The 55,854-nt window shown below is 60.5% G+C and carries 52 protein-coding genes, 1 tRNA gene, 1 pseudogene and 1 riboswitch; of the genes and pseudogenes, 30 read left to right on the top strand and 24 right to left on the bottom strand.

The window, feature by feature from the left end; genetic code table 11:
- Window positions 1–47 precede the first annotated feature (47 nt).
- Window positions 48–692: an MBL fold metallo-hydrolase gene (locus tag ACIP8I_RS22520; RefSeq protein ID WP_367085683.1), complete on the bottom strand. Its 645-nt coding sequence runs from the start codon at window positions 690–692 to the stop codon at window positions 48–50.
- Between the two features lie 205 nt (window positions 693–897).
- On the opposite strand from ACIP8I_RS22520, the gene ACIP8I_RS22515 reads away from it, so the two are divergent.
- Entirely contained in the window at window positions 898–5,199 is a 4,302-nt protein-coding gene (locus ACIP8I_RS22515; RefSeq protein ID WP_400764058.1) for a M10 family metallopeptidase C-terminal domain-containing protein, read from the top strand.
- Between the two features lie 93 nt (window positions 5,200–5,292).
- Here the strand turns inward: ACIP8I_RS22515 and ACIP8I_RS22510 are convergent, their stop codons facing one another.
- From ACIP8I_RS22510 to ACIP8I_RS22490, 5 genes are all read right to left on the bottom strand, one after another.
- Entirely contained in the window at window positions 5,293–8,025 is a 2,733-nt protein-coding gene (locus ACIP8I_RS22510; protein ID WP_400764056.1) for a LuxR C-terminal-related transcriptional regulator, read from the bottom strand.
- Between the two features lie 263 nt (window positions 8,026–8,288).
- Entirely contained in the window at window positions 8,289–9,653 is a 1,365-nt protein-coding gene (locus ACIP8I_RS22505; protein WP_007961831.1) for a DUF1329 domain-containing protein, read from the bottom strand.
- Window positions 9,654–9,681: 28 nt separating this feature from the next.
- Window positions 9,682–11,571, bottom strand: a complete 1,890-nt coding sequence (locus tag ACIP8I_RS22500; RefSeq protein ID WP_007961832.1) for a DUF1302 domain-containing protein — start codon at window positions 11,569–11,571, stop codon at window positions 9,682–9,684.
- A 337-nt stretch (window positions 11,572–11,908) separates the two neighbouring features.
- Window positions 11,909–13,591, bottom strand: a complete 1,683-nt coding sequence (locus ACIP8I_RS22495; protein ID WP_007961833.1) for a fatty acid--CoA ligase — start codon at window positions 13,589–13,591, stop codon at window positions 11,909–11,911.
- A gap of 146 nt (window positions 13,592–13,737) precedes the next feature.
- Window positions 13,738–14,922, bottom strand: coding sequence for an MFS transporter (locus tag ACIP8I_RS22490; RefSeq protein ID WP_400764052.1), 1,185 nt, complete (start codon window positions 14,920–14,922; stop codon window positions 13,738–13,740).
- A 100-nt stretch (window positions 14,923–15,022) separates the two neighbouring features.
- Between ACIP8I_RS22490 and ACIP8I_RS22485 the strand changes: the two genes are divergently transcribed.
- Complete coding sequence (locus ACIP8I_RS22485) at window positions 15,023–15,787, top strand: helix-turn-helix transcriptional regulator (RefSeq protein WP_367085688.1); 765 nt, start codon at window positions 15,023–15,025, stop codon at window positions 15,785–15,787.
- Between the two features lie 127 nt (window positions 15,788–15,914).
- Here the strand turns inward: ACIP8I_RS22485 and ACIP8I_RS22480 are convergent, their stop codons facing one another.
- Entirely contained in the window at window positions 15,915–16,544 is a 630-nt protein-coding gene (locus ACIP8I_RS22480; RefSeq protein ID WP_027612203.1) for a LysE family translocator, read from the bottom strand.
- A gap of 271 nt (window positions 16,545–16,815) precedes the next feature.
- Between ACIP8I_RS22480 and ACIP8I_RS22475 the strand changes: the two genes are divergently transcribed.
- From ACIP8I_RS22475 to ACIP8I_RS22465, 3 genes are all read left to right on the top strand, one after another.
- Complete coding sequence (locus ACIP8I_RS22475) at window positions 16,816–17,781, top strand: 2-hydroxyacid dehydrogenase (protein ID WP_400764048.1); 966 nt, start codon at window positions 16,816–16,818, stop codon at window positions 17,779–17,781.
- A 33-nt stretch (window positions 17,782–17,814) separates the two neighbouring features.
- The gene (locus ACIP8I_RS22470) at window positions 17,815–18,813 is read left to right on the top strand and encodes a class I SAM-dependent methyltransferase (RefSeq protein WP_027612205.1); all 999 of its coding nucleotides are present in this window, start codon (window positions 17,815–17,817) and stop codon (window positions 18,811–18,813) included.
- A 40-nt stretch (window positions 18,814–18,853) separates the two neighbouring features.
- A riboswitch (yybP-ykoY riboswitch) is annotated at window positions 18,854–18,976 on the top strand.
- 89 nt (window positions 18,977–19,065) lie between these two features.
- The gene (locus ACIP8I_RS22465) at window positions 19,066–19,650 is read left to right on the top strand and encodes a TMEM165/GDT1 family protein (protein WP_007967721.1); all 585 of its coding nucleotides are present in this window, start codon (window positions 19,066–19,068) and stop codon (window positions 19,648–19,650) included.
- A 186-nt stretch (window positions 19,651–19,836) separates the two neighbouring features.
- Here ACIP8I_RS22465 and ACIP8I_RS22460 read toward each other — a convergent pair whose 3' ends face one another.
- Window positions 19,837–20,655, bottom strand: coding sequence for a M48 family metallopeptidase (locus tag ACIP8I_RS22460; protein ID WP_226501164.1), 819 nt, complete (start codon window positions 20,653–20,655; stop codon window positions 19,837–19,839).
- A 203-nt stretch (window positions 20,656–20,858) separates the two neighbouring features.
- On the opposite strand from ACIP8I_RS22460, the pseudogene ACIP8I_RS22455 reads away from it, so the two are divergent.
- Window positions 20,859–22,205: pseudogene (locus ACIP8I_RS22455) on the top strand (HAMP domain-containing protein); the annotation flags it as partial.
- 12 nt (window positions 22,206–22,217) lie between these two features.
- On the top strand, window positions 22,218–23,060 hold the full coding sequence (locus tag ACIP8I_RS22450) for a methyl-accepting chemotaxis protein (protein ID WP_400764070.1): 843 nt from the start codon (window positions 22,218–22,220) through the stop codon (window positions 23,058–23,060).
- A 197-nt stretch (window positions 23,061–23,257) separates the two neighbouring features.
- Here the strand turns inward: ACIP8I_RS22450 and ACIP8I_RS22445 are convergent, their stop codons facing one another.
- From ACIP8I_RS22445 to ACIP8I_RS22435, 3 genes are read right to left on the bottom strand one after another with little or no spacing between them, the layout of a single operon-like run.
- Window positions 23,258–23,881, bottom strand: a complete 624-nt coding sequence (locus tag ACIP8I_RS22445; protein WP_007967716.1) for an SOS response-associated peptidase — start codon at window positions 23,879–23,881, stop codon at window positions 23,258–23,260.
- 36 nt (window positions 23,882–23,917) lie between these two features.
- On the bottom strand, window positions 23,918–24,178 hold the full coding sequence (locus ACIP8I_RS22440) for a putative signal transducing protein (protein ID WP_003228093.1): 261 nt from the start codon (window positions 24,176–24,178) through the stop codon (window positions 23,918–23,920).
- 9 nt (window positions 24,179–24,187) lie between these two features.
- Entirely contained in the window at window positions 24,188–24,370 is a 183-nt protein-coding gene (locus tag ACIP8I_RS22435) for a CPXCG motif-containing cysteine-rich protein (RefSeq protein WP_400764044.1), read from the bottom strand.
- 142 nt (window positions 24,371–24,512) lie between these two features.
- On the opposite strand from ACIP8I_RS22435, the gene ACIP8I_RS22430 reads away from it, so the two are divergent.
- Window positions 24,513–25,676 (top strand): 1-acyl-sn-glycerol-3-phosphate acyltransferase, encoded by a 1,164-nt coding sequence (locus tag ACIP8I_RS22430; protein WP_400764041.1) that lies wholly within the window; start codon window positions 24,513–24,515, stop codon window positions 25,674–25,676.
- 130 nt (window positions 25,677–25,806) lie between these two features.
- On the opposite strand, the gene ACIP8I_RS22425 is transcribed toward ACIP8I_RS22430, so the two are convergent.
- Entirely contained in the window at window positions 25,807–26,085 is a 279-nt protein-coding gene (locus ACIP8I_RS22425) for a hypothetical protein (RefSeq protein WP_007967709.1), read from the bottom strand.
- A gap of 194 nt (window positions 26,086–26,279) precedes the next feature.
- Between ACIP8I_RS22425 and ACIP8I_RS22420 the strand changes: the two genes are divergently transcribed.
- A complete protein-coding gene (locus tag ACIP8I_RS22420; protein ID WP_027612213.1) occupies window positions 26,280–26,486 on the top strand; it encodes a hypothetical protein in 207 nt (68 codons plus the stop codon).
- A gap of 243 nt (window positions 26,487–26,729) precedes the next feature.
- On the opposite strand, the gene ACIP8I_RS22415 is transcribed toward ACIP8I_RS22420, so the two are convergent.
- Complete coding sequence (locus tag ACIP8I_RS22415; protein WP_400764039.1) at window positions 26,730–27,314, bottom strand: YajG family lipoprotein; 585 nt, start codon at window positions 27,312–27,314, stop codon at window positions 26,730–26,732.
- A 205-nt stretch (window positions 27,315–27,519) separates the two neighbouring features.
- On the opposite strand from ACIP8I_RS22415, the gene ACIP8I_RS22410 reads away from it, so the two are divergent.
- Together ACIP8I_RS22410 and mqo are read left to right on the top strand one after the other, a co-directional pair.
- Entirely contained in the window at window positions 27,520–27,753 is a 234-nt protein-coding gene (locus ACIP8I_RS22410; protein WP_003228102.1) for a hypothetical protein, read from the top strand.
- A 710-nt stretch (window positions 27,754–28,463) separates the two neighbouring features.
- Window positions 28,464–29,972, top strand: a complete 1,509-nt coding sequence (gene mqo, locus ACIP8I_RS22405) for a malate dehydrogenase (quinone) (protein ID WP_007967703.1) — start codon at window positions 28,464–28,466, stop codon at window positions 29,970–29,972.
- A 182-nt stretch (window positions 29,973–30,154) separates the two neighbouring features.
- On the opposite strand, the gene ACIP8I_RS22400 is transcribed toward mqo, so the two are convergent.
- The 3 genes from ACIP8I_RS22400 to ACIP8I_RS22390 form a co-directional block, all read right to left on the bottom strand.
- Window positions 30,155–30,442, bottom strand: a complete 288-nt coding sequence (locus tag ACIP8I_RS22400) for a PA4642 family protein (RefSeq protein ID WP_400764036.1) — start codon at window positions 30,440–30,442, stop codon at window positions 30,155–30,157.
- A gap of 63 nt (window positions 30,443–30,505) precedes the next feature.
- Window positions 30,506–30,985 carry a hypothetical protein gene (locus tag ACIP8I_RS22395; RefSeq protein ID WP_400764033.1) on the bottom strand — a complete coding sequence of 160 codons (480 nt, stop codon included), beginning with the start codon at window positions 30,983–30,985 and terminating at the stop codon, window positions 30,506–30,508.
- 162 nt (window positions 30,986–31,147) lie between these two features.
- On the bottom strand, window positions 31,148–31,705 hold the full coding sequence (locus ACIP8I_RS22390; protein ID WP_016987197.1) for a hypoxanthine-guanine phosphoribosyltransferase: 558 nt from the start codon (window positions 31,703–31,705) through the stop codon (window positions 31,148–31,150).
- Window positions 31,706–31,866: 161 nt separating this feature from the next.
- Here ACIP8I_RS22390 and upp point away from each other — a divergent pair, with 161 nt between their 5' ends.
- Together upp and ACIP8I_RS22380 are read left to right on the top strand one after the other, a co-directional pair.
- On the top strand, window positions 31,867–32,505 hold the full coding sequence (upp, locus tag ACIP8I_RS22385; RefSeq protein ID WP_003228118.1) for a uracil phosphoribosyltransferase: 639 nt from the start codon (window positions 31,867–31,869) through the stop codon (window positions 32,503–32,505).
- Window positions 32,506–32,507: 2 nt separating this feature from the next.
- Window positions 32,508–33,782, top strand: a complete 1,275-nt coding sequence (locus ACIP8I_RS22380; RefSeq protein WP_007951684.1) for a uracil-xanthine permease family protein — start codon at window positions 32,508–32,510, stop codon at window positions 33,780–33,782.
- Window positions 33,783–33,932: 150 nt separating this feature from the next.
- On the opposite strand, the gene hemH is transcribed toward ACIP8I_RS22380, so the two are convergent.
- Window positions 33,933–34,958, bottom strand: coding sequence for a ferrochelatase (hemH, locus tag ACIP8I_RS22375; protein ID WP_400764029.1), 1,026 nt, complete (start codon window positions 34,956–34,958; stop codon window positions 33,933–33,935).
- Between the two features lie 13 nt (window positions 34,959–34,971).
- A complete protein-coding gene (locus ACIP8I_RS22370; protein ID WP_400764027.1) occupies window positions 34,972–35,874 on the bottom strand; it encodes a TIGR01777 family oxidoreductase in 903 nt (300 codons plus the stop codon).
- A gap of 197 nt (window positions 35,875–36,071) precedes the next feature.
- On the opposite strand from ACIP8I_RS22370, the gene ACIP8I_RS22365 reads away from it, so the two are divergent.
- From ACIP8I_RS22365 to ACIP8I_RS22310, 12 genes are all read left to right on the top strand, one after another.
- The gene (locus ACIP8I_RS22365) at window positions 36,072–37,058 is read left to right on the top strand and encodes an NAD(P)/FAD-dependent oxidoreductase (protein ID WP_007967686.1); all 987 of its coding nucleotides are present in this window, start codon (window positions 36,072–36,074) and stop codon (window positions 37,056–37,058) included.
- A complete protein-coding gene (locus tag ACIP8I_RS22360; RefSeq protein WP_367085700.1) occupies window positions 37,055–37,270 on the top strand; it encodes a TIGR02450 family Trp-rich protein in 216 nt (71 codons plus the stop codon). The genes ACIP8I_RS22365 and ACIP8I_RS22360 overlap by 4 nt, the downstream gene beginning before the upstream one ends.
- 215 nt (window positions 37,271–37,485) lie before the next feature.
- Complete coding sequence (locus ACIP8I_RS22355) at window positions 37,486–38,448, top strand: YbgA family protein (RefSeq protein ID WP_400764025.1); 963 nt, start codon at window positions 37,486–37,488, stop codon at window positions 38,446–38,448.
- Window positions 38,448–39,389: a MerR family transcriptional regulator gene (locus ACIP8I_RS22350; RefSeq protein WP_400764023.1), complete on the top strand. Its 942-nt coding sequence runs from the start codon at window positions 38,448–38,450 to the stop codon at window positions 39,387–39,389. The genes ACIP8I_RS22355 and ACIP8I_RS22350 overlap by 1 nt, the downstream gene beginning before the upstream one ends.
- 11 nt (window positions 39,390–39,400) lie before the next feature.
- Entirely contained in the window at window positions 39,401–40,846 is a 1,446-nt protein-coding gene (phrB, locus tag ACIP8I_RS22345; RefSeq protein ID WP_400764021.1) for a deoxyribodipyrimidine photo-lyase, read from the top strand.
- Window positions 40,839–41,261, top strand: a complete 423-nt coding sequence (locus ACIP8I_RS22340; protein WP_400764019.1) for a nuclear transport factor 2 family protein — start codon at window positions 40,839–40,841, stop codon at window positions 41,259–41,261. Before phrB ends, ACIP8I_RS22340 begins: the two co-directional genes overlap by 8 nt.
- On the top strand, window positions 41,258–42,040 hold the full coding sequence (locus ACIP8I_RS22335; RefSeq protein WP_400764017.1) for an SDR family NAD(P)-dependent oxidoreductase: 783 nt from the start codon (window positions 41,258–41,260) through the stop codon (window positions 42,038–42,040). The genes ACIP8I_RS22340 and ACIP8I_RS22335 overlap by 4 nt, the downstream gene beginning before the upstream one ends.
- A complete protein-coding gene (locus ACIP8I_RS22330; RefSeq protein WP_400764015.1) occupies window positions 42,037–43,284 on the top strand; it encodes an NAD(P)/FAD-dependent oxidoreductase in 1,248 nt (415 codons plus the stop codon). The genes ACIP8I_RS22335 and ACIP8I_RS22330 overlap by 4 nt, the downstream gene beginning before the upstream one ends.
- Window positions 43,281–44,096, top strand: coding sequence for a DUF1365 domain-containing protein (locus ACIP8I_RS22325; RefSeq protein ID WP_400764013.1), 816 nt, complete (start codon window positions 43,281–43,283; stop codon window positions 44,094–44,096). The genes ACIP8I_RS22330 and ACIP8I_RS22325 overlap by 4 nt, the downstream gene beginning before the upstream one ends.
- On the top strand, window positions 44,083–45,348 hold the full coding sequence (locus ACIP8I_RS22320; protein WP_400764011.1) for a class I SAM-dependent methyltransferase: 1,266 nt from the start codon (window positions 44,083–44,085) through the stop codon (window positions 45,346–45,348). Before ACIP8I_RS22325 ends, ACIP8I_RS22320 begins: the two co-directional genes overlap by 14 nt.
- Entirely contained in the window at window positions 45,341–45,832 is a 492-nt protein-coding gene (locus ACIP8I_RS22315) for a DUF2878 domain-containing protein (protein ID WP_400764010.1), read from the top strand. The genes ACIP8I_RS22320 and ACIP8I_RS22315 overlap by 8 nt, the downstream gene beginning before the upstream one ends.
- Window positions 45,833–45,885: 53 nt before the next feature.
- Window positions 45,886–46,191, top strand: a complete 306-nt coding sequence (locus ACIP8I_RS22310) for a YkgJ family cysteine cluster protein (RefSeq protein WP_400764008.1) — start codon at window positions 45,886–45,888, stop codon at window positions 46,189–46,191.
- 92 nt (window positions 46,192–46,283) lie between these two features.
- On the opposite strand, the gene ACIP8I_RS22305 is transcribed toward ACIP8I_RS22310, so the two are convergent.
- The 6 genes from ACIP8I_RS22305 to hemA all read right to left on the bottom strand — a co-directional run bounded on the left by ACIP8I_RS22305 (window position 46,284) and on the right by hemA (window position 51,644).
- On the bottom strand, window positions 46,284–46,802 hold the full coding sequence (locus ACIP8I_RS22305; RefSeq protein WP_400764005.1) for an acyloxyacyl hydrolase: 519 nt from the start codon (window positions 46,800–46,802) through the stop codon (window positions 46,284–46,286).
- A 112-nt stretch (window positions 46,803–46,914) separates the two neighbouring features.
- Window positions 46,915–47,706 carry a glutamate racemase gene (murI, locus tag ACIP8I_RS22300; RefSeq protein ID WP_400764003.1) on the bottom strand — a complete coding sequence of 264 codons (792 nt, stop codon included), beginning with the start codon at window positions 47,704–47,706 and terminating at the stop codon, window positions 46,915–46,917.
- Window positions 47,699–48,454: a molybdopterin-synthase adenylyltransferase MoeB gene (locus ACIP8I_RS22295; RefSeq protein ID WP_400764001.1), complete on the bottom strand. Its 756-nt coding sequence runs from the start codon at window positions 48,452–48,454 to the stop codon at window positions 47,699–47,701. Before ACIP8I_RS22295 ends, murI begins: the two co-directional genes overlap by 8 nt.
- Window positions 48,448–49,278: a peptide chain release factor N(5)-glutamine methyltransferase gene (gene prmC / locus ACIP8I_RS22290; protein WP_400763998.1), complete on the bottom strand. Its 831-nt coding sequence runs from the start codon at window positions 49,276–49,278 to the stop codon at window positions 48,448–48,450. Before prmC ends, ACIP8I_RS22295 begins: the two co-directional genes overlap by 7 nt.
- Entirely contained in the window at window positions 49,279–50,361 is a 1,083-nt protein-coding gene (prfA, locus tag ACIP8I_RS22285) for a peptide chain release factor 1 (RefSeq protein ID WP_400763995.1), read from the bottom strand.
- A complete protein-coding gene (hemA, locus tag ACIP8I_RS22280; protein WP_027612235.1) occupies window positions 50,358–51,644 on the bottom strand; it encodes a glutamyl-tRNA reductase in 1,287 nt (428 codons plus the stop codon). Before hemA ends, prfA begins: the two co-directional genes overlap by 4 nt.
- 316 nt (window positions 51,645–51,960) lie before the next feature.
- On the opposite strand from hemA, the gene ACIP8I_RS22275 reads away from it, so the two are divergent.
- From ACIP8I_RS22275 to ACIP8I_RS22255, 5 genes are all read left to right on the top strand, one after another.
- On the top strand, window positions 51,961–53,685 hold the full coding sequence (locus ACIP8I_RS22275; protein ID WP_400763992.1) for a tetratricopeptide repeat protein: 1,725 nt from the start codon (window positions 51,961–51,963) through the stop codon (window positions 53,683–53,685).
- Window positions 53,686–53,688: 3 nt separating this feature from the next.
- Entirely contained in the window at window positions 53,689–54,306 is a 618-nt protein-coding gene (gene lolB / locus ACIP8I_RS22270) for a lipoprotein insertase outer membrane protein LolB (protein ID WP_027612237.1), read from the top strand.
- A gap of 3 nt (window positions 54,307–54,309) precedes the next feature.
- Window positions 54,310–55,161, top strand: coding sequence for a 4-(cytidine 5'-diphospho)-2-C-methyl-D-erythritol kinase (ispE, locus tag ACIP8I_RS22265; protein WP_400763989.1), 852 nt, complete (start codon window positions 54,310–54,312; stop codon window positions 55,159–55,161).
- Window positions 55,162–55,198: 37 nt separating this feature from the next.
- Window positions 55,199–55,273 (top strand) — tRNA-Gln (locus ACIP8I_RS22260).
- Window positions 55,274–55,318: 45 nt separating this feature from the next.
- Window positions 55,319–55,854, top strand: a 536-nt coding sequence (locus ACIP8I_RS22255) for a ribose-phosphate diphosphokinase (protein WP_400763987.1), incomplete at its 3' end; no start/stop codon positions are given.

Genomic DNA, 55,854 nt, shown 5'->3' with positions numbered 1-55,854 from the left:
ATCATGACAATGCCGAAAAATTCCGCCGCACACTCGTGACAAAATGTTTAGGCGCGCACGAACGGGTTTTCGCGCATTTCATCCCCAAGACGCGTGTCCGGACCATGCCCGGCAACCACGATTGCGTCTTCGTCGAGCGTGTACAGCCGCTGCTTGATCGATCGCACGATGGTCGCCTGATCGCCGCCCCACAAATCCGTGCGCCCTACGCCGCGACGAAACAACGTGTCGCCGGCAATCAACAGCTTAGCCTCGGAAAACCAAAAGCTCATGGAACCGGGTGTATGTCCCGGCGTATGCAGCGCCACGCCGCAGCCGCAAGCCAGTTCTTCATCGTCGCTCAACCAGCGATCCGGCGACGGTACCGGGGTGTAAGGCACGCCGAACATCTGGCATTGCATCTCGAGGTTGTCCCACAGGAACTGGTCTTCCTTGTGCAGGTGCAGGGTCGCGCCGGTTTTCTCTTTCATCTGCCCGGAGGCGAGGAAGTGATCGAGATGCGCGTGGGTGTGGATGATGCTGACCACTTTCAGGCCGTGAGCATCGAGGCGCGCCATGATCAGGTCAGGATTGCCGCCCGGGTCGACGACGATGGCTTTTTTAGTGAGCGGGTCGCCGATGATCGTGCAGTTGCACTGGAGCGGGCCGACGGGGAAAGTTTCGCGGATGAGCGTAGAGCTGAAAGCAGTCATGAAAAATCCTGGACGAACGGTCGTGAGGCTTATTTCAGAATTCTACTGCACATGCCGATACAGATCGCCCGGTCAGTTATTTGACGCCATCAATCCGAAAAAATGATGGCCCAATGATGTCAAATGTATTGTTTCTGGTGCAAAATCGCATTTTTTTGTAGCGGTCGCATTCAGGAAGGGCCGCAGCGCACTCAGGAAATCCCGCATGCCAACGCCCAGTTCTTTCTCTCCATCCCTCCCGTCTTCACTGACCGGCGTCGCTGTCGTCGACAGTCTCCTGTCCGGCACTTACTGGTTAGGTTCGAACTGGACCCCGGGTGGACCGACCAATCTGAGCTATAGCTTCATGGCGCCGAATACCTCGTACTTCGTCACCAACTACAGCCCTGATAACGAATACAACGCACTGTATGCCCTGACTGTGGGCCAACAAAATGCCGCGATCGCTGCGCTGGGTGCGTGGAGCGCGGTCGCCAACATCAACTTCACGCTGACCAGCGACAACCTCACAAACGTGGGTGACTTGCGCTTCGGCGCCTATCGGTTGATGGATGACAAGACCGCCGCCTGGGCCTATTTCCCTGCCAACAGCCCGGTAGCCGGCGACGTGTGGATCGGTCCGCAGACCAATGATCCCAATCCATCCAAAGGCACTTACGACTACCTGACATTCGTGCATGAAATTGGTCATGCGCTGGGTCTCAAACACCCATTCGATACCAGCAACACAAACAAGACCCTGCTCGACCCGAAACTGGACGATGTCCATCTCACGGTCATGAGCTACAACAGCAACTATTCCTATCAGCCAACGACACCTATGGTGCTCGACATCTTGGCGATCCAGAGCCTTTATGGTGCCAATACTGCCTGGCAGACCGGGGACAACGTCTACAAGTGGGCGCCGGATCAGTCAATTTTCGAAACGATCTGGGATGCCGGCGGAAACGACACGATCGATGCCAGCAACCAGCTCGCCTCCGTCAGCATCAATCTCAACGAAGGCGCTTACAGCAGCATTGGCAAAGCCTTCGTCGATTTCACGTCCCAAACCGCGATCAACGATGGGCTGGCCATCGCTTATGGCGCCAAGATAGAAAATGCCATCGGTTCGAACTTCAATGATGTGCTGATTGGCAATGCCCTGAATAACGTACTCAACGGCGCCGGCGGCATTGACACCATGGCCGGTGGTGCAGGCAACGACACGTACATCCTCGACAATGCCGCGGAGCTGGCGTTGATCTACGAGGATACCGATCCGGGTCGCGACCTGCTGACAATTACCTATGCTGCCGGGCCCCTTACCAACGTCGTCGATCTGAACCAGGCAAACCTGGTCAACGTAGAAAGCGTTCGGATCACTGGCGCCGGCGCCTTCGCCCTGCAGGGCAACGCACTGGACAACAAGCTGTTCGGCAATACCGGCAATGACTGGCTTGACGGTGGCGCCGGTGCCGACACTCTTACCGGCGGTGCCGGTGACGACACATACGTGGTCGACAACTATGGCGATGTCGTCGTCGAACTCGCTGGCGAAGGCCGCGACAAGGTCATGACCACGCTCACCTACGGTCTTGGCGCGAATATCGAAGATGGCCAATTGATGGGTAACGCCGCCCTCAACCTGAGCGGCAACGAACTCGACAACGTGCTGATCGGCAATGCCGGCAATAACATCCTCAATGGTGGCGCCGGTGTCGACACCATGATCGGCGGCGCCGGCAATGACACTTACAACCTGGATCAGGCGGCTGAGCTCGCTCTCGTGCAAGAAGGTAATGATCCGGGCCGCGATCTGCTGCTGATCAACTACGCCGCTGGCCCTTCGACCAACGTCGTCGATCTGAATCAGGCAAACCTGATCAACGTGGAAAGCGTGAGGATCAACGGTGAGGGTGCGTTCTCCCTGCTGGGCAACGCTCTCGACAACAAACTGTTCGGCAATGCCGGCAATGACTGGATCGACGGAGGTGGCGGCGTCGACACCCTCACTGGCGGTGCCGGCGATGACACCTATGTGGTGGACAACTACGGCGACATCGTTGTCGAACTTGCTGGTGAAGGTCGCGACAAAGTCATGGCCTCGATCAACTACACTCTGGGCGCCAACATTGAAGACGGGCAACTGCTGGGTGATGCCGCACTCAACCTGACCGGTAATGATCTCGATAACGTGCTGATCGGCAACACCGGCAATAACATTCTCAATGGCGGAGCCGGCGTCGACACCATGATCGGTGGCGCTGGTAACGACACCTACAACCTGGATCAGGCTGCCGAGCTGGCGCTCGTGCAAGAAGACAACGATCCGGGCCGCGATCTGTTGAATATCTACTACGACGCCATGCAAAACAGCGTGGTCGATCTGAACCAGAGCAATCTGGTGAATTTTGAAAGCGTTCGCATCAATAGCTCGGGCGCCTTTACCCTGTTGGGCAACGCACTGGACAACAAATTGTTCGGCAATGCCCAGGCCAACTATCTGGATGGCGGTGCCGGGAGCGACACCCTCACTGGTGGCGCAGGCGATGACACTTACGTGGTCGACAACATCGCAGATGTCGTCGTCGAGCTGGCGGGCGAAGGCTATGACAAGGTCAAATCCTCAATCAGCTACACGCTGGGTGCCAACCTCGAGGAAGGTCAACTGCTGGGCAGCGCCGCAATCAACTTGACCGGCAACGAGCTGAACAACGTGCTGACCGGTAACGACGGCAACAACACCCTCATCGGTGGTGCAGGCAATGACACGCTCAATGGCGGAGCCGGCATCGACACCATGATCGGTGGCAGCGGCAATGACACCTATATCCTCGATCAAGCGGAAGAACTGGCACTGATCCAGGAAGCGGACGAGACCGGTCGGGACCTGCTGGACATCCAGTACAACGCGGCCCAGAACGCCGTGGTCAATCTCTCCCAGAGTAACCTGCAATACGTCGAGAGCGTGCGCCTTACCGGTGCGGGCGCGTTTACCGTGACCGGCAATGCCCTGGACAACAAACTGTTCGGCAACGCCGATGCCAACGTTCTGGACGGCGGCGCAGGCGTCGACACCCTGACGGGGGGCGCCGGTGATGACATCTACGTGATCGACAACATCGGTGACACCATCGTCGAGCTGGCGGACGAAGGTCGAGACCAGGTCAAATCATGGATCAGCTACACCTTGGGGGCCAACCTCGAAGACGCGCAACTGCTCGGCAGTGCAGCGCTCAACCTGACGGGCAACGCACTGGATAACGTGCTGATCGGCAACGATGGCGACAACATTCTCAATGGTGGGGCCGGCATCGACACCATGATCGGTGGTGCGGGCAATGACTCCTACTTCCTTGATGATTCCTCGGAGCTGTCGCGAATCCAGGAAAATGTCGATGGCGGGCGAGACCTGCTGACAATCGAATATTCGACTGACAGAAACAGCAGCGTGATCAACCTCAACGTGTCCAATCTGCAAAATGTGGAAAGTGTGCGGGTCTTGGGTGCCGGAGCATTCTGGGTGATGGGTAACGCCCTGGACAACAAACTGTTCGGCAATGCCTACGACAACACCCTGGACGGCGGGGCCGGCAACGATGTGCTGGACGGCGGTGCCGGTGCCGACAGAATGAGCGGTGGCACTGGCGATGACATTTACATTGTCGACAACGTCAACGACACCATTCAGGAAACCCCGTGGGATGGTCACGATCTGATCAAGACCTCCGTGAGTTACACACTGTCCTACAGTGTCGAAGACGGCCTGTTGTTGGGAAGTGAAGCGCTCAATCTGACCGGCAACGATCTGGACAACGTGTTGACCGGCAACAGCGGCAACAACGTGCTGGATGGTGGCACCGGCATCGACACCATGATCGGCGGCGCGGGTAATGACACCTACATTCTGGATCAGGCTGCCGAGCTCGCCTTGATCCAGGAAGGTAATGATCCTGGCCGCGACTTGTTGAGCATTCAGTACAACGCGAAACAGAACAGTGTGGTCGATCTGAACCTGAGCAATCTGCTGAACGTGGAAAGCGTACGGATCAACGGCACTGGCGGTTTCAGTGTGCTCGGCAACGGCCAGGACAACAAATTGTTCGGCAACGCCGATGCCAACTATCTGAGTGGCGGTGCAGGCAATGACCAGCTCGATGGCGGGGCCGGCAATGACATTCTGCTCGGCGGCGGCGGCAAGGACACCCTGATCGGTGGCGCCGGCAGCGATCAGTTTGTCTTCAGCAACTTGAACGAAGTGGGAACCGGAAGCCTGAGTGACGTCATCAATGACTTCAACAGTCTGCAGGGCGACAAGATCGACCTGAGAATGTTTGACGCCAACCTGTTGCAAGACGGCATCAACGCGTTCTCCTTCATCGGTGCAGCCGATTTCACTGGCGCAGGCCAACTGCGCTTCGTCGACCACGTGCTGTCCGGTAACGTCAGCGGCAACGCCGGTGCGGACTTCGAGATCCAGCTGGTGGGTGTGAACAGCTTCAGCGCCAACGATCTGGTGGCCTGATACAACGGCTACCCGACCTGCTCGCAGGTCGGGACACCCACAAAAAGCCCCGATCATTCGGGGCTTTTTTGTGGGTGCCGATAAGCCGTAGCGTTAGGTCAAAACCCCCAGTTCCTTGGCCCGCGCCACCGCCTGCGTACGCCGCTCAACGCCCAGCTTGCTGTTGATATGGCTGGCATGGGTTTTCACCGTGTGCAGCGAAATGAACAATTGCTCGCTGATCTCCTGATTCGAACAGCCCTGGGCAATCAAACGCAGCACCGCCAGTTCGCGGCTGCTGAGTTGTTCGGCTGCGATGGACTCAATCACCGGACGAGTAGCCACCAGCGGAAAATGCGCCAACAACTGCTGCCCTGCCAACGCCGGTGAGGCGTGCAATTGGCTGCGCAACCAGTCCGGATATTCTCTGATCAGTGCGTCAAACGGCTGTATCACACCGCCAGCCGCCGCTTCCAGCGCCTGGCCCAACGCCTTGCGCGCTTCCGGTTCGCGGCCAGCGCCCAGCAACAAGGCGACCTTCTGCGCCAGCGCCATTACACACAGCAACTGTCGACCGGTTTGCTGACCGTTTTCCAGCAGCACATTCAACCGCCCTTCGGCGAGCATCGGCTGTCCCTGAATCACATCGAGCAGCGCTTGCTGCAGTTCGACATGCAATGGCAACTGTGGATGAAACTCCGGCGGCGCCGCTGCTCGCTCGCCGGTATAGGTCTGGCCCAGACGCGCCAGCCAGGCCTCGGCCAGATCGGTTCGGCCCTGCGCCAGCCACAGCTCGCATTTGACCAGGGTGATCATTGCCAGGTAGTAGATCGGCGGCACGTCCCAGATATGCATCAGGCGCTCGGCTTCAGCGAGTTCGGCAAAGGCCTTGGCAAACTCGCCTGAGCTGCCGTCCAGACGAGCGATCACGCAGTGGCCGATCAACACACTGATATCGCGACAGGCCCGCGCTTCGGCCACACCGCTCAGCAATCGAGCCCGGGCCTGCTGTGGTTGCAGGCGCATGGACAACAGAAAACCTTCGTACAACGTCAGCCGCGCACGCACCGCGTACAGACGTTGCGCCGACAACCCGCGCAGACGATCAAGGCCCTGATGCACCTCATCCAGTGCCCGCAGAATCTCGCCACGGGCCTGCAACACCCGCGCCCGGTCGTAATGCGCCAAGGCTTCGAACAACGGATTGCCAACCCGCTGCGCCAGCTCGAGGGACTCACGGTTCAAGCCCCGGGCGCGCCACAGGTCGCCATCGGCAATCGCCAGATTGGATAACGTGGACAGGCACATCAGCCGCTGCCCATAACGTTTCACCGGCAGGCTTTCCAGCGCTTCGCTGCAATAGCGCTGAGTCAATTCACGCTGACCACGCCCACGGGCGATGATCCCGCTGAGCGCCAGCCATTGTGCAAGCATCGACTTCTGCGCAGAGGCCGAAGGCGCCGGCAGAAAGCGACTTAAATGACTGGCCAGCTCCTCAGCGGCATCCAGCTGACAGGCCAGCCCCAGCGCCCAGCTATAGAGCACGATCAAGCGCGGCGTACTGATCAGCAGGCTGTCGGGCAGGTCCATCTTCCAACGCAGCAACATGCCGACGTTCTGCTCGGCGAGCAGTTGTTCCTCAGACAGGTTCTGCACCAGATTCGCCGCCACATCCAGATGGCCGGCACGCAGCGCCTGCTCGACCGCTTCATCGATAAGGCCCTGCGCATTGAACCAGCGGCAGGCACGCAGGTGCAGTGTGGCGGCGGGCACTATCGCCCGAGCGATGGGCCGGCTGCGCAGCAGATCGGAAAACAGATGGTGATAGCGATACCAGTGACCGTGCTCGTCCAGCGGCACCAGGAACACTTGATGCGCCAACAGAAACCGCAGGATTTCGCCACTGTCGTGGGCTTCACGTACCGCGTCGCACAGCTCGCTGCAAAAGCGCTCCTGAGGGGCGGTGTCGTAGAGAAATGCCTGCACCTCGGCGGGCAGGCAATCGATGACTTCTTCGAGCAGGTAGTCGCGAATCAGCCCTTCCCCGCCGTTCAGCGCTTGCGGCAATGCGGCTTCGTTGCCGGCTTCGGATGCCGCCAGCAACCAGAAACGCAGCCCGGCCACCCAACCTTCGCTGCGCTGAATCAGGTTTTCCAGCGCTTCGCCACGCAGCGACGTGCTATGCCGATCAAGCAGGGTCAGGGCTTCGTCATGGGTCAGGCGCAGATCCTGTTCATGCAGTTCCAGCAGTTGCCGCGACAGGCGCAGGCGCGCCAGATGCCAGTCCGGGCGCTGCCGACTGGTGACCATGACCAGCAAGCCATCGGGCAGATGATTGAGGAAAAACTGCAGGCAACGGTCGAGTACCGGGCCCTGGGCGAGATGGTAATCGTCGAGCACCAGCAACAGCGGCGCCGTCGGTTGCAGTTGCAGGGCCAACTCATCGAGCAAGCCGTCGAGCCACTCTTCGAAGGCAAAGGGCTGATGGCGCTGGCGCATCTTCAGCAGGCCAAGCGCGCGACTGCCCAGATCCGGAAAGTAATCCTGCAGCCCTTCCAGCAACCGCTCGAGAAAGCGCCCCGGATCGTTATCCCGTGGGCTCAATCCCAGCCACAGGCTTTGCCAGTGCGCCGGCAGGCTCTGACAGAACTCCACCGCGAGCGAACTCTTGCCGAACCCGGCAGGCGCACAGACCAGCAACAGACGTCCACCGAGCCCGGCGCTCAGGCGTTCACACAGACGCGGTCGCAAAACGTAACCGTCGGGCAGTGGCGGGCGAAAAAAACGCCCGTCCAGTGTCGCGACGGCAGCGCTTGCAGGATCCGGAAGCGGGGACAGATCAGTCATGGCCGGCTCTTGTTTGAATGGCTGTTGGCGGCGTAGCAGATGTCCGCAGCCTAGCCTTAAACGTAGCGGTTATGAAGGTTGCTGCTACAAATGGCTACAAAAAGGTCACGAGCCGTTAAGCGCAACCTTGTAGGCGCTGCCGCAGGCTGCGATCTTTCAGGATCAAAAGATCGCAGCCTGCGGCAGCTCCTGCAAAATCAAAGCAAAAAAAAGCCCCGAACCAGTCGGGGCGTTTTTTCGAGGATGCGGCCTCGGGTCAAAGCTTAGCGGATACCGTCCTGGCCCAGGTTGCCCGGCTGGAATTCGCTCTTGGTGGCAGAGAAACCGAAGTCATAGGCCTGTTTCTCTTCGTTCTTCATGCCCAGCGCCAGGTAGCGGCCCGATTGCAGGTCGTACAGGGCTTCCAGCGCGTACCACGGTACTTGCTTGTCGTAGTAGTCCTCGGCGTGCGCCTCGGCCACACGCCACAGCTGACCGCGACCGTCGTAGTGGTCGATGACCGCTGCCTGCCAGGTGTCTTCGTCGATGTAGAAGTCACGTTTGGCATAGATATGGCGCTGACCCGGTTTCAGGGTGGCGACCACGTGCCAGACACGACGCAGCTCGTAACGGGTCAGGTCCTGGTTGATATGGCCGGCCTTGATGATGTCGGCGTACTTGAGGGTCGGCGAGTCGATCTTGTAGCTGTTGGAGGCAATGTACATCTCCTTCTTGCCTTCGAGCTTCCAGTCGTAGCGATCCGGCGCACCGTTGTACATGTCGAGGTTGTCGGAGGTACGCAGACCGTCCGCCGCAGTGCCCGGACCGTCATACGATACTTGCGGTGCCTGACGCACACGACGCTGACCAGTGGCGTAAACCCAGGCCTTGCGCGGCTCCTTCACCTGGTCGAGGGTTTCGTGCACCAGCAGTACGGTACCGGCCAGACGTGCCGGCGCAGTCACTTTCTGCTTGAAGTAGAACAGGATGTTGCCCGGGTTGGCCGGGTCGTAGTCCTTCATCTTGTCGCGGAACACGAACTGGTCCTGGAAATACACCAGGCTGAACGAGCCGTTGGTTTGCGGCGTCGCCTGGGTCACCAGACGGGTCACGCTGCCACCGCGATAGCGGGTGATGTGGTTCCAGATCACCTCCAGACCGCTTTTCGGAATCGGGAACGGCACGGCGGTATCGAAGTTTTCCAGACCGTTGCCGCCCGCCACGAGATTGGTGGTGGTGGCGTTTTTCTTGATCGCGGCGAACACGTCATCCGGCACGGTCGAGCCGCGATGGGACGGGTAAACCGGAATCTTGAAGGTGTCCGGGTAGCGCTTGAACATCGCGTACTGGCCCGGTGCAAGCTTGTCCTTGTACTGCTCGACGTTCTGCGCGGTGATGGTGAACAGCGGCTTTTCACTGCCGAACGGATCGGACAGGAAGCCCTTGCTGTCGACCGTGCCGGCATTTTTCGGCAGCGGTTTCCAGGCCGGGATCGAACCGTCGGCGTTGCCGGCCATTTCGGCGCCCATCGGGGTCAGGCTTTTGCCCAGCTTGTCGGCTTCGGCGGCGGGAACGGCCGCCATGACGCTGGTCGCCAGCAGCGACAAGCCCAGAACACCCGCGTGGAACAGACTCTTTGTTATTTTCATATGTGTGTTCGTCCTGAAAAAACTGTGCTTAGAAGTTCACGCCGACGCTCAAGGCCACGAAGTCACGATCGTCCACGGTCGTGTAGTCGCCGCCAAAGAAGTTGGTGTAGGCCAGGCTCGCGGTGTAGGTGTTCTGGTATTCGGCATCGAGACCGAGGCTGATGGCCTTGCGACCTTCCTCGAAGTTGCCGCCAGGACCTGGCGAGTAACCTTTCACGTCATGCGACCAGGCCACGTTCGGCTTGAGGTTCACACCGGCGAACACGTCGCTGTAGTCCCAGATGGCCCGAGCGCGATAGCCCCATGAGGTGGCCGTGGTGAAACCGTCGTTGTTGCAGTTGCTGGAAACGTTATCGCGCGAAGCCCCTGGACCGGCACCGTTGACGGTGGAGTTGTTGAGGATCTGCGAGCAGGTATTGAGACCACCCGTGGCAGGCAGCTCACCCGGGCCGAACACCGGGTCGCGGCCGTAACGGGCTTCGGATTTGCTTTCCAGGCCACCGACGTGGGTCACACCGACCTCACCCACCAGGGTCAGACGGTTGGCGCCCATCACCTGATCGAAGAAGTGCGTCAGGGTGGTTTGCAGTTGGGTGATTTCCTTGCGGTTGTAGCCGTGCAGATCCTGGCCCGGCACGCCGTTGAGAATCGACGCGTTGGTCAACGCGCCACCCAGCGGACGTACGCCGGCGAACAGAATGTCGGTGGAGTTCAACTGCACCGGCGCATTCGGCCGGTAGCTGACTTCACCGCTCCACGCCGTACCGGTAGGCAGGGTGGTGGAGAAGCTCAGACCGTACAGGCGAATATCTTCAGGGTATTCGATGAAGTAGTTCGAGTTGCCTGCGACGACCAGTGGCCCCAGCGCCTGGAACGGCCCCGGCAAAGCTGCCACGCCGTTATAGATACGTTGTGGCGCACCGGTGGCGCTGAAGATCGGCGCACGGCTGTGGTAGTTCATGAAGTAGGCACCGAACTCGGTGGCCAGCGGGTCGAACATGTACTTGGCGGAAACGCCCCACTGGCCGCTGTCGCGGGCGTTGCGGTTCGGCGAACGGCGCACCAGCACGCCCTCTTCGTTGACATCCACGCCGGCGGCGGCCAACGGCCCGAGCGCAATGCCCGGAATGGTCGAACGCTTGTTCAGGACCCGCAGGTTGTCATCGCAACCGGTGGTGACGATGTCCGGCTGCGAGAAGAACGTGCCGCAGTTGTCGGTCACGGTCTTCTGCCAGTCGATCTGGTAGAAACCTTCGGCCGAGAGGTTTTCGGTGATGCTCTGGGACACATAGAACATGTTGACCGGAATCAGGCCTTCCTTGATTTCGGCACCCGGACGGCGGAACGCAGACACGTCGATCGGGTTGATCGAGTTGATGCCGCCACCGATGAAGGTACTTTCACCCCAGTTCACCACCTGCTTGCCCAGACGCACCGAACCCGGCTCATCGGCGATCGAGTAGTTGTGGTAAACGAAGGCGTCGAGGATCTGCCCGCCGGAGGAGCGCGCCGCGACGTCGCGGTTGTGGTTGCTGACGTCTTTGTATTCCAGGTCCTGATTCTGCAGCGCGAAGTCGTACCAGTATTTGCCCCGGACGAAGACCCCGGTGTCGCCGTATTTCAATTCGAGATCATGGATGCCCTTGAAGATCTTCGAGAACGCTTGCCCGCTCTTGAAGTTCAGGTGGCCGTTATCGGAGGTCTGGGACAGGCCCTTGCCGCCGTTGTTGACACCAATAAGGTCCTTGTTCGGCTGCTGAGTCGAGATACTCATGCCCAGGGAGAGCGAGGAGTCGAACTGACCTTCGATTTCACCGACGTTGAAACTGACGCCGAATGCGGGCCCGGCGAGCGTAGAGGCAAGACTGACGGCCAGAGGCAGTTTAGCCCGGCGCCAGAACTGGTTTACTGATGTCATCGACGCTACTCCATGTGCATTATTGTTATGGCAGTGAGTACTTTTAAAAACGCCTGGAAGACCGGGAGCCAATAGCCGCCCGACGTCACTCCAAAGTTGCATCGCCCCTGTTCGTGCGTGTGCCCCGTTCTTAAAAATCCTTGAGCGGACTATAGCCAGCAGGGGGTACTGCTTGATCCCTCTAAAGTGTGATTTGCAGCTGCCGGCCACTCTGGAACAGTCCTTTCGCCAGTCCGACACATGTCGGCACGGCAAGGATGGCTGAATTTTTCGATTTAACAAGCCAAGCGCTTGCTTGGTGGGTCTGGCGCGCCGGTTTCGGCGCGCCAGCGGACACTCAAAGTGTCGAGAGGAAGGTGCTGTTGTTGGCCTGCCATTCGGTGATGTCGAGGCGGATGCGCTTCTTGTCGAGCTTGCCGACACTGGTCTTGGGAATTTCCGTAACAAGGGCGATCTGGCTCGGAATCGCCCACTTGCTCAGGTGCCCCAGTTCCACGAACGGCTTGAGGTGTTCCTTGAGTTCGCGCGCGCCGATCGCGTGCCCTTCACGGATCACCAGCAGCGCAAACGGCCGCTCGCCCCACTGCGGATCGGCGATGCCCACCACTGCTACTTCGCGTACCGCCGCGTGGCGGCTGATCAGGTCTTCGAGATCCAGCGAGGAGATCCACTCACCGCCAGTCTTGATCACGTCCTTGATGCGGTCGCGGATGTCGATCACGCCCATGCTGTCGAGCGTTGCCACATCGCCGGTGTGCAGCCAGCCGCCGGCCCAGAGCTCGGCGCCCTTCTGCGGCTCGTTGAAATAACCTTCGGTGAGCCATGGCGCGCGCAGCACCAGTTCGCCCTGGGTTTCGCCATCGGCGGGCAGGAAGTTGCCGTCGCCATCGACGATCGCCGCTTCCACCAGCGGCCCCGGCACACCGGCCTTGATCCGGTAAGTGGTGCGTTCGTCTTCGGTGCCGGCCATCAACTCGTCGTTGAGGTGGGCGCAGGAAACCAGTGGCCCGGTTTCCGACATGCCGTACGCCGCCGTCAGCTGAATACCCCGGGCCTTGGCGGTTTCGTACAGCGTGCGGTTCAGCGCACTGCCACCGATGACGATCTTCCAGCCGCCGAAATCGGTGCCCTGCGCGCCTTTGGCGTTGAGCAGCATCTGCAGGATGGTCGGCACGCAGTGGGAGAACGTGACCTTCTCCTTGCGCCACAACTCGACGAGGAATTCAGGGTCGTAACGCCCCGGATAAACCTGTTTGAGCCCAAGCATGGTCGCCACGTACGGCAGGCCCCAGGCATGCACATGGAACATCGGGGTGATCGGCATGTACACGTCGTTGGTACCGAGCAGGCGCACGCTGTCGATGGCGCCCATGATCGTCGACACACCCATGGTGTGCAGCACCAGTTGCCGATGGGTGAAGTACACGCCTTTCGGGTTGCCGGTGGTGCCCGTGGTGTAGAAGGTGGTAGCAACCGAGTTTTCGTCGAAATCCTGGAAGTCGTAGTGCGGACTCGCGGCGGCCAGCAGTTGCTCGTACTCGCCGACCAGGTTCGGCAGCTCGGCGGTCTTCTCCGGCAGATCGGTCAGCAGCAGGGTTTTCTCCACCGTGGTCAGGTGCGGCGCAATGGCCTGATACAACCCGACGAACTCGCTGTTGACCAGCACGAAGCGGTCCTCGGCGTGGTTCATGGTGTAGAGGATCTGTTCCGGCGACAGACGCACGTTGATGGTGTGGATCACCGCGCCGATCATCGGAATGGCAAACATGCATTCGAGGTAGCGATGACTGTCCCAGTCCATCACCGCCACGGTGTCACCCGCCTTCACCCCGGCCGCCGTCAATACGTTGGCCAGCCGCGCAACCCGCTCGATCAGGGTCGGATAGCTGTAGCGCAACTGGTCTCGGTAGATGATCTCGCGGGTTTTCTCGTAACGGGCGCCGGACATCAGCAGCCGTTTGATCAGCAATGGATACTGGTAGGCCCCATCGGCCGGGGGAATGACGCGAGTCTGCAACATATGAATCCCTTTTCTGGCTGCACGGTGTTGGCGTAGAGAGCGTTACTCTAGAGCCGTTATACCCCAGTCAAATCAGCCGAAGGAATGATTTGCACAGCCGTACAAATGCTAGCTTTGCGCCAGCATTTGCCGGTATTCAGCGCGGATCAGGCGGTTTGCCCTACAGCCGCTTCGGAAGGTGTGCGTGGGAAAACCAGCGCCGCGAGGAAGGTCAACGCGCCAAAACCTGCCAGCACCAGATAAAGCCCAACAAAACCGTGGCGCGGTTCAAGGTAGGCAATCAGCGGAATCGCTGTCGCACTGGCGCCGAACGACAGACAGTAACGCAGGGCGAAGACCCGCGATTGCCACTGCGGCGCAACGAAATTGGCGACCATCGAGTCGTTCACCGTGACCTGGCCGAACACCACGAACATGAACGCCGCACCGAGCACGATCACTGTCCAGCCATCGACATACGCCATGGCGTACAACAGCGGTGCCTGACACAGCGTCAACAGCAGAAACGGCCATTTCAGACTGACCCGGTGCAATACCTGACCGATGCTCAACTGCGCCACTGCACCGAAGGCATACGCCAGGCTGACCACCACGCCGAGGGTTTGCGGCGACGCGAACAGGTCATGCAGACGCTCCTGAAACAGCTTCGGATAGGTCATGGTGGTGGCGTTGAACACCACGCCACCGGTGGCCGTCGCCAGCGCCAGCACGCCGAATACCATGAACATTGAGATCCGCTGCCCGGCTGCGCCTTTGAGCGCAGTATGCGGACGCTGCGGAATTGGCTCCTCGCGCACCTGCAAGACAAAGCCGATGCCCAGCAAAATCGCCACCATCCCCGGTAACACGAAAGCCGAACGCCAGCCGAACTGCGCCACCAGCAAACCGGTGATCAGCGCTGAAAACGCCACGCCGAGGTTGCCCCACATGCCATTGATGCCGATCTCCCGCCCGCGATTCTGCGCGTAGGTCACCAGCATCGCGGTGCCCACCGGGTGGTAGATTGCGGCGAAAATTCCGATCAGGGTCAGCCCGATCACCAGCATCGTCGGGCTGCTGCTCAGCCCGGTGAGGATCGCCGAGACGCCGATACCGAAGAAAAACACCAGCATCATCTGCCGCCGGCTCCAGTGATCGCCCAGCCAGCCGGCCGGTAGCGAACACGCGCCAAAGGCAATGAAGCCGCCCAGCGACAGGCCGATCAGCGCGGCGTAGTCGAGGCCAAAGGCTTGGGTCATGCCGAGCACGGCGGCGGGGAAAATCAGCATGAACATGTGATCGATCACATGGGCAGCGTTGACGTAGCGGATGACTTTTCGGGATTGGTTCATGGCGGCACGCTTGCGTTTGTTATGGGTGGATTGTTGTCAGCGGCTTTATGCTAAGTTGGCGAAAAAGCGCATACCTGCCAACCAGGTCATCGAATCCGACATGTTGATCAGCCACTTCGAACACGGCCCGGTAAGTGCCTATCCCCGGGACTATCTGGACGGCGCGCACCAGCCGCTGCACCTGCACCGCGAGGCGCAGTTGCTGTATGCCGTCAGAGGGATCATGCGGGTGGTCACCGATCTCGGTGCCTGGGTGATTCCGCCGAGCCGCGCGGTATGGATTCCGCCGCAAGTCGCGCACGAGATTTTCATGTCTGGCGATGTGCAGATGCGCTCGCTGTTCATCGCCCCCGAGCTTTCGCCGGCCAGCCTCCAGCAGTGTTGCGTGCTGGCAGTAACGCCGCTGTTGCGCGAGTTGATCCTGCGCGCCGTGCAGGGGCCGCCGCATGCGGACAATCCACTGATCCAGCAGTTGATGCTGGAGGAACTGGCCAGTCTGGAAAACCTGCCGCTGCACATCCCGATGCCGACCGACCGGCGCCTGCAGAACATCTGTCTGGCGTTGCTGCACACACCGGATCATCCCAATACCCTGGAAGACTGGGCGCAGCAGGTCGGCGCCAGCTCACGCACTCTGGCGCGGCTGTTCCAGCGACAACTGAAGATGAGTTTCAACGCCTGGCGCCAGCAACTGCGCCTGATGGAAGCCCTGCCGCGCCTGCTCGCCGGGGACAGCGTGCAAAGCGTGGCGCGGGACCTGGGTTACGGTAGCGCGCGGGCGTTCAGCGCGATGTTTCGCCGTTTGCTCGGGGACAACCCCCGCGACTACCTGAATAATCTGAGCAAACTCAGCCAACTCGTGTAGGAATTCCCCATCTCCCTGTGGGAGCGAGCTTGCTCGCGAAAGCAATCTTCCAGTCACCTGTGATATCGACTGATCCGACGCCTTCGCGAGCAAGCTCGCTCCCACAGTTTTGATCGGGTTTCAGCTCTTAGTGCATCTCGGTAAACGCGATTTTCACGCCGAGAGCGATCAGCACCGCGCCCATGGTGCGGTCGAACCAGTGGCCCATGCGGGCAAAACCGGCACGTACACGTTGCTGACTGAACAGCATCGCCACCAGACAGAACCAGAAAGCGGTCGCAACGGCCAGGTAAACCCCGTAACCCGCCTGCACCGCCAGTGGCGTGTGCGGGTTGATCACCACGGTGAACAGCGACAGGAAGAACAGCGTGGCTTTCGGGTTCAGGCCGTTGGTGACGAAACCAGAAGTGAAGGCGCCGCGCGCGGTGCGCACACCGGCTTCCTTGTGCAGGTCATCGGTAACGGTTTTCGCCGGCTGCGCGCGCAAGGCCTTGAAGCCGATGTACAACAGATACGCGGCGGCAGCCCATTTCAAGGCGTTGAACAGCACGATCGATTGCGAAACGATCAGGCCGATGCCCAGCAGCGAATAACCCACGTGCAGGAAAATCGCCGTGCCCACGCCCAGCGCGGTCCAGGTGCCGGCGCGACGACCATGGGTCACACTCTCGCGCACCACCACGGCAAAGTCCGGGCCGGGGCTGGCCACGGCCAGCAGGTGGATCAGGGCAACGGTCAAGAATTCGGTCCAGTACATGGGGGCTCCTCTTTAATGAGTAAAAACAATTCATCAACTGGCTCAAACCCTGTGGCGAGGGAGCTTGCTCCCGCTCGGCTGCGCAGCAGCCGTAATCTGAAACACCGGTGTGCCTGACACAGTACGGTGAATGGGTTTGGGTCTGCTTCGTAGCCCAGCGGGAGCAAGCTCCCTCGCCACAGGGTATTGCGGGCGCTGTGAGTAACCAATTGTTTCATCTGGTAGGCTCGGCAGATTACGCCTTCCGTTCCAAGCACAAAAGGTACAGTTGATGACGAACCCGCGCCGCGCCGTATTCCTCGATCACCCGTCACTGGATCTCGGCGATCTCGACCTCAGCCCGTTGCGCGCCTGCTTCAGCGACCTGCAACTGTTCGCCCAGACTGCGCCTGATCAAGTCGCCGAACGCCTGCACGGGGCCAGCGTGGCGATCACCAACAAGATCCGCATCGATGCCGCCGCGATGGCCGCCAACCCGGATCTGCAACTGATCCTGATCACCGCCACCGGCACCAACAACGTCGATCTGGACGCGGCTCGCGCCCATGGCATCACCGTGTGCAACTGTCAGGGTTACGGCACGCCGTCGGTAGCGCAGCACACGATCATGCTGCTGCTCAACCTCGCCACCCGCCTCGCGGATTATCAAAAAGCGGTCGGCGAAGGTCGCTGGCAGCAGGCCAGACAGTTCTGCCTGCTCGACTATCCGATCGTCGAACTGGAGGGCAAAACCCTTGGCATGCTTGGTCACGGTGAGCTCGGCGGCGCGGTCGCGCGTCTGGCCGAAGCGTTTGGCATGCGCGTGCTGCTCGGGCAGATTCCCGGCCGCCCGGCTCGCCCGGATCGCCTGCCATTGGACGAACTGCTGCCGCAAATCGACGCCCTGACCCTGCACTGCCCGCTCAATGAACACACCCGACACTTCATCGGTGCACGCGAACTGGCGGCGATGAAACCCAGCGCCTTCGTGGTCAACACCGCCCGTGGCGGCTTGATCGACGAACAGGCCCTGGCTGATGCCCTGCGCAACGGTCACCTCGGCGGCGCGGCCACCGATGTGCTCAGCGTGGAACCGCCGGTCAATGGCAATCCGTTGCTCGCCGCCGATATTCCCCGGCTGATCGTCACCCCGCACAACGCCTGGGGCAGCCGTGAAGCGCGGCAGCGTATCGTCGGCCAATTGACCGAAAACGCCCGGGCATTCTTCAGCGGTACAGCGCTGCGGGTCGTCAGTTGATAAACTACGGCACTTTTTTTCCAGGGAGCAGTTATGGATCCGCGCAGTGAAGTACTGCTTCGTCAGGCCGAGTTATTCCAGGGTTCGCTGTTGTTGGCCGGGTTGCCCGCCGACGATCTGCTCGGGCGCCTGCCCAATGCGTTCGGCTGGTGCTGGCATGCCGGCGATCAAGCCGCCCTCGATGCACGTTTCGAAGGTCGCAGCCATTTCGGTGTGAACGTGCCGGAGCGCGAGTTCGACAGCGCCGTGGTGTTTTTGCCCAAGTCCAAGGACCTGACCGATTACATCCTCAATGCCGTGGCCGCACGTCTGCCCGGGCGCGAGGTGTTTCTGGTCGGGGAAAAACGCAGCGGCATCGAGGGTGCATCCAAGCAGCTCAACCCGTTCGGCAAGCCGCGCAAGCTCGACAGCGCGCGCCATTGCCAGCTGTGGCAAGTCACCGTGGCCAACGCGCCTGAAGCAAAATCACTGGAAAGCCTGGCGCAGACTTATGAGCTGCCACTGGCCGAAGGCCCGTTGAAAGTCATCAGCCTGCCGGGCGTGTTCAGCCATGGCCGACTGGATCGCGGCAGCGCCCTGCTGCTGGAGCATCTGGACAAACTGCCGAGCGGTCATCTGCTGGATTTCGGCTGTGGCGCCGGAGTTTTGGGCGCGGCGGTCAAACGTCGTTATCCGCACAATCAGGTGACTTTGCTCGACGTCGATGCCTTCGCCGCCGCCAGCAGTCGCCTGACGTTAGCGGCCAACGGTCTGGACGCCGAAGTGCTGACCGGTGACGGTATCGACGCTGCACCGATGGGTTTGAACGCGATTCTGAGCAACCCGCCGTTCCACGTCGGCGTGCACACCGATTATTTCGCTACCGAGAACTTGCTGCGAAAAGCGGCAAAACATCTGAAAAACGGCGGCGAACTGCGCCTTGTTGCGAACAGCTTCCTGAAGTATCAGCCACTGATCGAAGAGCATCTGGGCGTGTGCGCGATCAAGGCCGAAGGCAATGGTTTCCGGATTTACCGGGCCAAGCGCGGCTGAAAATTTGTTCTTGCTCTATCGGTTTTGCGAAGGCAGAATCCGCTCCGTCCTAGGGGAGTAGTCTCCCACGAGCGCCAAGCTCGTCCGGCATACGTCAACATACTTGATCCTCAGATCATGGCGTATGCGACCCAAGCGTCCGCACCAGACGGATCGCAGGGTTTGACAAGACCTATGACACGCACACCTTACCCGGGGCGGGAAGGCTGTACGTGTCATAGCCGTGTCGACCCGCCCCTTAGGAAAATCCTGATGCTGGACTCGTTACTCGTTCCCACCGCAATCGTTGCCTTGGCCGAAATCGGCGACAAGACGCAACTGCTCGCGCTGATTCTCGCCGCTCGCTTTCGCAAACCCTGGCCGATCATTGCCGGTATCGTCGCTGCGACCCTGGCCAACCACGCGGCAGCCGGTGCGGTAGGCGCCTGGTTCGGCAGCTTCTTCTCCGATTCGGTGCTGCACTGGATTCTCGCCGCGAGCTTCACCGCCACTGCGCTGTGGACGCTGGTCCCGGACAAGATGGACGACGATGAAGCCAGCACCGCACGCAAGTTCGGGCCCTTCCTGACCACGCTGATCGCATTCTTCCTGGCGGAAATCGGTGACAAGACACAGATCGCCACGGTGATGCTGGCGGCACAATATCCGGAGCTGTGGCTGGTGATCATCGGGACGACGGCGGGCATGTTAATTGCCAACGTGCCGGTGGTATTGGCCGGTAACTTTGCTGCGGAGAAATTGCCACTGACCTTGATCCGTCGCCTGGCGGCTTCGGCGTTCTTCATTCTGGCGATCGTGGCGGTGTACAAGGCGATGCAGAGCAGTGGCTGGGTTTAATTCCGGCCTGAAGTAACACTGAACTGTGGCGAGGGAGCTTGCTCCCGCTCGGCGGCGCAGCCGTCGCAAACCCTGCTAATACGGGTTAACTGTTAATCCGTGATTGTAGGGTTTGGGGCCGCTTCGCAGCCCAGCGGGAGCAAGCTCCCTCGCCACAAAAGCAGGTTCGCCTTGCCTGGGTTCTGATCAGGACTTCGGCGCTTTCTCGTACAACGGCATCACCTTCGGAATCGCTGCCTGCAACGAAGCGATACGGCTGGTCGAGGCCGGGTGAGTGCTCATGAACTCCGGCGGTGCACCTTCCGAGGCCTTGCTCATCTTGTTCCACAAGGTGATCGCAGCATTCGGGTTGTAGCCGGCGCGGGCGGCCAGTTCCAGACCGATCAGGTCGGCTTCGTTTTCGTTGGCGCGGCTGTTGGGCAAGGTCATGCCGTAGTTGGCCACGGTGTCGGCCAGCGCCAGACTGTCCTGACCCAGACCGAGCAACGCACCGGCACCCTGCTTGGCCATTTCAATGCCATAGGCTTTGGACATCGCTTCACGACCGTGCTCGCGCAGGGCGTGGGCGATTTCATGGCCCATGACCGCCGCGATTTCATCGTCGGTCAGCTTCAGGCTGTCGATCAGCCCGGTGTAGAAAATGATCTTGCCGCCAGGCCCGCAGTTGGCGTTGAGCTCGTCGCTCTTGATCAGATTGACTTCCCACTGCCACTGCGCCGCATCCGGGCGGAAGTTCGGTGCCTGGGCGATCAGCCGGTTGGCAATCGCCTGAACCCGCTTGGCCTCCGGGCTGGTCTTGTCCAGCACGCCTTTGCTCGACGCCTCGCCGACGGTCTTCTGATAGGACTGGGCGTACATCTGGTCGACCTCTTGCGAGGACAGCATGCTGAACATGTACTGCTTGCGCTCCACACCGACGGCTCCGCCGCTGGTGGTGTTGACCGACTGACAACCGGCCAGCAACAGCGCTGCGCTCAGTGCACTTACAACCAATGTCTTGTTCATTCAAAAGCTCCCTGAAAACCTGCCGCGTATCCTAGGGGGTGAATTGTATCGGCGCCAGATACAACAGACGTGTTGCAGCGTCTTTCGGAAGTTTCCCACCGCTGTTGTCGTAAAAAATTCACAGCAACCGGCAAGTCTGCTGCCGCTGCGTCGCGCACCGATCCATTTGCGACATCCTCCGCCCTTTGTTCCGCTCAACGCTCATGGCGCCATGCCTGCTGCCGATACAACAGCGCAGACGTCCTCTTGCGTGCGGAGCTCCCATGAAGTTCAAGTCGATCCAGTTTTCCGTCGCCGCCCTGGCCGGCGCCATCGTCCTCAGCGTGGTCGCCGCGCTGGTGCTGTACGCGCTGTTTTCCGGTGCCCGCACTCAAGACATGGTGCAACAGCGCACTCAGGCGCAGTTCGAACAAGTCATCGAACAACGCCTGACCTCTCTGGCGCAGACCCAGGTCAGCCAGATCCAGCGCGAACTCGAAGCGCCGCTGCTGATTGCCGGCGGACTGGTGCGGGTCAACGCGCTGCTCGGCACACCGGGCGCCGACGGCCAGCCGCGCCTGAGCGTCAGCCGCGAGCAACTGATCAGCCTGATCAAGGAGAACGTCGAGCAGAACCCGAAGATTCTCGGCACCTACATCGGCTGGGAAAAAAACGCACTGGACCACAATGACGCGGCCTACGTCGGCAGCGCCGTGACCGGTATCGATCCCGCCAACGGACGCTTCCTGCCGTGGTGGTTCCGCAATACCGACGGCAGTCTGGGCGTGGACAAACTGGCCGATGTCGACGATCAGAAAACCCTGTCCACCGGGGTGCGCGCCAGTGAGTACTACCTCTGCTCCAAGGAAACGAAAAAGCCCTGCGTGATCGATCCGGCGCCGTACAAGGTCGGCGACAAGGTCGTGATGCTCGCCTCGTTCATTGAACCGATCATGCTCAACGGCGCATTCCAGGGCATCGTCGGCGCCGACCTGTCGGTGAACTTCATCCAGGACATGCTCCTCGGCGCCAACCAGAAGTTGTACAGCGGCGCCGGGCAGATGGCCCTGATCGGCGGCAACGGCCGGATCGTTGCCTACACCCAGGACCCGAGTAAATTCGGTGAGAAGGTCAGCGACATTCTCGACGCCGAGCAGATCGCCAACATGGCCAATCTCAAACGTGGCGAAGTCACCTACTCCGTCAACAAGGACAAGGGCCGCATCGAGCTGTACCTGCCGTTCGGCATCGGCCAGACCGACGCGCGCTGGACCCTGATGCTGCAACTGCCGCTGAACGCGGTGATGGCGGATCTGCAGAAACTCCAGGCCGACCTCGATGCCCAGCGCAAATCCGACACCTTCGGCATGGCCATGGTCGGCTTGATCATCGCCGCCATCGGCCTGCTGGTGATCTGGCTGGTGGGTCACGGCATCGCCCGCCCCCTGAAGCAGATGGTCGCCATGCTCGATGACATTGCCAAAGGTGAAGGCGATCTGACCCGCCGCCTGAGCAGTGATCGCAGCGATGAACTGGGCTCGATTGCCAAGGGCTTCAACACCTTCCTCGCCAAATTGCAGGCGATGATCACGCAGGTGGTGACGTCAGTGCAGAGCGTCAGCGATTCCTCCGAACACACCGCCGACATTGCGATTCGCACCAACATCGGCATTCAGAAACAGATGGCCGAGATCGATCAGGTCGCCACCGCGGTGCAGGAGATGACCGCCACCGCGCAAGACGTGGCGCGCAACGCCACTCAGGCTGCGCAAGCCGCCAGCCACGCGGATCAGGCTGCCGGCCAAGGCATGCAGATCGTACGTGATACGTCGAACTCGATTGGCGTACTGGCGGTGGAAATCGGCAAAGCAGTGGAGGTGGTGCAGACGCTGGCCAAGGACAGTGAAAACATCAATGCGATCCTCACCGCGATTCGCGGGATCGCCGAGCAGACTAACCTGCTGGCATTGAACGCGGCAATCGAAGCGGCGCGGGCCGGCGAACAGGGGCGCGGCTTTGCCGTGGTGGCGGACGAGGTGCGCAATCTGGCGCAGAAAACCCAGAAGGCCACCGAAGAAATCCAGAGCATGATCCAGCAATTGCAACAGGGCACCCGCGATGTGGTGCGGGTCATGGAAGACAGCCAGAACCGCACCGACGAAAGCGTGCAGCACGCGGCGAAAGCCGCTGAAGCGCTGGAGACGATTACTCAGGCGGTGTCGGTGATCAATGACATGAACACGCAGATTGCCAGTGCGGCGGAAGAACAGAGCGCAGTGGCGGATGACATCAACCGCAACGTGATCATTATCGGTCAGGTGGCGAATGAAGTGGCGGGCGGTGCGGATGAGTCGAGTTCGGCCAGTGCGGGTCTGACTAAATTGGCGGAGCAGCAGCGGCGGTTGATCAATCAGTTCAAGGTCTGAAAAGCGAAAAGCCCCTCACCCTAACCCTCTCCCAGAGGGAGAGGGGACTGACTGGGGGATATTGACGAAATACACCGACTTGAACGCTCAGCTTTGAATCCATAATCGACTGGTTATTTCAGGTCGATGTATGACGGGAGACAGCTCGGTCAGTCCCCTCTCCCTCTGGGAGAGGGTTAGGGTGAGGGGCTTTTGACTTAACCCGGGGTCAGACACTCCGGCCCATTGAGCTTCGGATCATTCACCAGATTCGCCAGCACCCGCTCGCGCAACGCGGCCGGCTCACTGGCGAGCAAACCCTGCAGCACATGCAACGGCGTCGCAGGATCGAGCCAGGCCGCCTGCCCCGCCTCATCGAGAATCAACGGTCGGCGCTGACTGGCCGCCGGCTGCGTGATGACCGCGGTGCTCAGCCACACTTGCTCCTGCACCGGATACGCCTCCCAGATCGCCGCAAAAAACAGCGACGAACCCTCCCCCGGCGTCAACCAGTACGGACGCTTGCGCAGGTTGCCGCGCCATTCGTAGAAACCGTTGGCCGGCAGCAGGCAGCGGCGCAGGCGCAGCGCCTCGCGAAACATCGGCTGTTCGGCCACGGTTTCGGCCCGGGCATGCGCCGGGGTTCGCGACAGATCGGTCAGCCAAGGCGGCGTCAGGCCCCAGCGGGCGCGGGCCAGCGTGCGTTGGCCGTCGGCCTCGGCACGCAGCATCAACACCGAATCATTGGGGGAAATGTTCCACTGCGCCTGCTGATCGGCGGGAAATCCGGGCAGGGCCGCAAAATCGCGGTTCCAGCGAAACAGGGCATAACGTCCACACATGGGGCAACACGACTCAAAAGTAAAACGAACGTCAGCCTAACAGACCAGTGTCCCGGGGAAGCTCTCCGGTTCATCGCCGGGCAGCGGCAGCGCGGCATTGTACGCGGTGATCAGTTCGCGGGCGTACTCGGCCTGATCGTTTTCGACCGACAGACCGAGCAGGCCGAAAATCGGCAATTCGCCCGTGCCGCCGAGCAGATCGCGGCCCACCAGGTGCGCCTCGATGCCTTCACTGGCGAGCATGCCCTTGAGCATCTCGCCTTCCATCAGGTTTTCCGGCTCGTAGATTCGCTGCATGCGCGCCCCTCACTCGTTTTCGCTGAAGACTTCCAGAAACCAATCCTCGCCATGCACCTGCAAGACAAACGTGATCGGTCGACAACACACCTGACAGTCCTCGATGTAGGTCTGATCGCCTGCGGACAAGTCCACTGTCGTCTCGACCGTCTCCCCACAATAAGGACATTCGTATTCAGCGGCTTCCAGCATCGCGGTCTCCCAGGTGACTTGTGCGTATAATCGCCGGTCTATTTGCAGGGCTATTTTTGTCTGGCTACTTTTTCAGACCGTGCCCCGCGGGTTTTCGATCAAAACCTTTACTTACCCTAGCCGTTTCCAACAAGAGAGCATGATGGGCGAATTCGATGCCATCCGACCTTACGACGACAGCGAAGTACCTGCGGTACTGGCAAGACTGCTCGGCGACAAGGCGTTTCTAGATATCCTCACCCACTTCCGCTTCCCGCGTTTTGCCGGTGCCTTCGGCTGGATGCTCAAACCACTTATAGCCCATCGGCTGCGTCGTGAGTTTGCCGACGTGACCTCCGTGGCCACTTTGCAGGACAAAGTCGAGTTCTACGTCGACCACACCATCGAGCGCGCCACTGATGGCGTGACCTACACCGGTGTCGAGCAATTCAAGTCCGGCAGCGCCTACCTGTTCATCGCCAACCACCGCGACATCGTGATGGACCCGGCCTTCGTCAACTACGCGGTGTACCACGCCGGCCTGCCGACGCCGCGCATCGCGATCGGCGACAACCTGCTGCAAAAGCCCTTCGTCAGCGATCTGATGCGCCTGAACAAGAGCTTTATCGTGCACCGCTCGATCACCGGGCGTCGCGAGAAGATGGCGGCGTATCAGTTGTTGTCGGCTTACATCAACCACTCGATCCGCAATGATTGCGCCTCGATCTGGATCGCCCAGGCCGAGGGCCGGGCGAAGGATGGCGACGACCGTACCGAGTCGGCGATCCTCAAGATGTTCCACATGAGCCGCAAGGACGAGCCGTTCGGCGAAGTGATTCAGTCGCTGAACCTGACCCCGGTGTCGATCAGTTACGAATACGACCCGTGCGACCAGGCCAAGGCCCGCGAGCTGTACATCCGCGCCACCACCGGCACCTACGCCAAGGCGCCGGGCGAGGATGACGTGAGCATTGCCAAGGGCATCACCGGCTACAAGGGTCGGGTGCACGTGAACTTCGCCGCACCGATCACCGAGCTGTTCGAAGACACCAAGCAATTGGCGGTCGAGATGGACAAGCAGATTCTCGGCGGATATCGCCTGTTCCCGGTGCATTACCTGGCGTATGCGATGTGGGCCGATGCCGATCCGCAATTGAACGTGCCGAAGGCCGCCGAGATGTTCCCGGCGGACGAACTGGCCAAGGCGCAGGAAGAATGGCAGCGCCGCCTGGACGCCTGCCCGCAGGAGCACCGTCCGTATCTGGTGCTGCAATATGCGACGCCGGTGCGTAATCAGTACCGCGTAAAAGCCGGGTTGCCGTTGTAAAACCTGTTGGCAAATCACACTGTGGCGAGGGAGCTTGCTCCCGCTGGGCTGCGCAGCGGCCCCAAGTTTTTTGTGAGCGCTACGCACTCAGCGGGAGCAAGCTCCCTCGCCACAAAATTGCGCATCAGATTCAGAAGCGCGTACTGATCCAGGAAACGATCAGCGCCAGCCCGAGGCAGGCAAAACCGAAGCGGTAGAAAAAGCGGTTCATGCGCAACGTCGCCCAATCCAGAATCGGTTCGGCGTTGGGCTGGGCCTGGCGTTGCGCGGCGATGCTGGCCATGGCGCGTTGTTCACGACGGCGGGTCGCGTGCAGCAGCCAACTGCCCGGGAAGGCCAGGGCCAGCGCCAGCAGGTTGATCAATTTGGCGGGATGGGCAGTAAACAGCGTCATCAAGTGCAGCGACATCACAGACCTCGGAACTGAATCGGTGTGGCAGACGCCCGATCGACGACTGCGGCGCGGATTCTACCGAAACCCTCCGCCACCACCCTACCCTTTGCGACAAATAACCTGACAATCGACCGATGGCTGTCCTGTGTCACGGCATCGTCATTTACATCGGCCACCATGCGCGCCTCGAAACACACATGGAACGCGACATGCTGCACGCCGAAAACCAGGATCGCCTGTACCTCATCACCCCGACCGACGAACAACAAAGCCTCGTCGGCAGCCTTGCCTTCAATGTTCAGGATCGCCACTGGCTGGTGTATTGCGCCCTCGGTGGGCATCAGCATGCGGATTTGCCGGAGACGGATTTGCTGACGGGTGTCAGCGTGCTTGATTTTTATTCCCAAGCAGCCTGAAAAGTAAAAGCTCCCTCACCCTAACCCTCTCCCGGAGGGAGAGGGGACTGACCGAGTTGTTTATTCGAGGTGCATCGACCTGAAAACTCGAGGTGAACGCCGGTTCTGAAAAGCCCCCGATCGGCTCCCTTCCCCCTCGCCCCCCTGGGGGAGAGGGCTGGGGTGAGGGGGTACGATTCCATGCCCCACAAAAAAGCCCGGGGCCATCACTGGCACCGGGCTTTTTCACGTCAGCCGCACAGCTTACTCGGCGAGGATCTGACCCACGGTCGGGTCCTTGAACAGACGGGTCAGGGCATCGCTCAACACGTCGCTGACCAGCTTGGTGTTGGTTTCCTGGTTCGGCGCCATGCCGAAACGCTGGTCCAGCGAAGCACCGTAGCGGCCACTGTAGCGACGATTGCCGCTCTGCACGTCGGAGCGGAAGGTCGCGCCGATGGTGGCTTCGGTCACGTACATGCCTTCTTTCGGCGACTGGTACTTCAGCTCGGTCAGGGTCACGGTCAGTTGCGGTGCGTTCATCCCGTTGCTGGTCGGGGTGAAGCCGAGCAGACGCACGGCGGCTTCAGCCTGAGCCTGCAACTTGGGCAGTATCTGCTCACGCTGCACGGTGATCGCGCTGGTTTCCGGGTACAGGCCGCCGCGAGTGCCGAGGGTTGGCGACGGACGACCGTCAACCACGCGCACCACCGCTTGCTGGCCATGGCCGACCGGGGCCAACTGGGTTGTCAGCTTCGGTTCCGGGCTCAGTTGTTGCGGGCTGTGGGCGCAGCCAACCAGGGTCAAACTGGTCACAGTGATCAAACCGAACAACAGGCGTTGCAACATGCTCTTTTCTCCAGAATCAGGCACAGACAGGCCGGCAGTATAGCGGTGGGCCACTGCGGGTCACCAGCACTCGACAGTGAATACTGAAATGTCTGACAAACCCTCGGGAAAGCGGTTCCTGTCACAGATTATTCACCGCCCATACACCTTGGCGTCACGGCCACCTGGCAAGCTTCAAACCAGCCCTCCAACAAGGTACTCGGCCATGCGCTATCTGATCTCGTTGTTCGCTCCACGCCCGTTGCACCGCAGCTTTGCCCTGCTCGACCGCAACGGTCATTGCCAGGCATTCAAGCAATGCAGCCTGCAACCGATGGGCGATGGCTGGGTGGAAATCGAAGAAATCCGTCTCAACTGGTTGCACCAGCCACTGCCCGCCAGCGCCCGCGTCATACCGTCGCAACCCCGCGCACGCGTGCAAGCGATGTTAAGCATCTGACCGGATGCCTAATAAAAGTCATTAAACACGAGCAACTGCCCGCATTTCTTCGATACAATCTCCCCCCGATTATAAGGACGTCTCCTGATCGGGCCCCGCAACAGCGTCAATGCGCATGCATCGACACCCAAATCGCCCACAGAGAGCCGCCCACACAGATCGAGTGAAGTTGGCGCGCTTGCCTGTTCTTCCGGCAAAAACCCCGCTTTTCGCGAATCTGCAGAGCTGTCATGACGCTCGGCCACCGCGTTGTTTTGCCCTTTGCGGGCAGGGTGCCAGGCCTGGACAGCCCTTTTTTGAGGTTCACGTCTTCAAAAGAGCGTGAAAAAAACGGGTTTTCACAACTTCACAAGAGTGTGGCGAGCAAATGAAAAGTTTTGCGTCTGAACATGCACCATTAGCGTCTGAAACAGCCCAACGACACAGGACCGGGTATACCTCGAACATCGGAGCCTGAAGCCTGTCCGCTACGGATTTGGTTGCACAAAAACGGATGTCTCGACCATAAGTCGAATTGCCAGCCGCGTGCTGAAATGAGTTCATGGAGCTCTTGAAGCCAGGCCGCATGCATCCGTCGAAGTTGCGAAAAATTGCGAAGATTCGGACATGACGAACCTGACCATGGGTATCCGGGGCGCAACTGACCTGCCCCGTCACTCCCTGGCAGCCATGCCGACAATTTGGTGCTGCAGATTTTGGAGACGCGTTAAATGGCGCATAACGAAGCAGTCGACGTAGTTCTGGTTGGGGCCGGCATCATGAGTGCCACCCTGGCAGTACTGCTCAAAGAGCTCGACCCGGCGATCAAGCTGGAAGTCGTCGAGTTGATGGATTCCGGTGCTGCGGAGAGTTCCAACCCGTGGAACAACGCCGGTACCGGCCACGCCGGCCTGTGCGAGCTGAACTACACCCCGCAGGCAGCCGACGGCAGCGTCGACATCAAGAAAGCCGTGCACATCAACACCCAGTTCGAAGTGTCCAAGCAGTTCTGGTCGTACCTGACCAAGAAAGGCACCTTCGGCTCGTGCAAATCCTTCATCAGCCCGGTGCCGCACCTGAGCTTCGTTCAGGGTGACAAAGGCGTGTCGTTCCTCAAGGAACGCTTCAACGTGCTGCACAAGCACCACGCCTTCGCCGACATGGAATACACCGAAGACAAGGCCAAGATGGCCGAGTGGATGCCGCTGATGATGCCGGGCCGCTCGCCAGACGAAGTCCTGGCCGCGACCCGCGTGATGAACGGCACCGACGTCAACTTCGGCGCCCTGACCAATCAGTTGCTCAAGCACCTGACCAGCGCACCGGACACCCAGGTCAAGTACTGCAAGCGCGTCACCGGCCTCAAGCGTAACGGCGCCGGCTGGACCGTCAGCATCAAGGACGTCAACAGCGGCGCCAGCCGTGAAGTCGACGCCAAGTTCGTTTTCCTCGGCGCCGGTGGCGCGGCCCTGCCGCTGCTGCAGGCTTCGGGCATCGAAGAAAGCAAAGGCTTCGGCGGCTTCCCGATCAGCGGCCAGTGGCTGCGTTGCGACAACCCGGAAGTGGTCAAGCACCATCAGGCCAAGGTCTACAGCCAGGCCGCGGTGGGCTCGCCGCCAATGTCGGTGCCGCACCTGGACACCCGTGTGGTCGATGGCAAGAAATCCCTGCTGTTCGGGCCATACGCCGGCTTCACCACCAAGTTCCTCAAGCACGGCTCCTTCATGGACCTGCCGCTGTCGGTTCGCGCCGGCAACATCGGACCGATGCTGGCGGTGGCGAAAAACAACATGGACCTGACCAAGTACCTGGTCAGCGAAGTGATGCAATCGATGGAGCAGCGCCTGGATTCCCTGCGCCGCTTCTACCCGGAGGCGAAAGCCGAAGACTGGCGCCTGGAAGTGGCCGGCCAACGGGTACAGATCATCAAGAAAGACCCGAAAAAGGGCGGCATCCTGCAATTCGGTACCGAACTGGTCGCTGCGAAGGACGGTTCCCTCGCCGCCCTGCTCGGCGCTTCGCCAGGCGCTTCAGTGACCGTTTCGATCATGCTGGAGCTGATCGAGAAATGCTTCCCGGCCAAGGCCAAGGGTGAGTGGGCGGCCAAACTGGCGGAGATCTTCCCGGCCCGCGAGAAAGTCCTGGAAACCGATGCTGCGCTGTATCGCAAGATCAACACGCAGAACAACATCGCTCTGGAACTGGTTGAAGAAAGCAGCGAGACCCCAAGCTTCGCTTGACCTTGCAGCATAAAAAAACGCCCCGTACTCAGTGAGTGCGGGGCGTTTTTTTATGGCCGAAATTTGAAACACTGACCTCTGTGGCGAGGGAGCTTGCTCCCGCTTGAGTGCGCAGCGCTCACAAGAGTTTGGGGCCGCTGCGCATCCCGGCGGGAGCAAGCTCCCTCGCCACAGGGATGGTGTCAGGCGCGGGCTTTTTCGATCAGTTCGATGTAGTCCGGGGCGTTGCGCTGATCGGCGATCAGCTCAACGAAGGTCTGACCGTGCTCATCCTTGCCATCCACGTCATAACCGGCGGCCACGAAGAACGTCAGGAAGCGCTCGAAATCGTCGATGCGCAGGCCACGGTAGGCCTTGACCAGTTTGTGCAGCGACGGCGAAGTGGCGTCGACCGGTTCAAAATCGAGGAACAGCTTGATCTGCTCATCGCCGATCTCGTCACCAATCACCTGTTTCTTATCTTTACGCATTGCCGACTCCAGCTCGCAGACATTACACGGGGCGGGCAGTTTACCCCTGCCCTGCCACCCGGCTCAACGCGAACGAACGGCCCCGGTGTGCAGATCGGCCCAGATGTGGCCATTGGCATAACTGAGGAACTGTACATACACGGTGTCGTTGCGCAGCAGATCGATCACCACCCGGTACTGGGCCAGCGGGTAGAACAGGGTCAGGGTTTTGCTCTTGTCGTCATAAACCGGTTTTTTCAGGCTTTTGCTTTCGCCATCGAAATTGACCAGCACCTGGGCGATGGTTGCGCCCTTGTTCAGCGACTTGCCCTTGAGGCGAATCATCAGCGGCGACGTGACCGGAATCGGCTGCTGGTTGGACTGGCGTTGCGCACCGACCACCACCGAATAATCGGTGACTTGCAGCAGTTGTTGCTGTTCGGGTTCGGCATCGCGCAGGGTCAGGTCGTCCGGCGGCAGGAATTGGCTGTGCATCGGGGCGGCGGCCAGGGGCAGGCTGAGGGTCAGCAACAGGGCGGCAAGGCTGCGGAACAGAAGGCTCATGACAGGCTCCGGGGGGCGGGGCCGAGCACTCTAGCATGGGTATCACGCAAACAAATGTAGGAGTGAGCCTGCTCGCGATAGCGGTCTGTCAGCAACGTTGATGTTGGCTGATACGACGCTATCGCGAGCAGGCTCACTCCTACAGGGGATAGTGCAGGGTTCTTACATGCCTTTAACCGCAAAGATCCCGTTGGCGTTGCGCCAGTAGCCTTTGTAGTCCATGCCGTAACCGAAGATGTAGCGGTCAATGCACGGCAGGCCGACGAAGTCTGCTTTCAGGTCAGGCCGCGCCTTGCGGTCGTGATCCTTGTCGATCAGCACGGCGGTGTGCACTTTGCGCGCGCCGGCGTGTTTGCAGAAGTCGATGATCGCGCCCAGCGTGTGACCTTCGTCGAGGATGTCGTCAATGATCAGCACGTCGCGGTCGATGAACGAGACTTCCGGCTTGGCTTTCCAGAACAGGTCGCCGCCGCTGGTTTCGTTGCGATAACGGGTCGCGTGCAAATAGGACGCTTCCAGCGGGAATTGCAGGTGAGTCAGCAGTTTTCCGGAGAAGATCAGCCCGCCGTTCATCACGCAGAACACCACCGGGTTGCTGTCGGCCAGTTGTTCGTTGATTTGTGCACCGACGCGGGCGATGGCGGCCTCGACTTCAGATTCGGTGTACAGGCAGTCAGCCTCTCGCATGATTTGACGGATATGCTCGAGATCAGCGGACATGGCGCTCTCCAGGGGGATGTTTTCGGAAAAGCGGGCAAAGGTACGCATCCCGTGAGGCCGAATCAAGCCTTAATGGACTAACGTACTCAATGTCCTATAGGACATCACCCTCGGATAGATTAATCTAGGCCGGTTTTTTTGCCCGCCGCCGGAGTTTTTCCATGCCCATCCTCGAGATCCGCCATCCGCTGATCCGCCATAAACTCGGCCTGATGCGCCGCGCCGATATCAGCACCAAGAATTTCCGTGAGCTTGCTCAGGAAGTCGGCGCCCTGTTGACCTATGAAGCTACAAAAGATTTGCCGCTCGAATCCTACGATATCGCCGGTTGGTGCGGCACGGTGTCGGTGGAGAAAATCGCCGGCAAGAAAATCACCGTCGTGCCGATCCTGCGCGCCGGTATCGGCATGCTCGAAGGCGTGCTGAGCCTGATCCCGGGTGCCAAGGTTTCCGCGGTAGGCGTTGCCCGCAACGAAGAAACCCTGCAAGCCCACACCTATCTGGAGAAACTGGTTCCCGAAATCGACGAACGGTTGGCGATGATCATCGACCCGATGCTCGCCACTGGCAGCTCCATGGTCGCGACCATCGATCTGCTGAAGAAAGCCGGTTGCAAGGACATCCGCGCGATGGTGCTGGTTGCCGCGCCGGAAGGCATTGCCGCTGTGGAACAGGCTCACCCGGACGTGACCATCTACACCGCGTCCATCGATGAGCGCCTGAACGAACACGGCTACATCATTCCTGGGCTTGGCGACGCCGGTGACAAGATCTTCGGTACCAAGCAGAAGGACGCGTGAGCATGCAGCAAGAGTTCAACGATCCGCTCTGGCGCACGGTGCTGTCCGGCGCCCAGATGCTGTTCGTGGCTTTCGGCGCTCTGGTGCTGATGCCGCTGATCACGGGCCTGGACCCGAACGTGGCACTGTTTACCGCGGGTTTAGGGACGATTCTGTTCCAGATCGTCACCGGGCGTCAGGTGCCGGTGTTTCTCGCGTCGAGCTTTGCCTTCATCACCCCGATCATTCTCGCCAAGGGCCAGTTCGGCCTCGCCGCGACCATGGGCGGCGTGATGGCGGCCGGTTTCGTCTACACCTTCCTCGGCCTCGCCGTGAAGATCAAAGGCACCGGTTTCATCGACCGTCTGCTGCCGCCGGTGGTGATTGGTCCGGTGATCATCTCCATCGGCCTGGCCATGGCGCCGATTGCCGCGAACATGGCGATGGGCAAGGCGGGTGACGGTTCCGAGCTGATCCACTACCAGACCGCGATGATGATCTCGATGCCGGCCCTGCTGACCACGTTGATCGTGGCCGTGTTCGGTAAAGGCATCTTCCGTCTGGTACCGATCATTTCCGGTGTACTGGTCGGTTTCGCCATGTCGTTCTATTTCGGCGTGGTCGATACCGCGAAAATTGCCGCTGCACCGTGGTTTGCGCTGCCGCACTTCACCGCGCCGGAGTTCAACTGGCAGGCGATCCTGTTCATCGTTCCGGTAGCGCTGGCTCCGGCCATCGAGCACATCGGCGGCGTGATCGCGGTGGGCAGCGTGACCGGTCGCGATTACCTGAAGAAACCAGGCCTGCATCGCACCCTGCTCGGTGACGGCATTGCTACCACGGCAGCCGGTCTGTTTGGCGGCCCGCCGAACACCACCTACGCCGAAGTGACCGGCGCGGTGATGCTGACCAAGAACTACAACCCGAAAATCATGACCTGGGCGGCGATCTTCGCCATCACCCTGGCGTTCATCGGCAAGTTCGGCGCGCTGCTGCAAAGCATTCCGGTGCCGGTGATGGGCGGGATTCTGTGTCTGTTGTTCGGTTCGATCGCGGCGGTGGGGATGAACACCCTGATCCGGCACAAGATCGACCTCGGCGAGGCGCGCAATCTGGTGATCGTTTCAGTGACCCTGGTGTTCGGTATCGGCGGTGTGCTGGTCGGCACCGGTACTGGTCCGGACGACTTCGGCCTCAAAGGCATCGCGCTGTGCGCGGTGGTGGCGATTGCGCTGAACCTGATCCTGCCGGGCAATGACAGCTGGAAGCACAAGAAGGCCGATGAGCCGCTGATTTGAAATCTGGCTCATTACCTGTGGCGAGGGAGCTTGCTCCCGCTTGACTGCGAAGCAGTCATAAACTCGGCGGATGCGGTTTCCTGTGAACCGCGTCCGCAGGGCTTGGGGCTGCATTGCAGCCAGCGGGAGCAAGCTCCCTCGCCACAACTGCTACAGCGCCAACGGCGCTCTCTCGCACAGGGTCGCCAACGCCTTCGCCCATTGCGGGTCGTCATTCAAGCACGGCACCAGCACCAACTCCTCGCCCCCTGCTTCGCGGAACTGTTCCTTGCCGCGATCACCGATTTCTTCCAAGGTTTCGATGCAATCGGCGACAAACGCCGGGCACATCACCAGAATCTTCTTCACCCCGCTTTGCGCCAGCTCGTCCAGCCGCGCTTCGGTGTAGGGTTCAATCCACTTCGCCCGCCCCAGACGCGACTGAAACGACACCGACCATTTACCATCGGCAATGCCCGCGCGCCTGGCGAACTCGGCGGCGGTGCGTATGCACTGGGCGCGGTAACAGGTGGCCAGGACTGCCGGCGAAGCGTTCTTGCAGCAATCCGCGTTTTTCAAACAGTGATTGCCGGTCGGATCGAGCTTGGTCAGGTGCCGCTCCGGCAAGCCATGGAAGCTCAACAGCAAGTGATCGTAGTCCTGCTGCAAATGCGGGGTAGCGCTGGCGACCAGCGCGTCGATGTACTCAGGCTGATCGTAAAACGGTTGCAGCACCGAGAGTTTTACATCGAGCTTCTTCTCGCGAATCACCCGCTTGGCTTCTTCGATCACCGTGGTCGTGGTGCTGTCGGCGAACTGTGGATAAAGCGGCGCCAGCGTGATGCGCTTGTGCCCCGCTGCGACCAGTTGCAGCAATTTGGTTTCAATCGACGGCTCGCCGTAACGCATGGCCAGTTCCACCGGGCCATGGGCCCACTGGCTGGTCATCTGTTGCTGCAGACGACGGCTGAGCACCACCAGCGGCGAGCCCTCCTCCCACCAGATCGAAGCGTAGGCATGGGCCGATTGCTCGGGGCGCTTGATCAGGATCAGCGACACTAACAGCCGCCGCACCGGCCACGGCAGGTCGATCACGTACGGGTCCATCAGAAATTGATTGAGGTAGCTGCGTACATCGGCCACCGAGGTGGAGGCCGGGGAACCCAGGTTGACCAGAAGCAAGGCGTGATCGGTCATGCATCGTCCTATTTCAAAGGCGGCCGGAGAGATCATCCAAAGCCGCGCGCAAATCCGTGAACTGGAAAGTGAAACCCGCTTCCAGCAAGCGTGCCGGCATGGCCCGTTGACCGCCCAGCAACAGCAATGACATTTCGCCAAGACCGACCTTCAGGGCCAGGGCCGGCATCGGCATGAACGCCGGGCGGTGCAATACGCTGCCCAGCGTCTTGGCAAACTCGCGATTGCGCACCGGTTTCGGTGCGCAGGCATTATAAGGACCGCTCGCCTGATCGCGGTGCAGAAGAAAATCAATCAGGGCGATTTGATCATCGATGTGAATCCACGGCATCCACTGCCGGCCATTGCCCAACGGCCCGCCTAGCCCGAGTTTGAACGGCAGCAACAGCCGCGACAAAAAGCCGCCCTCGGCCGACAGCACCAGCCCGGTGCGCACCAGCACCACACGGATGCTCTGAGCCTCGGCACGCTGCGCGGTTTCCTCCCAGGCGATGCACAACTGACTGGCAAAATCGTCGATCACTGGCGGCGACTCTTCGGTCAGCTCGCGTTCGCCGCCGTCGCCGTACCAGCCAACAGCCGAACCGGAGATCAACAACGCCGGTTTCTGCTGCCGTGTTTCCAGCCACGCCAGCAGGGTTTCGGTGAGGGTGATGCGGCTGCTCCACAGCAACGCCTTGCGCCGATGGGTCCATGGCCGATCCGCGATCGGCGCACCGGCCAGGTTGACCACCGCGTCCAGCGGCTCGTCGCCGAAGTCTTCGAGACGCGCAATCGCGCGCACCTGCGCGCCACAGATTTTCGCGACCTTTTCCGGGCGTCGACTCCACACCGTCAATTGATGGCCCTGCCCCGACCAGTGTCGGCAGAGCTGACGGCCTATCAAACCAGTACCGCCGGTCAGCAATATGTGCATGACATCTTCCTCGCGTGGCGTTTTACCCGGATCACTAGTCTATTTTTATAAGCAGGGATCTTTTCTATCGGGCAGGCTCTATTGTTTAACCATAGGCCAAGCTGTCAGAACGAGAACGCTAGAAGTTATACCAAAAAACAAAATTGTACAGGTTTCATTGACGGCGTAGTCTGTACAGAAAGGTAAACGAGGCCCCTATGACTGTACCTATCGCAATCATCGGCACCGGCATCGCCGGACTCTCCGCCGCGCAGGCGCTGACAGAGGCCGGACATACCGTCCAGCTGTTCGACAAAAGCCGCGGCAGTGGCGGGCGCATGTCGAGCAAACGCAGCGACGCCGGCTCTCTGGACATGGGCGCGCAATACTTCACCGCCCGCGACCGGCGTTTCGTCACCGAAGTGCAACGCTGGCAAAGCCTGGGCTGGGTCGCCGAGTGGACGCCGCAGCTCTACACCTTTCAGGGCGGGCAACTGAACCTGTCGCCGGACGAGCAGACCCGCTGGGTCGGCACGCCACGCATGAGCGCCATCACCCGGGGTTTGCTCGACGGTCTGGAAGTGCACTTCGCCTGCCGCATCACCGAGGTTTTTCGCGGTGAAGAACATTGGCACCTGCAGGATGCCGAAGGCTTCACCCACGGTCCCTTCAGCCATGTGGTGATTGCGACGCCAGCGCCGCAAGCCACGGCGTTGCTGGCCGCCGCACCGAAACTGGCCGGAGCGGCCGCCGGGGTGAAAATGGACCCGACCTGGGCCGTCGCCCTCGCCTTCGACACGCCCCTGGATACGCCGATCGAAGGCTGCTTCGTGCAGGACAGTCCCATCGACTGGCTGGCGCGCAACCGCAGCAAGCCGGGACGCGACACCACGTGCGACACCTGGGTGCTGCATGCCAGCAGCGCCTGGAGCCGGCAACACATCGACCTGTCCAAGGAAGCCGTCATCGAGCAACTGCACGGCGCATTCGCCGAACTGCTGCACAGCGCGATGCCCGCTCCGACCTTCAGCCTCGCCCACCGCTGGCTCTACGCCCGCCCTGCGACCGGCCACGAATGGGGCACGCTGGCCGACGCCGATTTGGGCTTGTACGCCTGCGGCGACTGGTGCCTGTCGGGGCGTGTCGAAGGGGCCTGGCTCAGTGGCCAGGAAGCTGCACGCCGTTTGCACGAACACCTGCAATGAATCGCATCAATCCGCAGAAACTGCTGCTGTCGAAGTGGACAGCAGCCCACCCGCAAAACCGCGAAAAACATTTTCTGGTGACCGAGCTGTTCCGTGATGAGGAAGGCACGGTGCTGGAGATCGAGTTGCAGGCGGTGCTGACCAAGCGCGCCGCACGCCTCGATTGGCAGACGCTGAAGAACAACGATCACTGGCTACTGGGCTGGAAATAAACACCCTGTAGGAGTGAGCCTGCTCGCGATGGCGTAGTATCAGTCAACATCAACGCGGCCGACATATCGCAATCGCGAGCAGGCTCACTCCCACAGGGGATTGGGGGAACCCGCAAAAACTTATACAAATGATTTGACTTGTACACGCATGAATCTATGCTGAGGAAAAGTTGTACAGAGATAACTGTCTGTACAGGAATAGATTCGAGGTGCGCATGTCCGACCTTTCTGCTTCCCGGCCCAAAATCGCCATCAGCGCCTGCCTGATGGGCGCTGAAGTGCGCTACAACGGCGGACACAAGGAATCACGGCTGTGCAGCCGCACCCTTGCCGAGCATTTCGAATTCGTCCCGGTGTGCCCCGAAGTCGCCATTGGCCTGGGCATCCCCCGTGAACCGATCCGCCTGGTCGGCGATCCCGATGCTCCTGAAGCTATCGGTACGGTCAATCCGCACATCAATGTCACCGAACCGCTGGCCGCCTACGGCCAGAGAATGGCCGGCGAGCTCGATGATATCTGCGGCTATATCTTCATGCAGCAGTCGCCTTCGTGCGGTCTGGAGCGGGTCAAGGTCTATCACGCCAACGGCGCGCCGGTGAACGGTGGTGGCCGTGGCATCTATGCCCAGGCGTTCTGCGCGCAGCACCCTGACCTGCCGGTGGAAGAAGCCGGGCGCCTGAACGATCCGGTGCTGCGGGAAAACTTCATCACCCGCGTGCTTGCCTACAGCGCCTGGCAACAGGTGCTCGAACAAGGCTTGAGCCGCCGCGCACTGACCGAATTCCACTCGCGCTACAAATACCTGCTGATGGCGCACAACCCGGAGCAATACAAAGCCCTGGGCAAACTGCTGGGCAACATGGGCAAGACCGATCCGGTCGACCTCGGCCCGCACTATTTCAGCGAGTTGATGAGCGCGTTGAAAAAATGCGCCACCCGCCGCACCCACAGCAATGTCCTGCAGCACATCAGCGGCTACCTCAAACAGGCAATCAGCCCTGAAGACAAACAGGAAATGCAGCATGTGATCGGCCAGTACCGCCACGGCATCGTGCCGCTGGTGGTGCCGTTGACCTTGCTCAAACACCACTTTCGCCAACACCCGGATCCCTACATTGCGCAGCAGGTTTACCTGCAGCCGCATCCGGAAAACCTCAGCCTGCGAAACGCCATTTGATGAACGACAAACTCGACACCAGCGCCCAGGAAGACCTGGGTGCCGACTTCAAGAAAGCCCTCGACGAAGGCTGGCTGCCGATCCGTGAAGTAGCGCGGCAGACCGGCGTCAACGCCATCACCCTGCGCGCCTGGGAGCGCCGATACGGGTTGATCGTGCCGCAACGCACGCCCAAGGGCCATCGCCTGTATTCCAGCGAACATGTGCAACGAATCCTGACCATCCTGACCTGGCTCAACCGCGGCGTGGCGGTCAGTCAGGTCAAGCCGCTTCTCGACACTCCGCAAGCCTTTACCGAGACGGTGGAAAACGACTGGCAGCGCCAGCGCCAGGTGTTGCTCGACGCCGTCACCCGCCTCAACGAACGCAGCCTCGACGACAGCATCAATCAGGCCATGGCGCTGTATCCGCCGCGCACCCTGTGCGAGCAATTGCTGCTGCCGCTGCTGGCCGAACTCGAGCAGCGCTGGCAAGGCCAGTTCGGTGCGCAGATGGAGCGCGGGTTCTTTTATTCGTGGTTACGCAGCAAATTCGGCGCGCGCATCTACCATAACAATCGACAGTTACACACCGCGCCGCTGCTGTTGATCAATCACTCCGACCTGCCACTGGAACCGCACCTGTGGCTATGCGCGTGGCTGATCAGCAGTGCCGACTGCCCGGTGCAAGTGTTCGACTGGCCGCTACCGGCCGGAGAACTGGCGCTGGCGGTCGATCACCTGCAAGCGCGCGGCGTGCTGCTGTATTCCAGCAAGGCGATGAATCTGGCGCAGCTGCCAAAACTGCTGAATGGCGTCAGTGTTCCCAAACTGCTGGTCGGACCAACGGTATGCATCCACCAGACCGAGTTGTCCGTAAGAACTCTTGAGATTGCTGATTTGATCCTGGCCGCAGACCCGCTCTCGGCGCATCAGGAACTGGTTCAGCGTGGGCTGATTTAATGGAAACCGCGATGCAATTGATCTGGCTGCGCAGCGACTTGCGCCAACATGACAACACCGCTCTCGCGGCCGCCGCAGCGCGCGGTCCGACGGTTGCCGTGTATCTGTTGAGCCCGCAGCAATGGCTGGAACATGACGACGCCGCGTGCAAGGTCGACTTCTGGCTGCGCAACCTGCGTGAATTGAGTGCCAGCCTCGGCGCATTGAACATCCCGTTGCTGCTGCGTACCGCCGACCATTGGGATCAGGCTCCGGCGGTGCTGCTTGAGCTTTGTCGGCAACTGAACATCGAGGCCGTGCACGTCAACGAAGAATACGGCGTTGACGAAAGCCGTCGCGATGCCGCAGTGGCCGTGGCCCTGAAGAGCAAAGGCATCGCTTTCCACAGCTATCTTGATCAACTGCTGTTCAAGCCCGGTACGGTACTGACCAAAACCGAAACCTACTTTCAGGTGTTCAGTCAGTTCCGCAAGGTCTGCTATGAACGCCTGCACCGCTCGATGCCAGCGCTGGTAAAAGCGCCCGGCAAGCAAGCGAAGCTGACTATCGGCAGCGATACGGTGCCGGCATCCGTCGAAGGTTTTGCAACACCTGGCGAGACATTGCGCGCCCTGTGGCCGGCTGGTGAACAGGAAGCCCGGCGTCGCCTTGACACCTTCGCCGACGAGCAGATCGATTACTACCAGAGCGAACGCGACTTCCCGGCCAAACCCAGCACCAGTCAACTCTCGGCCTATCTGGCCGCCGGAGTGATCTCGCCACGCCAATGCCTGCAGGCGGCCCTGCAAAGCAATCAGGGCGAGTTCGACAGCGGCAAGGTCGGCGCGGTGACTTGGATCAACGAGCTGCTGTGGCGCGAGTTCTACAAACACATTCTGGTGGGCTACCCACGGGTTTCGCGCCACCGCGCGTTTCGCCCGGAAACCGAAGCCCTGGCCTGGCGGGATGCACCGGACGATCTGGCGGCCTGGCAAGAGGCGCGCACCGGTTTGCCGATCATCGATGCAGCCGTGCGCCAACTGCTGGAAACCGGCTGGATGCACAACCGGCTGCGGATGATTGTGGCGATGTTCCTGACCAAAAACCTGCTGATCGACTGGCGTGAAGGCGAACGCTTTTTCATGCGTCACCTGATCGACGGTGATCTGGCGGCGAACAACGGTGGCTGGCAATGGAGCTCCTCGACCGGCACCGATTCGGCGCCGTACTTCCGCATTTTCAATCCGTTGAGCCAATCGGAAAAATTCGACAGCGAAGGCCTGTTCATCAAGCACTGGTTGCCTGAACTGGCCGGCCTGAACAAGAAGGAAGTGCACAACCCGGCCAGTGCCGGCGGGCTGTTCGGCGTGGCGGATTATCCGGCGCCAATCGTCAACCTGGGGGCTTCGCGCGAACGGGCGCTGGCGGCCTTCAAGAACCTGCCGTCGCGCTCGTCTATCGGAGAGGCTCATGAGTGAATTCCTGCGCCGCTTCGCCCAGCAGTTTGCCGGGTTGGATAAAGACAACTTGCAACGCCTGAGCGGGCTGTACAGCGATGACATTCACTTCACCGATCCGCTGCATGAAGTGCAGGGGCTGGCGCAACTGCGAGATTACTTCAGCGAGCTGTACGCCAACGTCAGCGAACTGCGCTTCGATTTCCACGGCTTCGACCAGATCGGTGACGGTGAAGGTTACCTGCGCTGGGTCATGAGTTATCGCCACCCGCATCTGGCTGGCGGTCGTTTGATTCGCGTCGCCGGGTGTTCGCACCTGCTCTGGCGCGACAAGGTTTATCGCCACCGGGATTACTTCGATGCCGGGGCCATGCTGTATGAACATTTACCCGTATTGGGCCGGGTGATCGCCTGGCTGAAAAGGAGAATGGGATGAGTCGTACAACTCCACGGCGTTATTGGCTGACCGGTGCCAGCAGTGGCATCGGCGCTGCTCTGGCGGAAAACATTCTGAAAAGCGGCGCGCATCTGGCTGTCAGTTCGCGTCAGGTGGCACCGCTCAAGGTGCTTTCGCAACGTTATCCGGGGCAAGTGCTGGTGGTCGCGGGCGACCTGACCGACAGTCAGACCGTGCGCGAAATCGGCCAGCAGATCGAACAGGCCTGGGGTTCGCTCGACAGCGTGATCCTCAATGCCGGCACCTGCGAGTACGTCGACGCGCGCCAGTTCGATGCCTCGATCATCGAACACGTGGTGCGCACCAACCTGCTCGCCAGCAGCTACTGCATCGAAGCCGCCCTGCCATTGCTGCGCAAAGGTACCGCGCCGCATCTGATCGGCATGGCCAGCTCCGTGACCTACCTGCCGCTGCCCCGGGCCGAGGCCTATGGCGCGTCGAAAGCCGGGCTGCGTTACCTGTTTGAATCGCTGCGCATCGATCTGGCGGACGAGGGCATCGAAGTCACCATCATCAGCCCGGGTTTTGTCGAAACCCCGCTGACCGCGAAAAACGATTTCCCGATGCCGTTAAGCTGGCCTGTGGATAAAGCGGCGCGGCACATCTTCGCCAAGCTCAAGGATCGTCCGCTGGAGATCGCCTTTCCCGCACTGTTCATGGCGGCGCTGTGGCCACTGTCCAAGCTGCCGGCGCGCCTGCAACTGGCGATCGGCAAGCGCATGGTGCGCAGCAACCCACCGCTGCGAGACCCGGTATGAAGATTGCCATTGTCGGCAGCGGGATCGCCGGCCTGACCTGCGCCCACCTGCTCAATCGCCGACACGACATCACGCTGTTCGAGGCCAGCGACTGGGTCGGCGGCCACACGCACACCGTGCAGGTGACCGTCGATGGCCGCGAATACGCGGTGGACACTGGGTTCATCGTGTTCAACGACTGGACCTATCCGAATTTCATTCGCTTGCTCGGCCAGCTCGGCGTGTCGTTCAAACCGACGCAAATGAGCTTCTCAGTCACCGACCCGGACACCGGCCTGGAATACAACGGCAACAACCTCAACAGTCTGTTCGCCCAGCGCAGCAATCTGCTGTCACCGGGATTCTGGGGCATGTTGCGCGACATTCTGCGCTTCAATAAAGAAGCCCAGCGCGACCTCGCCGAACAACGCATTGCCGCCGATACCACGCTCGACGATTACCTCAAGGCCGGCGGTTATGGCGAACGTTTCATCCTGCATTACATCGTGCCGATGGGCTCGGCGATCTGGTCGATGCCGATGGCCGAAATGCTCAATTTTCCGCTGCAATTCTTTGTCCGCTTCTTCAAGAATCATGGACTGTTGTCAGTCAGTGATCGCCCGCAATGGCAGGTGATCGAGGGCGGTTCAAGTGCCTATGTCGCGCCGCTGACGGCCGCCTTCCAGGACAAGATTCGCCTCAGTTGTCCGGTGACGCGCATCGATCGCGACGAACACGGCGTAGTTATCCACAGCGCCGCCGGCATCGAGCGTTTCGACAAAGTCGTGCTTGCCTGCCACAGCGACCAGGCCCTGCAATTGCTCGGCACGCCAAGCCAGGCGGAACGCTCGATCCTCGGCGCCCTGCCCTATGCCGATAACGAAGTCGTGCTGCATACCGATACCCGTCTGCTGCCAACCCGCAAACTGGCGTGGGCCAGCTGGAACTATCGCTTGAGCGGCGCCGGCCATACGCACGCGGCCGTGACTTACGACATGAACATCCTGCAGGGCATTCAGAGCGACACCACTTTCTGCGTCAGCCTCAATCAAAGCGCCGGCATCAGCCCGTTCAAGGTGCTTGCCCGATACACCTACGCCCACCCGCAATTCAGTCTCGCGGCCGTGGCGGCGCAGAACCGCTGGGCCGAACTCGACGGTCAGCAGCACACCCACTACTGCGGCGCCTATTGGGCCAACGGCTTTCATGAGGACGGTGTGGTCAGCGCCCTGCGCGTGGCCGCCACCTTCGGGGAAAGCTTATGAACAGCGCCCTGTACAGCGGCTGGATCGGCCATCGGCGCTTTTCGCCCAGACGCCACGAATTCCGCTACCGGATCGGTCTGCTGTACCTCGATCTGGCGGAACAGGACGCCGTGCTCGGTCTGTCGCCGCTCGCCAGTCGCAGCCGCTTTGCGCCGTTTTCGTTTCGCGAAACCGACTACCTGAAAACCTTCACCGGCAGCGGCATGCGCCTGATCGATGCGGTGCGCCAGCAAGTCGGCGTCGCCATCGGCCATCAACCGCAGGGTTCGATCTGCCTGCTGACCCAACCGCGCAGTTGGGGTCTGGCGTTCAATCCGGTGAGCGTCTTTTATTGCCACGAGGCCGACGGGCAACTGGCGGCGATTCTCTGCGAAGTCACCAACACGCCGTGGCGCGAACGTTATCACTACGTGCTGCCGGCCCGGCCCCCGACCAACCTGCAAGACTTTCACCAGCACTTCGCCGTGGCCAAGGCGTTTCATGTCTCGCCGTTTTTGCCGCGCGATCTCGAGTACCGCATGAGTTTCAGCCCGGCCGCGCAAACCCTCGGCGTGCACATGGCCGACTGGCAGGGTGAGCACAAGCTGTTCGACGCCACGCTCAATCTGCAGCGCGACCCCCTCGACCGCCACAGCCTGCACCGCTACTTGCGACGTTTTCCGTGGATGACCGCGAAAACCTGCCTGGCGATTTATTGGCAAGCCGTGCGCCTGTTGCTCAAGCGTGCCCCGATTTTTGCCCATCAGGCTGCCGACGGCAGCTTTCAGATCGCCACTGTGCCTCCCAAGGAACACCGCCATGAAATCCTCTAGCCTGTCGGTCAGTCGCCTCAGCACCAACGGTTTGACCGGTTCGCTGCTGCGTCGCGGCGTTTTGCGGCAACTCAGTCAGCTCAAACACGGGCAGTTGCTGGTGGTCGAGGATGGCGAACGCCTGATGTTCGGCACGCCGGGCAGCCACCTGCTCGGCGAAATCCATGTGCAGGACGCGGCGGTGTGGGGCATGGTCGCCGGCAACGGATCGATTGGCGCCGGCGAAGCGTTTATCCACGGTTACTGGAGTTCACCGGACCTGACGGCGGTCGTGCGCGTGTTCGTCAGCAACCTCGACGTGCTCGACGCCATGGAGCGCGGTCTGGCCCGCCTCAGCCGGCCGCTGGTGCAAGGCCTGCACTGGCTCAACCGCAACACGCGCAAAGGTTCGCAGAAAAACATCGCGGCGCACTATGACCTTGGCAATGACCTGTTCGAACAGTTTCTCGACCCGACCATGATGTATTCGGCGGCGCAGTTCCTCAGTCCCGAAGACAGCCTGGAACAGGCCCAACTGAACAAGCTGGAACGGATCTGCCAGAAGCTCGCGCTCAAACCCGAGGATCATCTGCTGGAGATCGGCACCGGTTGGGGCAGCATGGCGCTCTACGCCGCGCAGCACTACGGCTGCCGCGTCACCACCACGACGCTGTCGAAAGAGCAGTACGCGTTTACCGCCAAACGCATTGAGACACTGGGGTTGCAGGATCGGGTGACCCTGCTGCTCAAGGACTACCGCGACCTCACCGGCGAGTACGACAAACTGGTGTCGATCGAGATGATCGAAGCGGTCGGCCATCGCTTCCTGCCGACCTACTTCAAACAGTGCGCGCACCTGCTCAAGAACAATGGCCTGATGCTGTTGCAGGCAATCACTATCCGCGAACAACGTTACGAGCAGGCCAGGCGCGGCGTCGACTTCATCCAGCGCTACATCTTCCCCGGCGGCGCCCTGCCCAGCGTGCAGAAAATGCTCGAAGTGGTCAGCCGCGAGACCGACATGAACCTGCTGCACATGGAAGACTTCGGCCTGCACTACGCCCGCACCCTGCGCCTATGGCAGGAAAACTTTCGCCGCGCCCATGGCCGCTTGAGCGAGTTGGGTTACGACGATTATTTCCTCAGGCTGTGGGAGTTTTACCTGTGCTACTGCGAAGGCGGGTTCCTCGAGCGCACTATCGGCACCGCGCAACTGCTGCTGGCCAAACCGGCCGCGATGCCCGCGCCGTTGCTCGGACGCTTCGATGCTTGAGCGGCTGACCAACGCCGTGTTGTTCCAGGTCGGCTGGCTGGCTTGTGTGCTCGGCGGCAACAGTCTGTGGTTGCTGCTGGCCCTGGTGGTGCTGGTGATCCATCTGGGCTGGATCAGCAGCTGGGCGGCGGAAGGCCGTTTGATCCTCAGCGTGGTGATTGTCGGTACGGCGGTGGACAGCGTGTTGCGCGCAGCGGGAGTTTTTGATTTTCAGGATCCGGCGCCGCTGATTCCGCTGTGGCTGATGCTGCTCTGGGCCTTGCTCGCCACCACGTTGCGTCACTGCCTGCAATGGAGCGCCCGACCATGGTGGCTGGCCAGCGTGCTCGGCGCGGTGGGTGGCGCCCTATCCTATTACGGCGGTGGACGTTTGGCCGGAGTGCAATTTCCCTACGGTGAACTGCCGACCCTGATCGGCATCGGCCTGCTCTGGGCGCTGCTGTTTCCGTTGCTGCATGCGATGGCTCGGCGACTGGCGCACTGAGCGTCTGTCAGGCCTTTCACACAGCAACCGGCGGCTGCCTTACACTGCGCCCCATGAAAACCATTCCCCACCAGCAAATCACCGAGCCAGCGGTCACCTGTTCGACCTGCGCAGCGTGCTGTTGCCAGCTCGAAGTGATGCTGATCACCGACACCGGCGTGCCCGAACGCTTTATCGATACCGATGAGTGGGGAGGTGAAGTGATGCTGCGTCTGGACGACGGCTGGTGCGCGGCGCTGGATCGCGACAGCATGATGTGCACGATCTACGAGAAACGCCCGCTGATCTGTCGCGAATTCGAGATGGGTGCACCGGAGTGCATTGAAGAGCGCAAAGGGATTGCCACTGCTTACTGCTGATTAGAAGCAAAAAGATCGCAGCCTGCGGCAGCTCCTACAGGGGATTGGGTTTGCTGTAGGAGCTGCCGCAGGCTGCGATCTTTTGATTTTGCTTACAGCGGCATCGTGTAATGCAGCGCGTAGCTTTCTACACCGTCGTTGCTGCTGGCCAGGCCGGCGTTGGAATAGTGCGTTGCACGAATCCCCACTTCATGCCCGCCATTGAAGCGCAGACCAAAACCGATACGGTCTTCGAACTGGAAAGAACCGCCGATGTTGTTGCTTTCATACTTGGTGTTGGAGAACGCTGCGACACCAATGCCCGCCTCAACATACGGCTTGACCGACTGACCGGCAAACTCGTAAACGAATACCGGGGAGAACGACAGGCTGTTGTTGCTGGAAGTCTTGTCACCCTCCCAGTAAGTGTAAGCGCCGCTCCAGTAACCGGTCACGCGACCGACATCACTTTGCAGCCAGCTCTGGTCCCAATCGAAATTCATGCCCAGGCGATAGGTCATGGTCGAATCGCTGGTCGCACCCACTGCAAACTCAACGCCTGCGGCTTGTGCGGTAATATTTTGCCCCATCAGTGCGGCCGCAATCGCGGCCAAGCAGAATAGTCGCTTCACGTTGAAACTTCCTTTTCCGGAACGATCGTTTGGTTTTCTAGATAACTCATCGCTATAGAAGCTAGCGCGTGATTAGAAGTTCAGCTGTTTTTTTAGTTATTTCACACTTTTTTTACAAGCTGAATTTTTCGACGTCGCCGGCAACTTGGCCCAGCAGGGGCAGGGTCTTGCGGAAGAACGCGGGATCGCCAGTGGTCCAGAATCTGACCGGGCGGTTCGCCGCCTCGGCGAGCAGATCACGTTCGGCCAGCAACCGTTGCAGTTGCCGCGCTACCGCCGCGCCGGTGTCGATCAGGCTGATGCTGTCGGGAATCATCGTCTTGAGCAGCGGCTTGAGAAACGGATAGTGAGTGCAGCCGAGAATGATCGTGTCGCAACCGTTGGCCAGCAGCGGCTCGACGTAATGCTGAAGCAGGTTGCGCAACTCGACGCTGTGCAGATCACCGCTTTCAATCAGTTCCACCAGACCGGGGCAAGGCTGGGTGATGACGCGAACGTCAGCGGCGAAGCGGTCGAGCAACGCGGCGAACTTGGCACTCTGCAGCGTGCCGGTGGTGGCGAGTACGCCGACCACGCCGCTGCGGGTCGCGGCAGCAGCCGGTTTGACCGCCGGTTCCATGCCGACAATCGGCCATTCGGGGAAATCCCGGCGCAGATCGGCAACAGCGGCCACCGTCGCCGTGTTGCAGGCGATCACCAGCGCCTTGGCGCCCTGCTCGCGGAAAAATCCGGCCATCACGTTGCAGCGCTGGCGGATGAACTCCGGGGTTTTCTCGCCGTAGGGAATGTGCCCGCAATCGGCGAAGTACAGCAGCGACTCATGGGGCAGCAAACGCTGGATTTCAGCCAGTACCGACAAACCGCCGACACCGGAATCGAACACCGCGATCGGCGCCTCACGCATGCTGCGAACCACAGACGCTGCAACCCGGATCGCGCTTGACCCGCAGTTCACGAAAGCGCGAACCCAGGGCATCGATCAACAGCAAACGCCCCACCAGCGGCTCACCAAAACCGACCAGCACCTTCAACGCTTCAAGCGCCTGCAGGCTGCCGACCAGCCCCACGAGCGGCCCGACCACACCGGCCTCGCTGCACGTCAGTTCGGCCTCGCTGCCATGCCCGTACAGGCAGTGGTAGCACGGACTTTCCGGGCGGCGCGGGTCGAATACCGACAACTGCCCTTCCAGACGAATCGCCGCGCCGCTGACCAATGGCTTGCGCGCGGCCACGCACGCGGCGTTGACTGCTTCGCGGGTGGAGAAATTGTCGGAACAGTCGAGCACCAGATCCACCGCAGCCACCGCGGCGGCCAGGGAATCCTCGTCCAGCGCCTGACGATGAGGCACCAGTTGAATCTCGGGATTGATCGCGCCCAGACGCTTGAGCGCCGAGTCGACCTTGCTCATGCCGACGCTGTCGGTGTCATGAATGATCTGGCGCTGCAGGTTGGTCAGGTCAACCGTATCGAAATCCGCCAGATGCAACTCACCGACACCCGCCGCCGCCAGATACAGCGCGACGGGCGCACCGAGACCGCCGAGGCCGACGATCAGCACGCGGCTGTCTTTCAGCTTCAATTGCCCATCGATATCGATGTGTTGCAGCAGAATCTGCCGGCTATAGCGCAGCAATTCCTGATCATTCAGCACGGCAGGCGCCCCAGGCTGATCCGTTGATGACCGCCCAGATCGGTGCGGCTGTGAACTTCTTCGAAACCGCGAGTGAGCAGCAGATCACGCACGGCCTCGGCTTGATCATAGCCGTGTTCGAGCATCAGCCAGCCGCCGGCTTCCAGATGATCCGGGGCCTGGGCGACGATCAGCCGCAGATCGTCAAGCCCATCGACACCGGCCACCAGCGCACTGGCCGGTTCGAAGCGCACGTCACCCTCGACCAGATGCGGGTCGGCGGCGGCGATATACGGCGGGTTGCTGATGATCAGATTGAAGCGCTGCCCTTCAAGGGCGCTGAACCAGTGGCTGCTCAACACCGTTGCGTTATTAAGGTTCAAGCGCTGGCGGTTGCGTTCAGCCAGGGCCACGGCTTCCAGCACGCGATCCACTGCCGTGACTTTCCACGCCGGACGCTCGCTGGCCAGGGCCAACGCAATTGCGCCGCTGCCGGTGCCCAGATCGAGCACTTTGGCCGGCATTGCCGCCAACAGCTCCAGCGCGGCCTCGACCAGCAACTCGGTGTCCGGGCGCGGGATCAGCGTGTGCGGCGCCACTTCCAGATCGAGCTTCCAGAACCCCTGCTGACCGAGAATATAGGCCACCGGCTCACCGCCGCGACGCCGTTGCAGGTACTCGGTAAAAATCAGCACCGCTTCGCTGGGTACGATGCGCTCGGGCCAGGTGTGCAGGAAGCTGCGCGGTTTGCCCAGTGCCGCAGCCAGGAGCAATTCGGCATCCAGACGCGCGGTGGGCGAGTCCGGCAGTTCGGCGGCGCGCAACAGACTGGCAATGATGGTCATTTATTCACCTATCGCTGCAAGCTGGTCGGCCTGGTATTCGGCCAGCAAAGGCTCGATCACCGCTTCAACGCCACCGGCGAGGATTTCATCGAGGGAGTACAGGGTCAGGTTGACGCGATGGTCAGTGACCCGGCCCTGGGCAAAGTTGTACGTGCGAATGCGCTCGGAACGGTCACCGGAACCGACCAGCAATTTACGCTCGCTGGCGATGGCATTCGCTGCCGCTGCGGTTTGCTGATCGTTGAGCTTGGCCGACAGCCAGGCCATCGCCCGGGCACGGTTCTTGTGCTGGGAACGTTCTTCCTGACACTCGACGACGGTGCCGGTCGGTATGTGCGTGATGCGGATCGCCGAGTCGGTGGTGTTGACGTGCTGACCACCGGCCCCGGAGGAACGGTAAGTGTCGACACGCAGATCCGCCGGGTTGATCTCGATGGCTTCGCGCTCGTCCGGCTCGGGCAACACCGCCACGGTGCAGGCCGAGGTGTGGATACGGCCCTGGGATTCGGTGGCCGGTACGCGCTGTACGCGGTGCGCGCCGGACTCGAATTTCAGCTTGCCGTAAACGTTGTCGCCTTCAATGCGCGCGATGACTTCTTTATAGCCACCGTGCTCGCCTTCGTTTTCCGAAAGGATCTCCACACGCCAGCCACGTCGTTCGGCGTAACGCGAGTACATGCGAAACAGATCGCCGGAGAAGATCGCCGCCTCGTCGCCACCGGTACCGGCGCGAATTTCGAGAAAGACGTTACGCCCGTCATTGGGATCCTTGGGCAGCAACATGCGCTGCAAATCATCTTCCAGCCTGATCAGCAATTCCTTGGCTTCGCGGACTTCTTCCACGGCCATTTCACGCATGTCCGGGTCGCTGTCCTTGAGCAGGGCCTGAGCGCCTTCAAGATCGCTTTGTACGCTGAGCAGCTTTTTATAGCCCTGTACCACCGGCTCGAGTTCGGCGTATTCCTTGGAGTAGGCGCGGAATTTGGCCTGATCGGCAATGACTTCGCCGTCGCCGAGCAGCGCGGTCAGTTCCTCGAAACGGTCCTGGAGGGTGTCCAGCTTATTGAGCAGTGACGCTTTCATTGCGGTTTTTTATCCGAAAAACTATCCGGTGAGCCCTCGAGGGCAAAGAGTTCCTGGGCCATGGCCAGCGCATCGAGGCGGCCTTCGGCAGAAAGCTTTTTCAATTGCACGCTGGGCGCATGCAACAGTTTATTGGTCAGGCCACGGGCCAGCTGCCCGAGCACGTCTTCGGCGTTGCCGCCGTTGGCCAGCAGGCGCAGGGCTTTTTGCAACTCCTCGTCGCGCAGGCGTTCGCTTTGTTGCCGATAGGCCTTGAGCACATCGACCGCCGCCAGCTCGCGCAGGCGCACCATGAAATCGTCGGCGCCGACCGAGACCATCTCTTCCGCCGCCTGGGCTGCGCCCTGACGACTCTTGAGGTTCTCGGCGACCACTTCGTGCAGATCGTCGACGCTGTACAGATAAACGTCGTCGAGCTCGCCGACTTCCGGCTCGATGTCGCGCGGTACGGCGATGTCGACCATGAAGATCGGCTTGTGCTTGCGCTGCTTCAGCGCGCTTTCCACCGCGCCCTTGCCGAGGATCGGCAGCTGGCTGGCGGTCGAACTGATCACGATGTCGCTGCGCACAAGTTCCGCCGGAATGTCCGAGAGCAGCACCGCATGCGCACCGAACTGCTCGGCCAGCAGACTGGCACGTTCCAGCGTACGGTTGGCAACTACGATGCGCTTGACCCCCAGCTCATGCAAATGGCGGGCGACCAGAGTGATGGTCTCGCCGGCACCGATCAGCAGGGCCTGGCTACGTTGCAGGTCGCTGAAAATCTGTTTGGCCAGACTGACCGCGGCAAACGCCACGGACACCGGGTTTTCGCCGATGGCGGTGTCGGTACGCACTTGCTTGGCGGCATTGAATGTCGCTTGAAACAGCCGCCCCAGCAGCGGGCCGATGGTCCCGGCCTCACGCGCCACGGCGTAGGCCGATTTCATCTGGCCGAGAATCTGCGGTTCGCCCAGCACCAGCGAGTCGAGTCCGGAGGCGACGCGCATCATGTGACGAACTGCCGCATCATCTTCATGCACATAAGCACTCGCGCGCAGCTCATCGAGGCTTAAATGGTGATAATCGGCCAGCCAGCGCAGCACCAGATCAGCGGAAACCTGATCCTGTTCTATATAAAGCTCACTGCGATTGCAGGTGGAGAGGATCGCAGCTTCGCGGCTGTCGGTGAGTCGGCAGAGCTGCTGCAAGGCCTCAACCAGCTGCTCAGGGGTAAAGGCCACGCGCTCGCGGACGTCTACTGAAGCAGTCTTGTGGTTAATACCGAGTGCAAGGAAGGCCATTCAAGGTCGCTGATGGTGACGTGAAGCCGGCAATTGTCCTACTTCGTCAGATTCAGAACAACTATTGGATATCTATCGCCCTTATTGTATCCACATCGTGCTGCGATCCATTCTCGTTCATGTACACACAACCCTTGTAGGAGCTGCCGCAGGCTGCGATCTTTTGATTTTGCTTCGGATTCAAAAAAACAGGATCAAAAGATCGCAGCCTGCGGCAGCTCCTACAGGGGAGCAGCGTAAATTGCCTGAGCGGTTATGTTTGACCGAAGGCTTGTGTCATGATGATCCGACCGCAGGTTAGTCGTCCTTCTCTTATATGAATAGATCTTCCGCGTTGCTCCTTGCTTTTGTCTTCCTCAGCGGCTGCCAGGCCATGGCACCCGTTTCGCCGGACGGTACCCCGCCGGTCGAAGACACCGCGTCCACGCCTGAAAAACCCAAGGTTTACAGCTCGTTCAGCGAGGAAACCGTTTTCAGCCTGCTGAGCGCCGAACTCGCCGGCCAGCGCAATCGTTTCGACATTGCCCTGGATAACTACGTGACCCAGGCGATCAACACCCAGGATCCGGGCGTTTCCGAGCGCGCGTTCCGCATCGCCGAATACCTCGGTGCCGACCAGCCTGCGCTGGACACCGCACTGATCTGGGCAAAAAACGCCCCTGACGACCTCGAAGCGCAACGCGCCGCCGCCGTACAACTGGCCCGCGCCGGGCGTTACGACGACTCCATGGTCTATATGGAGAAAGTCCTGCAAGGCAAGGGTGACACCCATTTCGACTTCCTCGCCCTGTCGGCGGCCGATACCGATCAGGAAACCCGCAACGGCCTGATGAAAAGTTTCGACCGTCTGCTGCAGCGCCACCCGAAGAACAGCCAGCTGATTTTCGGCAAGGCCCTGCTGCTGCAACAGGACGGCGACAATAAGGCCGCCCTGACCCTGCTCGAAGACAACCCGCCGGAAGAAGGCGAGATTGCTCCGATCCTGCTGCGCGCGCGTCTGCTGCAAACCCTGAATCGTGGCGACGAAGCCCTGCCGCTGTTGCAGAAAAGCATCAAGAAATACCCGGACGACAAGCGTCTGCGCCTGACTTATGCGCGCACGCTGGTCGAACAGGACCGCATGGACGACGCCAAGGTCGAGTTCTCCACCCTGGTTCAGCAATATCCGGAAGACGACGAACTGCGTTATTCGCTGGCATTGGTGTGCCTGGAAGCCAAGGCCTGGGACGAGGCCAAGGGTTATCTGGAAGACCTGATCGCTCGTGAAAGCCATGTCGACTCGGCGCACCTGAACCTCGGCCGCATCGCTGAAGAGCGCAACGACCCGCAGGGCGCGCTGATCGAATACGCCCAGGTCGGCCCGGGCAACGATTATCTGCCGGCGCAACTGCGTCAGGCCGATATTCTGATGAACAACGGCAAGACCGCCGAAGCCCAGAGCAAACTGGCGGCCGAGCGCGATGCCCAGCCGGATTACGCGATCCAGCTGTACCTGATCGAATCCGAAACCCTGTCGGCCAACAAGCAGGACGACAAGGCCTGGAAAACGCTGGATAAAGCCTTGCAGCAATACCCGGACGATCTGAATCTGCTCTACACCCGGGCCATGCTTGCGGAAAAACGCAATGATCTGGCACAGATGGAAAAAGACCTGCGCCTGATCATCAAGCGCGACCCGGACAACGCCATGGCGCTCAATGCGCTGGGCTACACCCTGTCCGATCGCACCACCCGCTACGCTGAAGCCAAGGCGCTGATCGAACAGGCGCACCAGATCAACCCGGAAGACCCGGCGGTACTCGACAGCCTCGGCTGGGTGAATTTCCGCATGGGCAATCTGGACGACGCCGAGAAATATCTGCGTCAGGCGCTTGAGCGTTTCCCGGACCACGAAGTCGCCGCGCACCTGGGCGAAGTTCTGTGGGTCAAGGGCAACCAGCGCGAAGCCAAACAGGTCTGGGGCAAGTACCTCAAAGATCAGCCCGACAGCACCATCCTGCGCAGCACCATCAAGCGCCTGACCGGATCCGAGACTCTTTAACTCATGTTTTTGCGCCACGTTATTGTTTTCAGCTTCATCGCCCTGCTCGCCGGTTGCGCGGGTTTCGGCGCTCGCGAATCGGTCGAGGGCCACGGCAGTCCGGCTCAGTGGGCCGCGAACAAACAACAGCTGGCCGGCCTCGACGGCTGGCAGATCGACGGCAAGATCGGCATTCGCGCACCGAAAGATTCCGGCAGCGGCACGCTGTTCTGGCTGCAACGCCAGGACTACTACGACATTCGCCTGTCCGGCCCGCTGGGTCGTGGCGCGGCACGTCTGACCGGGCGCCCGGGCAAGGTCTCGCTGGAAGTCGCCAATCAGGGTCGCTATGACTCCGAGTCGCCGGAAGCGCTGCTCGAAGAGCAACTCGGCTGGAAATTGCCGGTATCGAATCTGGCCTGGTGGGTCCGTGGCCTGCCGGCACCCAGCAGCAAGAGCCGCCTGACCCTGGATAACGACAGTCGCCTGGCCAATCTGGAACAGGACGGCTGGAAGGTCGAGTACCTCAGCTACGCCGAGCAAAACGGTTACTGGCTGCCCGAGCGAATCAAGCTGCACGGCACCGATCTGGACGTGACGCTGGTGATCAAGACCTGGCAACCGCGTAAATTGGGGCAATAAAGCATGACCGCTCCACGTTTGACGCTGCCCTCGCCGGCCAAGCTCAACCTGATGCTGCACATTCTCGGTCGCCGGGCAGACGGCTATCACGAACTGCAGACGTTGTTTCAGTTTGTCGATTACGGCGACGAAATCACCTTCGCCGTGCGCGATGACGGCGTGATTCAGTTGCACACCGAATTCGCCGGCGTGCCCCACGACAGCAACCTGATCGTGCGCGCAGCGAAAATGCTGCAGCAACAGTCCGGCTGCACACTCGGTATCGACATCTGGATCGACAAGGTGCTGCCCATGGGCGGCGGCATCGGTGGCGGCAGCTCCAACGCGGCGACCACCCTGCTCGGCCTCAATCACTTGTGGCAACTGGGCTGGGATGAAGATCGCCTCGCCGCGCTGGGGCTGGCGCTTGGCGCTGACGTGCCGGTTTTCGTCCGTGGCCATGCGGCATTTGCCGAAGGCGTGGGCGAGAAACTGACCCCGGTCGACCCCGAAGAACCGTGGTATCTGGTGCTCGTGCCGCAAGTCTCTGTTAGTACGGCAGAAATTTTTTCCGATCCTTTGTTGACACGTAACACGCCGCCCATTAAAGTGCGCCCCGTTCCCGAGGGAAACAGTCGAAATGACTGCTTGCCGGTGGTTGCAAGGCGTTATCCAGCGGTACGTAACGCATTGGATTTGTTAGGTAAATTTACCGAAGCAAAACTCACCGGAACTGGAAGTTGTGTGTTTGGGGGCTTCCCAAGCAAAGCTGAAGCTGATAAAGTCTCGGCCCTTCTGACAGAGACCCTTACAGGGTTTGTAGCAAAAGGAAGCAACATTTCGATGTTGCATCGCAAGCTGCAAAGTCTGCTCTAAAAGGAATCAAGTGCCAGGCACTTGAAGCAACAGATACAGGGGCGTCGCCAAGCGGTAAGGCAGCAGGTTTTGATCCTGCCATGCGTTGGTTCGAATCCAGCCGCCCCTGCCATTTTCTATACTCATCCAGGTTACCCTCAGCCTCTAGGTACTGCGCGTGTCCAAGATGATGGTCTTTACGGGGAATGCTAACCCCGATCTGGCTCGGCGTGTTGTACGTCAGCTGCATATCCCTCTCGGTGACATCTCTGTCGGCAAGTTCTCCGACGGCGAAATTACTGCCGAGATCAATGAAAACGTTCGCGGTAAAGACGTTTTCATTATTCAGCCGACTTGCGCTCCGACCAACGATAACCTGATGGAACTGGTAGTGATGGCTGATGCCTTCCGCCGCTCCTCGGCTACTCGTATTACTGCTGTTATTCCTTATTTTGGTTATGCCCGTCAGGATCGCCGTCCGCGTTCCGCACGTGTGGCTATCAGCGCGAAAGTCGTTGCTGACATGCTTACCGTAGTCGGCATCGACCGTGTTCTCACGGTTGATCTGCATGCTGACCAGATTCAGGGCTTCTTCGATATTCCGGTAGATAACATCTACGGCTCCCCGGTTCTGGTGGATGACATTGAAGATCAGCGCTTCGAAAACCTGATGATCGTGTCCCCGGACATCGGTGGCGTCGTGCGTGCACGGGC

This window comes from Pseudomonas sp. NPDC088414, assembly GCF_044753325.1.
Taxonomy (GTDB): Bacteria; Pseudomonadota; Gammaproteobacteria; order Pseudomonadales; family Pseudomonadaceae; genus Aquipseudomonas.
Note: the sequence above shows the minus strand (reverse complement) of the source record. Positions and strands in the feature narration are given on the sequence as shown.

Excerpts from the sequence above, each read along its gene's own strand:
- ACIP8I_RS22360 (WP_367085700.1), top strand. The coding sequence starts at position 37,055 with ATGAATCGCATCAATCCGCAGAAACTGCTGCTGTCGAAGTGGACAGCA.
- ACIP8I_RS22350 (WP_400764023.1), top strand. The coding sequence starts at position 38,448 with ATGAACGACAAACTCGACACCAGCGCCCAGGAAGACCTGGGTGCCGAC.
- ACIP8I_RS22460 (WP_226501164.1), bottom strand. The coding sequence starts at position 20,655 with ATGAACAAGACATTGGTTGTAAGTGCACTGAGCGCAGCGCTGTTGCTG.
- ACIP8I_RS22485 (WP_367085688.1), top strand. The coding sequence starts at position 15,023 with ATGTTGATCAGCCACTTCGAACACGGCCCGGTAAGTGCCTATCCCCGG.
- ispE (WP_400763989.1), top strand. The coding sequence starts at position 54,310 with ATGACCGCTCCACGTTTGACGCTGCCCTCGCCGGCCAAGCTCAACCTG.
- ACIP8I_RS22390 (WP_016987197.1), bottom strand. The coding sequence starts at position 31,705 with ATGTCCGCTGATCTCGAGCATATCCGTCAAATCATGCGAGAGGCTGAC.
- ACIP8I_RS22490 (WP_400764052.1), bottom strand. The coding sequence starts at position 14,922 with ATGAACCAATCCCGAAAAGTCATCCGCTACGTCAACGCTGCCCATGTG.
- ACIP8I_RS22320 (WP_400764011.1), top strand. The coding sequence starts at position 44,083 with ATGAAATCCTCTAGCCTGTCGGTCAGTCGCCTCAGCACCAACGGTTTG.
- murI (WP_400764003.1), bottom strand. The coding sequence starts at position 47,706 with ATGCGTGAGGCGCCGATCGCGGTGTTCGATTCCGGTGTCGGCGGTTTG.
- upp (WP_003228118.1), top strand. The coding sequence starts at position 31,867 with ATGCCCATCCTCGAGATCCGCCATCCGCTGATCCGCCATAAACTCGGC.
- hemH (WP_400764029.1), bottom strand. The coding sequence starts at position 34,958 with ATGACCGATCACGCCTTGCTTCTGGTCAACCTGGGTTCCCCGGCCTCC.
- ACIP8I_RS22315 (WP_400764010.1), top strand. The coding sequence starts at position 45,341 with ATGCTTGAGCGGCTGACCAACGCCGTGTTGTTCCAGGTCGGCTGGCTG.
- ACIP8I_RS22325 (WP_400764013.1), top strand. The coding sequence starts at position 43,281 with ATGAACAGCGCCCTGTACAGCGGCTGGATCGGCCATCGGCGCTTTTCG.
- ACIP8I_RS22355 (WP_400764025.1), top strand. The coding sequence starts at position 37,486 with ATGTCCGACCTTTCTGCTTCCCGGCCCAAAATCGCCATCAGCGCCTGC.
- ACIP8I_RS22370 (WP_400764027.1), bottom strand. The coding sequence starts at position 35,874 with ATGCACATATTGCTGACCGGCGGTACTGGTTTGATAGGCCGTCAGCTC.
- ACIP8I_RS22465 (WP_007967721.1), top strand. The coding sequence starts at position 19,066 with ATGCTGGACTCGTTACTCGTTCCCACCGCAATCGTTGCCTTGGCCGAA.
- ACIP8I_RS22310 (WP_400764008.1), top strand. The coding sequence starts at position 45,886 with ATGAAAACCATTCCCCACCAGCAAATCACCGAGCCAGCGGTCACCTGT.
- ACIP8I_RS22395 (WP_400764033.1), bottom strand. The coding sequence starts at position 30,985 with ATGAGCCTTCTGTTCCGCAGCCTTGCCGCCCTGTTGCTGACCCTCAGC.
- ACIP8I_RS22450 (WP_400764070.1), top strand. The coding sequence starts at position 22,218 with ATGATCACGCAGGTGGTGACGTCAGTGCAGAGCGTCAGCGATTCCTCC.
- ACIP8I_RS22435 (WP_400764044.1), bottom strand. The coding sequence starts at position 24,370 with ATGCTGGAAGCCGCTGAATACGAATGTCCTTATTGTGGGGAGACGGTC.
- ACIP8I_RS22445 (WP_007967716.1), bottom strand. The coding sequence starts at position 23,881 with ATGTGTGGACGTTATGCCCTGTTTCGCTGGAACCGCGATTTTGCGGCC.
- ACIP8I_RS22510 (WP_400764056.1), bottom strand. The coding sequence starts at position 8,025 with ATGACTGATCTGTCCCCGCTTCCGGATCCTGCAAGCGCTGCCGTCGCG.
- ACIP8I_RS22470 (WP_027612205.1), top strand. The coding sequence starts at position 17,815 with ATGGATCCGCGCAGTGAAGTACTGCTTCGTCAGGCCGAGTTATTCCAG.
- phrB (WP_400764021.1), top strand. The coding sequence starts at position 39,401 with ATGCAATTGATCTGGCTGCGCAGCGACTTGCGCCAACATGACAACACC.
- ACIP8I_RS22475 (WP_400764048.1), top strand. The coding sequence starts at position 16,816 with ATGACGAACCCGCGCCGCGCCGTATTCCTCGATCACCCGTCACTGGAT.
- ACIP8I_RS22480 (WP_027612203.1), bottom strand. The coding sequence starts at position 16,544 with ATGTACTGGACCGAATTCTTGACCGTTGCCCTGATCCACCTGCTGGCC.
- ACIP8I_RS22380 (WP_007951684.1), top strand. The coding sequence starts at position 32,508 with ATGCAGCAAGAGTTCAACGATCCGCTCTGGCGCACGGTGCTGTCCGGC.
- prmC (WP_400763998.1), bottom strand. The coding sequence starts at position 49,278 with ATGACCATCATTGCCAGTCTGTTGCGCGCCGCCGAACTGCCGGACTCG.
- ACIP8I_RS22330 (WP_400764015.1), top strand. The coding sequence starts at position 42,037 with ATGAAGATTGCCATTGTCGGCAGCGGGATCGCCGGCCTGACCTGCGCC.
- ACIP8I_RS22420 (WP_027612213.1), top strand. The coding sequence starts at position 26,280 with ATGCTGCACGCCGAAAACCAGGATCGCCTGTACCTCATCACCCCGACC.
- prfA (WP_400763995.1), bottom strand. The coding sequence starts at position 50,361 with ATGAAAGCGTCACTGCTCAATAAGCTGGACACCCTCCAGGACCGTTTC.
- ACIP8I_RS22505 (WP_007961831.1), bottom strand. The coding sequence starts at position 9,653 with ATGAAAATAACAAAGAGTCTGTTCCACGCGGGTGTTCTGGGCTTGTCG.
- mqo (WP_007967703.1), top strand. The coding sequence starts at position 28,464 with ATGGCGCATAACGAAGCAGTCGACGTAGTTCTGGTTGGGGCCGGCATC.
- ACIP8I_RS22275 (WP_400763992.1), top strand. The coding sequence starts at position 51,961 with ATGAATAGATCTTCCGCGTTGCTCCTTGCTTTTGTCTTCCTCAGCGGC.
- ACIP8I_RS22415 (WP_400764039.1), bottom strand. The coding sequence starts at position 27,314 with ATGTTGCAACGCCTGTTGTTCGGTTTGATCACTGTGACCAGTTTGACC.
- ACIP8I_RS22520 (WP_367085683.1), bottom strand. The coding sequence starts at position 692 with ATGACTGCTTTCAGCTCTACGCTCATCCGCGAAACTTTCCCCGTCGGC.
- lolB (WP_027612237.1), top strand. The coding sequence starts at position 53,689 with ATGTTTTTGCGCCACGTTATTGTTTTCAGCTTCATCGCCCTGCTCGCC.
- ACIP8I_RS22365 (WP_007967686.1), top strand. The coding sequence starts at position 36,072 with ATGACTGTACCTATCGCAATCATCGGCACCGGCATCGCCGGACTCTCC.
- ACIP8I_RS22410 (WP_003228102.1), top strand. The coding sequence starts at position 27,520 with ATGCGCTATCTGATCTCGTTGTTCGCTCCACGCCCGTTGCACCGCAGC.
- ACIP8I_RS22400 (WP_400764036.1), bottom strand. The coding sequence starts at position 30,442 with ATGCGTAAAGATAAGAAACAGGTGATTGGTGACGAGATCGGCGATGAG.
- ACIP8I_RS22340 (WP_400764019.1), top strand. The coding sequence starts at position 40,839 with ATGAGTGAATTCCTGCGCCGCTTCGCCCAGCAGTTTGCCGGGTTGGAT.
- ACIP8I_RS22500 (WP_007961832.1), bottom strand. The coding sequence starts at position 11,571 with ATGACATCAGTAAACCAGTTCTGGCGCCGGGCTAAACTGCCTCTGGCC.
- hemA (WP_027612235.1), bottom strand. The coding sequence starts at position 51,644 with ATGGCCTTCCTTGCACTCGGTATTAACCACAAGACTGCTTCAGTAGAC.
- ACIP8I_RS22440 (WP_003228093.1), bottom strand. The coding sequence starts at position 24,178 with ATGCAGCGAATCTACGAGCCGGAAAACCTGATGGAAGGCGAGATGCTC.
- ACIP8I_RS22495 (WP_007961833.1), bottom strand. The coding sequence starts at position 13,591 with ATGTTGCAGACTCGCGTCATTCCCCCGGCCGATGGGGCCTACCAGTAT.
- ACIP8I_RS22335 (WP_400764017.1), top strand. The coding sequence starts at position 41,258 with ATGAGTCGTACAACTCCACGGCGTTATTGGCTGACCGGTGCCAGCAGT.
- ACIP8I_RS22430 (WP_400764041.1), top strand. The coding sequence starts at position 24,513 with ATGGGCGAATTCGATGCCATCCGACCTTACGACGACAGCGAAGTACCT.
- ACIP8I_RS22425 (WP_007967709.1), bottom strand. The coding sequence starts at position 26,085 with ATGTCGCTGCACTTGATGACGCTGTTTACTGCCCATCCCGCCAAATTG.
- ACIP8I_RS22515 (WP_400764058.1), top strand. The coding sequence starts at position 898 with ATGCCAACGCCCAGTTCTTTCTCTCCATCCCTCCCGTCTTCACTGACC.